This is a genomic window from Robertmurraya mesotrionivorans (assembly GCF_050971805.1).
Taxonomy (GTDB): Bacteria; Bacillota; Bacilli; order Bacillales; family Cytobacillaceae; genus Robertmurraya_A.
The window spans coordinates 57,672-115,342 of sequence record NZ_JBPCCH010000001.1; the positions used below are offsets into that span (position 1 = coordinate 57,672).

The following is a 57,671-nucleotide window of genomic DNA, read 5'->3' on the forward strand; positions in this document are numbered from 1 at the left end:
CACAGTTTTTTTCAAACTTTATGATAAAATATGAATTTGGCGTTTGAAATAATTTTCGGCATTTCTACATAGGAAGGGATCACATGCAATCTAAGTTATTACGAGGAACGTTTATATTAACTTTAGGAACATTTATTTCAAAATTATTAGGTCTTTTTTACGTTATTCCGTTTGCAAGGATTGTAGGAGAAACAGGAACCGTACTGTATCAATATTCCTATGTTCCTTATACCATATTTATCAGTCTTGCAACGGCTGGAGTACCTCTAGCTGTAGCTAAGTTTATTTCCAAATATAATGCCATGGAAGAATATGCGGTTGGCAGGAGGCTCTTTAAGTCAGGATTGCTTGTCATGCTTGGTACAGGTATTGCTGCCTTCTTGATCCTCTATTTATCCGCGCCAATCGTTGCGGACATTATCATTGCTGATAATGAAAAGCAAACGAATCCAAGCGAAATTGTTACTGTCATTCGAGCAGTGAGTTTTGCTCTTATCATTATTCCTTTTATGAGTTTAATTCGCGGATTTTTCCAAGGACATCAATCGATGGGGCCTTCGGCTGTGTCACAGGTGGTTGAACAAGTTGTTCGTATTGCCTTTTTATTAGCTGGAGCGTTTGTCGTTCTTAAGGTAATGAAAGGTGAAATTGTTACTGCTATTAGTATTGCAACGTTCTCAGCCTTCGTTGGAGGCTTGGGTAGCTTATTTGTTCTCTTTTTGTATTGGTATAAGAGAAAGCCTTATCTCGATGAATTACTCCTACAAGATAAGGGAACCGTTCAAGTATCATTAAGAGATATGTACAAGGAAATTCTGATTTATTCGATTCCATTTATTCTTGTTGGAATTGCAAATCCTTTATTCCAATGGATTGATACGATGACCTTTAATCGGGCAATGACTTCTATTGGGCTAGGGAGTATTTCGGAAAGAGAACTAGCTAAATTAAGTTTTAATACCCATAAGTTAGTCATCATTCCTGTATCGTTGGCAACGGCATTTTCGTTAACGCTAGTTCCTAGTATTACTCAAGCCTTTATTTCGAAGGACCAAAAGGCTGTGAACAAGCAACTCAACCAAACCTTCCAGGTGCTCATGTTCATCACATTGCCTGCTGCACTTGGACTATCACTACTCGCTGAGCCTGCATATACGGTTTTTTATGGACCTAATGCATCTGGGACTGACATCCTGCAATTATATGCACCAGTTGCGGTATTGTTTGCTCTTTACTCAGTGACAGCAGCGATATTACAAGGAATTGATCAGCAAAAGTTCACCATTTTAAGTCTGTTAGTAGGGATTTTAGTGAAGCTCTCACTAAATATTCCATTCATAAAGTTGTTTGAGACAGACGGAGCGATTTACGCAACGGCACTTGGTTACGGAGTTGCCATTGCGATTAATTTGGTGGTTATTAAAATATTCTCTGGATATCGCTTCCGCCTCGTTTTACGTAGAGGATTGCTCATCGTTATTTTTAATGTGCTTATGATAATCGTAGCAGCACTTGTCTACTATTTAGCAACACTGGTCTTATCACCAAAATCTGAGATGGAGTCTCTTATTATCATTTTCCTTTCAGCAGCAGCTGGCGCAGGGATTTATGTGTATTTAAGCTTTAAAACTCGTCTCATCTACTTTTTATTTGGTGAACGTGTGGAAAGAATCATGAAGAAGGTAAAACTAAGAGGGTAAGACTCCACTGGGAGGGAAACAATTGCGTATTGATAAAATGCTCGCTAATTTAGGCTATGGAAGTAGGAAAGATGTAAAAAAACTTTTAAAAGACGGCGCTGTAGTCGTGAACGATAAAGTAATAAAAGATTCAAAACAACATATTGATCCAGACAATGACGTGGTTACGTTAAATGGAGAAGTAGTCGAGTACAAGGAATTTGTTTATTTAATGATGAACAAACCTCCTGGAGTCATATCAGCTACTGAAGATAATCACGATGAAACAGTGATTGATTTGCTTGAATACGAAGACCAAGTGTTTGAGCCGTTTCCAGTAGGTCGCCTTGATAAAGATACAGAGGGACTCTTATTGATAACAAACGATGGACAGTTATCTCATCGTTTGTTATCCCCAAAGAAACATGTGCCCAAGACCTATTTTGCAGTTATTGAAGGAATGGTTACTAGTGACGATGGGGAAGCTTTTCAAAAGGGAGTCACACTTGATGATGGATATCTGACCAAGCCAGCACAATTAACGATTTTAAAATCGGGAATGACCTCGGATATTGAGCTGACGATTACGGAAGGGAAATTTCATCAAGTAAAACGAATGTTTGAAGCTGTAGGAAAAAGAGTGATCTACTTAAAAAGATTGTCAATGGGCCCTCTAAAGCTTGATGAGACTTTAGAGTTAGGGGAATATCGAGAGTTAACGGATGAAGAATTGGAAGAGTTAATTAATTATGAAGTGAAATAAAAGAATTCGCCCTTTCGATTAGGAAGGGCGAACCGTCATTTAAGATGATATTTTTACCTTTTTTTCGGTTGTTGTCCATTTTCCACGACTTGGACTTTCGACTAGGTCATTATAAGCTAAAACATTTAGATCTCTCTGGATCGTTCGAGGAGTGATACCAAATTCCTCCACAAGCTCTTGCGTCGTGACAATTCCATGGTTATTAATAAACATGTAGATGGATTTGATACGGTTTAACATCCGGTTAGTCGAAGGTTTCAAAAAACCACTCCCTATCCTTTTTTCAAACCTTTGGCAAATAGCTACAACGGACGACTTCTTGAAGATGACTCTCCAAATGTATGTAAGCTTCTTTTCCCTAGACAACCCCTTTACAAAGTGATGAAAAGCTGACTAAATGATAATGTCTTTTCTTGTAGATTATTGTACTCTTATTTACAGATAATTTCTACTTTTACACAATAATTTAATAAAATGGTAATCTTTTCTTTAAAAAATACCCCCTTTTTCTTGCTGCTGTTATATTCTATTACTTAAGTCATATCAGTTATGATAAGAAATTTGATTTTTGAAAAAATAGGACAATAATAATTTGAAAGGAATGACACAGATTGAATTCTTATTTATCTTCACAGCTTGTCCATCGCAAAGAGAATATCTATTTTGCACTCGTATTAACTTTTAGTATTTTAACCTATCTTTTTTTAGTTTTTTCAATTCTAGGTATTGGTATTATTATCGTAATGGTCCTCTTATCTGTATTTTTTCATGGATTAATGGTCGGAGGCATTAGAAGAAATGGTGTTCGTATAAGTGAAGAACAATTTCCTACCCTTTATCAAAAGTCACAGGAAATGGCCGCACAAATGGGCTTAGAAAAGATGCCACAAATGTATGTTATTGAATCACAAGGAACATTAAATGCATTTGCGACCAGATTTTTCGGGAGAAATATGGTGGTCCTTTATTCGGAGATATTTGAACTTATTGAAAGGGATGCAGAAGATGAGGTGCTATTTGTTCTTGCTCATGAGTTTGCTCATTTAAAAAGGAAGCATGTAACGGTGAATTTTCTTCTATTGCCAGCCATGTGGGTTCCTTTTTTAGGAGATGCATACTTACGAGCATGTGAATATACATGCGACCGTTATGCAACCTATTACTGTGGGTCACTTACAGCATCGAAAAATGCTTTGACCATTCTAGCAATTGGGAAGGAGCTTTATAAAAAGGTCAACAAAGAGTCATATATGAGACAAATTGAATCTGAAGCAGGCTTCTTTGTTTGGTTAAATGAAAAGCTCTCTACACATCCTCATCTGCCAAAAAGATTATATGAAGTTGATAAATTCTTTTCAGAAACAGAAGTGGAGATGTTAAAGGAACCAAAAAGAGGAATCGTAATTGGAGTAATCGTAGCCTTATTGCTATCACTTGTATTTGCTGGCGGCGTGTATATGACCTACAAGGCACTAGAGAAGTTCAATGTATTCTCTGAAGCTTTTGAAATCGAGGGCATGACACCTCTAATGGAAGCGGCAAGTGAGAACGATACGGATGCCATAGCTACTCTTTTAGATGAAGGTGCCGACATAAATGAAGTAGATAGTGAAGGATCATCTGCTCTTCATTGGGCAGTATACTCGGATCAGCTTGATGCAGCCGCACTATTACTAGAAAGCGGTGCGAATGCCAATACAGTTGATGCGTACGATTCGACACCGCTTATAGATGCTACCTACAATGAGAATGTTGGAATGGTAAAGCTCTTATTACAATACGGAGCAGATGCAAACTACGTCGATGGCACTGGCTACACCGCCTATGATTACGCATTAGAATACGAAAATGTTGAATTACAGGAGCTACTAGGCCCCTAATAAAAAATGCTGTCCACATATTAGGACAGCATTTTTTATTTTGAAACTTCTTCTCTCAATGAATCGTACTCAATGATAGGAGGTGGATCATGGAGTTACTTAGTGTAAATATAAATCAAGCACAATACGAAATAGGCTCCTCGATTATTGAGGATATTCACTTTTCGTTGAATAGTGGAGAATTGATCGGTTTAATTGGACCAAACGGTGCAGGGAAAAGCACAACGATTAAATCTATTTTAGGTTTAATGAAAAATATGGAGGGGACGATCGAATTTCTCCGAGACAGTAGGTATTCCTACTTGCCTGAGAGACCCATTTTTTATGATGAATTAACCTTGTGGGAACATATGGACTTTATAGCAGCTGTTGAGGGACTTGATCAAACAAGATATCAACAGCAAGCAGAACTGTTGCTCGAGCAATATAAACTAGCCGAAGTCGCACATACATTACCTGCAACATACTCAAAAGGGATGCAGCAAAAAGCAATGTTAATTTTAGCTTTAATTACTAATCCAGAAATCTATATTATAGATGAACCTTTTATCGGATTAGATCCGATGGCAATGAAACTATTTCTAACATCAATAGAGGAAGAACGTTCTAAGGGAGCAGGAATACTCATGTCGACGCATGTACTTGATACAGCGGAAAAGGTATGTGATCGCTTTTTATTGGTAAACAAGGGACGATTAGCCGCATACGGTACACTCGAGGAAATTAGGGGGATTTGTAAGCTTCCTAATGGATCATTATTTGATTGCTTTCATTACATCGCTGAGGAGCAAGTGTAATGAATGGAATCTCTTTATTTTATACAAGACTGTTGAGGGAATGGAAGTTTCAGTACGGTGTTATTAAAAGTGTAGCGGATTGGACCATTCTTCTTTATATGATCCTCCCATCCATTGCCATTGGTATTGGTATATATCGTTCCTGGTGGATAGAGGTTCCAAACTGGATTTTACCTATTCCGGTTGAACTCGTTTTTTTGATTGGTTATGTTTTCACTTGGTTTGGAAATTACCGTACATTTATAGAAGAGGCTGATAAAGTATTTTTAATAAAGAATAAGCGTCTCTTTTTACGAATGAAGATATGGAGCTATTTTTCAACTGTTATTAGTCAAACACTCTCTTTGGTTCTACTACTCTGTGTTTTACTCCCTTTTTTTATTGTTCATTATGAACTTAAGTTAGCAAATATCTTGGTGTATCTTTTCTACCTTTTGCACATTAAGATTTTACTGATGTATGGAAAACTACAGTTACGTAGGATGAAGCAAAAATACATACGGTTTCTATTCTTATTTTTTGTGTTTGTGATAGGCAGCTGGATCACGCAATTGGTCATTTGGGCTATCGCAAACCATTCATTAGTTCTCATGTGTATCGCTTGGGTTCCTGGTATGGTGGGGGTGTATTTATCGACTCGAAAGCTTCTGAAAATAAGTAGTTTTGATGAAGAACTCATGATCGAAAGAGAGGAAAAGCTAAAATACGTTGGTCTTATTTATCAATTTTCTTATTCTGTTGAAAAGACCACCCCTGTTATTCGGAAAAATCCTTTATTGTTTCGGCATTCCAAACGACTCTTTAAAAAGAGGACTCCTAGTCATGCCTTTATCGAATTGTTTCTGAAGGTGTTTCTGCGAAATTATTCGTATGTGTTTTCGTACTTACAGATTATTGGTGTTACCATATCAGCGATGGTTGTCTCACCAACGATCTGGCTTGTCGGCCTCTTTTTTGTCGCTTTTCTTTTTATCCTTCGTTGGTATCTTGATGCTTGTTGGGTGAAAATTACCGCTTCACATCCACTCATTGGAAAGTATAAGGATCACCCGGGTTATTACGAAGGCAAGCGTAAAGCGGTGAATAGTTTGTTTCTTCTAGGAATTGTCATTGCGGTTGTCTTTTCCCGCACGGGGATATATTATTTAAGTCAAGTAGATTGGATTTTTTAGGAGGATTTTCGTGACAAACATCAATTGGTTTTCAGAAGTCGAAAAAAGAAAGGATTCATTAATTGAAGATACACAAAAGCTTTTACAAATAAAAAGCGTTCTAGATGAAGAAAATGCCACTGATGATGCACCGCTCGGACAGGGAGTAAAGGATGCACTTGTCCACATGCTTGAACTTGGGAAATCTGATGGGTTTTCAATCAAGAATGTAGGAAATCTTGCTGGGCATGTAGAATTCGGAGAAGGAAAGGAAAGCGTCGGAATTCTTTGTCACGTTGATGTTGTCCCAGAAGGAGATGGATGGTCGAGTGACCCGTATGCAGCGGAGATACGTAACGGGAACATTTATGCTCGTGGTGCCATTGATGATAAGGGACCAACGATGGCCGCATATTACGCGATGAAAATTGTAAAAGAACTTCAACTGCCTTTATCGAAAAGAGTGCGAATGATCATCGGGACGGATGAAGAAAGCAACTGGCGCTGTGTGGATCATTATTTTGAACATGAAGAAATGCCAACCATGGGGTTTGCACCAGATGCTGATTTCCCGATTATATTTGCTGAAAAAGGAATCTCAGATTTTGATATTGTGCAAAGGACATACGAAACTGAGGATAACAGTGGAACTACTGTATTATCTTTTCAAGCAGGTAGACGCTATAATATGGTTCCTGACTTCGCCAAGGCAGCCTTACATACCAATCAAGAAGAAACACATATTATTCAAGAATTTCAAAGCTTCCTTGATGAGCAACAGCTGAATGGAAAATACTTTATAGATAAAGGAGAACTTATTTTAGAACTAGAAGGAATATCTGTTCATGGAATGGAACCTGATCTTGGTAAAAATGCCGGCATTCTTTTAGCCGTTTTCCTAAATAAATTACAACTAAGTGGTCTAGCAAAACAGTATTTCTCCTTTATTCAAACCTATTTCTATCATGATAGCCGTGGAAAACAATTAGGAATAGCTTATACGGATGATAACTCTGGGGATCTTACGTTAAACGTTGGAAAACTTTCCTTTACAAAAGAAAATGGCGGGATGTTAGGAATCAATCTTCGTTATCCTGTCACAGCAGAACTTGATCAAATACAGGAAAAGTTAGCTCCTGTTTTACATGAACAAGGTTTTGAGGTTCAAAATGTATCAGACTCCAAACCCCATCATGTGGATGAAAAGGATTTTCTGATTCAAACCCTAAAAAAGGTTTATGAAGAACAAACGGGTGAGAAGGCAGAGTTGCTGGCGATTGGTGGGGGCACCTATGCACGTTCGCTGCAATCAGGAGTTGCCTTTGGGCCATTATTTCCAGGTCGACCGGACGTGGCTCACCAAAAGGATGAGTATATGGTTTTAGAGGATTTGCTAAAAGCAACAGCAATCTATGCTCAGGCCATATATGAATTAGCTAAATAAATAGAGGACAAAGGGAGTGTATGTATGGAATACGTTATTGTTGGTGGAGTAATAGTAGATCGTGGACTTGCAACCGTCGATATTGAGGATCGTGGCTATCAGTTTGGTGATGGCGTTTATGAAGTGATACGGGTGTATAATGGAAAAATGTTTACCGCCAAGGAACATTTGAATCGATTGCAGGAAAGTGCGGAAAAGATAACCATTCAAATACCTTATCAACCGTCTGAACTAGAGGAAATGTTAAAAGGTCTTATTGAGAAAAATGAGCTGACTAATGGCATTGTTTATATGCAATTTTCAAGGGGAGTATCACCGCGTAATCATGCCTTCCCTCACAACGTAGCTCCTACTTTTGTTGCATATACGAGAAAAGTTGATCGTCCGGTTAGCAGTATGCAAGAAGGTATAAAGGCAATATTTATTGATGACATTCGTTGGCTGCGCTGTGATATCAAGAGTCTGAATTTACTAGGGAATCTCCTTGCCAAACAGAAAGCAGTAGAAGCTGGTTGCTTTGAGGCGATACAACATCGAGGTGATATCGTAACAGAAGGCAGTTCCTCAAATGTAGCCATTGTAAAAAATGGAACGGTCATCACTCATCCAGCGAACAACTTGATTTTAAACGGAATAACAAGGCAAAAAGTGAAACAAGTATGTGAGCAAAATCAAATTCCTTTTGAAGAAAAAGAGTTCACAGTTGAAGAGGTTTTACGTGCGGATGAAGTATTTTTATGTGGAACAACTGTAGAGGTAACACCAATTGTAGAAGTTGAGGAGAAAAAAATCTCTGGAGGAACTCCAGGAGAAGTTACGAAAAAGCTTCAGCAGTTGATAAAGGACGAAATAGAGAAGGAATGCGGAACCATAGAGTAACTAAAATAGGCTGCCTACTAGGGCAGCCTTCTCTAGTATCTTAAGAAAATAAATCACTTGAAAGATATCTTTCACCGGTATCACATGCGATGCAGACAACAACGTCATCAGGGCCAAGAGTTTTAGCAACTTCTATGGCAGCGAAGCAGGCGGCACCAGAGGATGGCCCAACTAATATTCCTTCTTCACTAGCCAATCTTCTTGTGATTGTGTAGGCATCTTCATCCGTTATTTTATGAATATGGTCGTATACATTCTGGTTTAGGATATCAGGAATAAATCCTGGGCTCGTTCCTACTAGTTTATGCTTCCCAGGTTTGCCCCCAGAAAGGACCGGTGAGCCTGCAGGTTCCACTACATGGACTTGCAAATTTGAATAATGTTCTTTTAACACTTCACCCGTTCCAGTTATCGTGCCTCCTGTTCCCGCAGTGGCGACAAATGCGGAAAGCGGCTTACCTATTTCTTTCATAGCTTCAACAATTTCAAGAGCGGTAGAGTGTCTGTGTGCATCTGGATTTGCTTCGTTTTCAAATTGCATAGGCAAATAACTATTTGGTATTTCTTTTGCTAGCTCTTGTGCCTTTTTTATCGAACCAGGCATTTTTTCATCACCTGGTGTTAAAACAACCTCAGCACCGTATGCCTTTAATAGATTGATGCGTTCCTTTGTCATGGTATCAGGCATGACTAATATGGAACGGTATCCTCGGGCCGCAGCATTCATGGCTAGTCCAATTCCTGTGTTCCCGCTTGTAGGCTCAATAATAGTTGCACCCTTTTTTAATAATCCCTTCTGTTCAGCTGTAATAATCATGTTGAATGCCGCACGATCCTTTACACTTTTACTAGGATTAAAAAATTCGAGTTTTAAATAGACGGAAGCACCATTTTTGGGTGCCAAACGATTTAATTTAAGTAAAGGGGTTTCCCCAATTAGTTCCGCAATATTTTGAACAACTTTCATCTAATGTTCTCCTAACCTTCAATTATTTTCCTTGGAATTCGAAATTTTTACTACAAAAATGGGAAATGTAACATATAAAAGAGAATAACTTTATTATACCTAAAGAGGTATATTGTATTCAAACATATGTACTTCGTGTAATCGTCATTTTTTCGATTCAGTTTCAATCTCTGTTAAAATATAAGAAAGCTTGAAAGGTTTGAAAAGTTATAATGGATAAAAAAACTCATTTTTTTTATGCAGTAAAAATACCAAGTGATACGAAAAACCTTGTATATAATAAACTACTCCCACTCCAAAAAGACTTTCCTTTTCAAAAATGGGTTCATCCTAAGGATTATCATATTACTCTAGCCTTTTTAGGAAACGCAGAAACAGGCATGTTGGAAAAGTCGATTCAACTTGTATCCGATGCACTTAAGAAAGAAAATGCTTTTCCTCTAGATATTGAAGGACTAGATACTTTTGGAAGAAAGGAGTCTCCAAGAATCTTTTGGGTGCGATTAGTGGAACAAATTTGTTTATACGAAGTAAGGAAAAAGGTATTTCATGCTTGCGAGTTAGCTGGTTTTCCCCTTGAAAAGAGACCGTTTCATCCACATATAACAGTAGCAAGAAAGTGGAAGGGAGATACCACATTTGCGCCTGAATCACTACAACAAAAGAACCCTTTTGTTCGTGACGCTATCTCGTTTGTTGCTAATGAAATTGTGTTGTACCAGACACATGTGGAAAGAGAACCAAAATACGAGGTTGTTCAATCTTTTAAGTTATAGATCATCTGTTTATAGAAAGGAAAACCCGCATGGGCCAATTAATTAAACTGCAAGATTATGTTTCACGTTACGAACAAAATATTTACGAATATCCAACTAGATATGTAAGGTTGAAAAAGCAGCAATGGGAAAAAATCTACTCTCTCTGGGAGTCAGATTCTATCATTGAAAGCATTCAACCGGTCTCAACGAATTGGTTAGAAGAAGATAAACAGCCCTTAGTTGATCGTATGAAGGGATTTTTTAAAAGAGAAAGAAAAGACGAAGAAGCGGTGGAGAAGGAGATACAATCGGAGGTACAAGAATCTTCAGGTCTTTCATTTTCCCCTTCTTTTACCTTTAAACCAGCTACTGAAGTTGAGCTCAAGCATCAATTTCTCGACCAATTATTTCGTTTTCAAATGAAATGGGCGAGCACAACCTTGTTAGAGCAATCAAATATCAGTAAGAAGTATTTGTATGATCACAGACTTAAGTATTTTTTGCAACGCTTTCCCGATACAACCCTCGTGATGTATGAGCCAATCTTTCTATTGAAAAAAGCTCCGGTAGAAGTAGAGACGATTTTGATCACCCCAACAGAGGTGTGGTGTATCAGCTTCTTAGAGGAAGAGGACCATGCTGTATTTCAAGGAACGAAAGAAAGGTTTTGGGTAAAGCGTCATCAAGATCAGGAACAAAAGGTGTTAAATCCACTTATTGGGCTTAATCGTACAGAAAAAATTGTAAAGAAAATATTTGAGTTGTATGAAATAGAGTTGCCGATTCATAAAGTAGTATTAAGTAGAAATGGCTATATTGATTATCCCTTTCCACCCTATGGTTTAAAGCTCATTGAAAAAAGAAATTACGAAGAATGGTTTCAAACGATGAGAAGCAATAAAACTCCACTAAAGCATGCTCAGCTTAAAGCAGCGCAAATGCTTCTTCAGTTTAGTCAAACAACGAGTATGCGCCGACTAGAATGGGATGTTTTAAATAAAGGGGAACAAGAAGAAAAAGAATTTTAGACACGTATGGGATGATAAAAATGGGGAAATTATACTTTATTATTAATCCAAATGCCAAAAATGGCTATAGTTTAAAAGTGTGGGCTAAAGTAGAAAAAGAATTACAAAGACAACAAATTCCCTACGAAGCGTTTCTGACCGCTTATAAAGGAAATGGTGCTGAAATAGCGATGCTTCTTGCTAAGCAAGAAGGAGAGGTATCAATCATTGTTGTTGGAGGAGATGGAACATTAAATGAGGTAGTTAATGGGGTAATCTCTATTCCACATGTCAAAGTTGGATTTATTCCTGCTGGTTCTGGAAATGATTTTGCAAGAGGATTTAAAATACCAAGAAATCCTCTTCATGCATTATCCGTATTGTTAAGAGAGAGAAAGCAAGAACCGAGGTTAACTGACGTTGGTAGAATATCAAGCTCCAGTATGGAGAACCTGTACTTCATAAATAACATGGGAGCAGGTCTCTACGGCTTAATTTCCAAACTCGCCAATCAATCAAAGATGAAAAAGTGGCTAAATAAATTATCCTTGGGTGGCCTAGTATACGTGTACTTGCTTATTAAGGAAATTCTATTTTATCAACCGACAGATGTTCAACTTACTGTGGATGGCATCGCTCATGATTTTACTGCTACCTGGTTTGTGACTGTGGCCAACCAGCCGTTTTATGGAGGAGGAATGCAAATTGCTCCGAGTGCAAAAACCGATGATGGCTTGTTAAATATTATTATCGTGCATCGTTTATCAAGGCTAAAAATGCTTTCTGTGTTTGTAAGCGTTTTTTGGGGTGGTCATGTCGCCTTCAAAGAAGTGAAGATGGTAACTGGACGAGAAATTCAAATATATTCTTCTACCCCTATGATGGCGCATGCTGACGGTGATTATTTTGCTGAAACGCCTTTACAAATTCAGGCTTGTCAGCAGGTGTTGCCAATTATCACAAGGGGAATAAAGAAGGATAGGGGGCAGAAGGAGCTGAAAAATGCATGATTATTATTGAAAGACTTTTTTATGCCTATTTAGATGATGTAAACATAATTACGATCTTGTTACCTATGAGTTATCATAATGGCGAGTCAAAGGAATTTTCACTCAAAGCTGGTGATAAAACTGAGAAGTTAGCTATTATTGAGAAAATACGATTACATGATTCCGTTAAATATATTTGCCATACAGACAAGGAACCGGAAATCGGATGGACTTATTGTGTGATGGATGAATATGGAGGGGAGACAGATCTCCAGATAGGAGCGGTTATCCGATCTCCTCAGTTTGATGAAAAATTTTACTATGACGGGCCTATGGGAATCCAATATTCACCAGAAAGGACCGTCTTTACACTTTGGGCTCCTACCGCAACACAATGTCAGGTAAAACTTGCTCGGACAGCTGACGATCAAACATGTCAATACGAAATGACACGCATGGATAAAGGGATATGGGTCACTACAGTAGAAGGAGATCTCGAAGGACATCACTATACTTATCTCGTTTGTGTGAATCTTCAATGGAGAGAAGCGGTTGATCCTTATGTTGTTGCTGTTACAGCAAATGGGGAAAAAGGAGTGATAATCGATCTAAATCGAACACCTGTGGTAAGTAAACCGCTAACAGGATTTAATTCCCCTACTGACGCTATTATTTATGAAGCACATATTAGAGACTTAACCATCCACCCAAATAGTGGAGTTACAGATAAAGGTTTATATTTAGGTGCGAGTGAACGAGATACGTTTACTAGCCACGGTCAGCTTACTGGACTTAGCTATATAAAGGATTTAGGAGTAACACACATCGAGCTGCTCCCACTACATGATTTTGCTGGTGTTGATGAGCTAGGGGATAAGGAAGATTATAACTGGGGATATAACCCCATACACTTCAATGCTCCTGAAGGAAGTTATTCATCAAATTGTCATGATCCGTATGCCAGAATCAATGAATTAAAGAAGTTAGTTGGCGCTGTTCACGATGAAGGACTTCGAGTTATATTGGATGTTGTATACAACCATGTATACATTAGAGAACAATCTTCTTTTGAAAAAATTGTACCAGGCTATTTTTTTCGACATGATCAAAATGGAATGCCCTCTAATGGAACAGGAGTAGGAAATGATATTGCTTCTGAACGAAAAATGGTGAGGAAATTTATCGTCGAATCGGTCCTCTTTTGGAAAAAAGAATACGGAATAGATGGGTTTCGTTTTGATTTGATGGGGATCTTAGATATAGAAACGATGAATGAAATAAGAAAATCGCTTGATTTATTGGATCCTTCGACCATTATGATTGGGGAAGGATGGGATTTAAATACTCCGATCGCCATTGACACAAAGGCGAGTATTCGTAATCAGAAGAAACTTCCAAGAGTTGGTCAATTCAATGACTTCTTTAGGGATACGGTAAAGGGAAATACATTCAATCTCCATGATAAAGGCTACGCATTAGGAAATGAAAGATACTTCGAGGCTGCAAAGAAAATTTTAGCAGGTAGTGTAGGTTTGAAGGAAAAGGGATTATTTCAAGAACCCATTCAATCGGTAAACTACATCGAATCTCATGACAACCATACCTTTTGGGATAAACTCCTTATATGTGAAAAAGAGGAGCCTGAAGAGATTAGAAAAAAGCAGCAGAGATTGGCAACTGCATTTGTTCTCTTGTCTCAAGGAGTTCCCTTCTTACATTGTGGCCAAGAATTTTTTCGGACCAAAAAAGGAAATGGAAATAGTTATCGATCGCCTAATGACATTAATCAAGTGGATTGGGACCGAGTATATGAAAATAAAGAGCATGTAGACTATATCATGGGATTAATCAAATTAAGAAAATCACATCAAGCCTTTCGTTTTCATTCAACCGAACTGATTAATAAGCATATGTCTTTCTTACCAGTGGAAAAGCCTGTTATTGGATACACACTTCGTGATGTTAGGAAATTTGGAATATGGAGTGAAATCATCGTTCTATTCAATCCTCTAAAAACTGAACGTCATGTTTCGTTACCTACCGCTGATTGGCAGGTCATTGCGGATCAAAACATCGTAGAAATGAATGGGATTTATCAAATACATGAAAAAGAATTTAGTCTCCCTCCACTTAGTGTTTATGTACTAGTCAAGTAAGAAAGTATGATGTCTCTACTTGACGAAGGAAACACTAGGAGATAAAATCTATAAAGATGGCTATTGTCGAATTTCTTTACAATAGCCGTCTTTTTTACTTGTAAGGCACTTGTGCTTTACCATGGTGAATACTTAATAAAGAAAAGTACTTATTATAGAAACTAACGACGCAGTTAAAATGAAGGTGAACAATTTTGGAACACTTATTTGGACAAGAGTGGGAAATCGTTCCTGCAGGAGGAGCGACAGGAGAAGCGTTTATTGCACAGCATGAAGATCAGAGGCTCTTTCTTAAACGAAATTCCTCTCCATTCCTTGCCGTATTATCAGCAGAAGGTATTGTTCCAAAGCTAATTTGGACAAAAAGGCTTGAAAACGGGGATGTAATCACCGCTCAGCAATGGTTAGAGGGAAGAGAGCTAAAGGCACAAGATATGAATACGAAGCGAGTGGCAAAGCTCCTAAAGAAGATTCACCAGTCGGAAGCCTTACTCGGCATGCTAAAAAGGATGGGGAAAACTCCATTAGAGCCTGTTCATCTTTTGTCCATTTTAGTGCAGGAGCTAGATGAGGATGTGAAATCTCACGCGGCCATTCAAGAGGCTCTATTATTCTTGCATCAGGAGCTTGATAGTATACATTATGAGGAAAAAGTTGTTTGTCATTGCGATGTTAATCACAATAACTGGTTGCTCACAGAAAGCAACCAGTTGTATCTCATTGATTGGGATGGTGCGATGATTGCCGACCCTGCCATAGACTTAGGAATGATGCTGTATTGGTATCTCCCGCAAGACAAATGGAGCGAATGGTTAGACATGTATGAAATAGAGCTTACGGACGAACTGATGCTGCGAATGAAATGGTATACGATTGCACAGACCATCTCATCTATTCAATGGCATAAAAATAAGGATAGATACGAAGAGATGAATTACTGGGTGAATTATTTGTCTACTCTGGTTGGTCAAGAAAATTGATCGATTTCTGAAACCCACTGTCCAAGTTGTTCTTGGTGCGACTCAATATGTTGATCTAGCTCATTCGTATTTGCACCGTGCTGAGAATAGCTGTAAATTTGTTCCAGTACATTTTTTACATTATAATCGAGTTCCGTGTTAACCATCAGTGATTTTACCAAACGTTCTAATTGTTCACATTCAGATACCGACCCACAACAATCGGTACTGTGATTCGTTAATATATCTTTTAATAAATTCATTTGATCTTTCTGTTCTAAAGGCATTCGATACACCCTTTCAAGGTTGCTTGAAAATACGCAAAAAGGAACTTCACATTTATGTTGTGAATTCCTTTTTTTATTTATACGTAAATTAATTATATGGACGAAGTATTAGTTTTGGTTGCAACAAAATTGCTCACATGATATGGTTTGAACGATAGATTATTTTAGGGGTGTCAACATGCGTTTAAGAAATAAGCCTTGGGCAAAGGATAGGCTCGAATCCTATCCGCAATATGTTGTAGCAAATCCAGAAAGCTACAAAGGAAATTGGAAAGAAGTATTCGGGAATGACCAGCCTATTCACATCGAAATTGGAACAGGTAAAGGTCGTTTCATTACTGAAATGGCTAAAGCAAATCCACATATTAATTATATTGGTATTGAGGTATATAAAAGTGTAATTGTTATTGCTCTCGACCGCCTAATTGAAGAAGACCTTCCTAATCTGCGTCTGATGAACGTTAATGCTGTCGAACTTCAGAAGTATTTTGCTAAGGGTGATGTTGATCAAGTTTATTTAAATTTCTCTGATCCTTGGCCGAAAACACGCCATGAGAAGAGAAGGTTAACATACAAAACTTTCCTTTCTATTTATGAAAATATTCTGGTAGATAACGGTGAGATTCACTTTAAAACAGATAATCAAGGTTTATTTGAGTTCTCTCTTAGAAGCTTTTCGGAGTACGGAATGCTTTTAAAGTATGTAAGCTTAGATCTTCATAATAGTTCTTATGAAGGAAATATTATGACAGAATACGAAGAGAAGTTCTCTTCCAAAGGCTCTCGTATCTATCGTTGCGAAGTTCAATTTCAGAAAAAATAAGCAGTCCTACTATTGTAGGACTGTTTTTTTTCGTAAGGAGTTGGGTAAGTTAATAATATTTACGGAGATTATGTGAAGGGGGAAGAATGAATGCTCACTCCAGAACAGCGAATTGAATTACATGGATTTAATAACTTAACTAAGTCACTTAGCTTTAATATGTATGATATTTGTTACACCAAAACCAGGCAAGAGCGGGAAGCTTACTTAGAATATATTGATGAACAATATAATGCAGATCGGTTAACAAAAATTTTAAAAAATGTATCCGATATTATTGGTGCACATGTCTTAAATATTGCTCAGCAGGATTATGTACCACAGGGAGCAAGTGTGACCATTCTCGTTTCTGAAGGACCTGTTGTTGAGGTGCCGACTGAATCTACATATGATGAATCTCCAGGGCCACTTCCGGATTCAGTGGTTATGCAATTGGATAAAAGTCATATTACGGTTCATACGTACCCGGAGTTCCATCCATACGAAGGAATTAGTACCTTCCGTGCGGACATCGATGTTTCCACTTGTGGGGAAATTTCTCCTTTAAAAGCGTTACATTACTTAATCCATTCATTTGATACAGATATCATGACCATTGATTATCGGGTACGCGGGTTTACGAGGGATAAACATGGTCACAAATTGTTTATCGATCATGATATCACATCGATACAAAACTTTATACCAGACGAGATCAAGAATCAATATGATATGATTGATGTAAACGTATATCAAGAAAATATCTTTCATACGAAGTGCAAACTGAAAAATTTTGATTTAAATAATTATTTATTTGGATACACAAAGGATTCATTAAGCATATATGAGCAGGAAGAAATTACTGAAAGCTTAACAACCGAAATGGATGAAATTTTTTATGGAAAAAATTTTCTACAGTAATCAAGTGAGTCTATTTTCTTAATAGACTCTTTTTTATATTCCTTAAAAAGGAAGGAGTGGTACAATACAGGTATAAGACCTAGGGGGGATGAAATGGAAACGTTACAGTTAAAACATGTAAAGCTTACTTGGTTGAAAGGCGGAGTTACTCACTTAGATGGTGGTGCCATGTTTGGTGTCGTTCCGAAAGCACTTTGGTCAAAGAAATACCCTCATAACGACAAAAATCAAATTGAGCTTAGAACGGACCCTATTTTAATCCAGCAAGAAGGGAAAAACTTTTTGGTTGAGACTGGAATTGGGAAAGGAAAGCTGTCTGACAAACAAAAAAAGAATTTCGGCGTAACAGAGGAATCAGCACTGCTACAATCCTTAGAAGTACTAGGGTTAACAAAAGAAGATATTGATTATGTCTTAATGACACATATGCACTTTGATCATGCTTGTGGGCTAACAGAAAAAGTGAATAACGAGTATATAGCCGCATTTCCTAACGCAGAAATTATCGTTTCCACAGTAGAGTGGAATGAAATGAGAAAACCAAATATTCGGTCTCAAAATACATACTGGAAAGAAAATTGGCAAAGCATAGAGTCACAGGTGGTTCCTTTTGAGCATGAGTGGGTCAATGGGAAAATAAAAATGGTTCATACGGGTGGACATAGTGATGGACATTCCATTCTTATCGTTGAGGATGACAATGAAGTGATTATTCATATGGCAGATATCATGCCAACACATGCCCATCAAAATCCACTTTGGGTTATGGCATATGATGATTATCCAATGAATTCGATAGATGCAAAACAAAAGTGGCTCCAATTTGGGTTGGAGAATCATGCTTGGTTTACCTTTTATCATGATGCTTTCTATCGGGCAATAAAGTGGAATGATCATAATGAAATTGTTGAGTCAGTGAAGAGAGGTATATAAGAAAAGCTGCCTTATTCGGCAGCTTTTCTTAAAGTGGATAAACTTCTAGAATAGATCCGGTTTTTGCATCTGAAATAAATTCGTATTGTTCTAAAGTGTCATCTACCGTTCGTGATACTCCACCTTTATACACATCATAGGTTATATTGTTTTTTTCAAACGGCTCGGTTGTCATTTGAATCCAAGAGCCGCTAATCGGACCTCTTTCTTTAAATTTTACCTTTGCGTGTGTAAGGGCTTTCTCTGGGGACACGTTGCCCTTTTGGGAGACCCATTCACTAGCTAGAAAGCCTGAAATGATTCCAACAGAAACACCAGTTAAAAATGATTTCCAGTTCATAAAGCCCCTCCTTTTTCATACAAATAAATTCTCCTCCTTCCATCATATCAAATTTTGCGTACATAATTAAGAGTAGCAACCAATAAAGTGGTAACATGTCGGAAAGTTAAGTAAAATAAAGAATGTACATAAAGAGTCATGTGAATATTAGGAGGCCATAATACATGAATTCGAAGACATTACAGCTTTTCAAAACGCTAACGGAACTTCAGGGTGCATCTGGAAATGAGCATATGGTTAGAAAGTTTATGCGTGAACAATTAACTCAGTATTCTGATGAAATCATTCAAGATAATTTAGGAAGTATTTTTGGAGTGAAGCACGGAAATGCCAATGGCCCTCGTGTCATGGTTGCGGGACATATGGACGAGGTTGGATTTATGGTAACGGCGATTACAGATAATGGGATGATTCGTTTTCAGCCATTAGGCGGTTGGTGGAGCCAAGTTCTACTAGCACAGCGTGTACAGGTCATGACAAATGACGGTCCTGTTATTGGGGTGATTGCTTCCATTCCTCCTCATCTTTTGGATGAAAGTAAGAGAAGTAAGCCGATGGAAATTAGTAATATGTTAATTGATATTGGGGCTGATAGCAGGGACCATGCGAAGGAACTAGGAATTAAACCAGGACAGCAAATTGTTCCGATCTGTCCGTTTACCCCAATGGCAAATGAAAAGAAAATAATGGCTAAGGCTTGGGATAACCGATATGGTTGTGGTCTAGCTATTGAATTATTAGAAGAAGTTCAAGGAGAAAGTTTACCAAACACTTTATATTCTGGCGCAACCGTTCAGGAAGAAGTTGGATTAAGAGGTGCACAAACAGCAGCCGCTTTAATTAAGCCAGATATCTTCTTTGCCCTTGATGCAAGTCCTGCAAATGATGCTGCAGGTGATAAAAATGAGTTTGGCCAACTAGGAAAAGGAGCGCTCCTAAGAATTCTAGATCGATCAATGGTGACCCATCGAGGGATGAGAGAGTTTGTTCTAGATACAGCAGAAACACATAATATATCATATCAATACTTTGTCTCCCCTGGTGGTACTGATGCTGGACGAGTGCATATTTCAAATGAAGGAGTTCCAAGTGCTGTTGTTGGTATTTGCTCTCGATACATTCATACTGCCGCTTCGATTGTTCATGTTGACGATTATGCTGCTGCAAAAGAGCTTTTAATAAGACTTGTAAAAGCTTGTGACCAGACTACCGTAGATACAATTAGACAAAATAGTTAATAACGGTAGGGAGGTAACCATTGGGAACCTCCTTTTATATTGAAGTTGAGGTGTAGTTATATGCATGTGGCAGTAGGCTCAAAAAACCAAACGAAAGTAAAAGCTGTTGAAGAGGCTTTTAAGAGCTATGATGCAACGGTTAACGGAATTGATGTCCCATCTGGAGTAAGTGAACAACCCTTTTCAGATGAAGAGACGATTCAAGGAGCCATCAATCGAGCGCAAGTAACACTTGAAATCAGTGATGCAGAAATAGGGATAGGTCTTGAAGGTGGAGTACAGCAAACGAAATTTGGAATGATGTTATGTAATTGGGGTGCATTAGTTCAACATGGAAAAACCCCCATTATCAGCGGCGGAGCTAGAATCTTATTACCAAAAGAAATTGAGCATAGGCTTTTAGTAGGGGAAGAATTGGGTCCGATCATGGATGATATCATGAATAAAACAAATATTCGAAGCAAAGAAGGGGCAATAGGAATCTTTACAAATGGACTCATCCCGAGGCAGGAAATGTTTCTTCACGTTAGCACTTTACTCGTTGGTCAATTAGAATACAGGAACATAAATGGTTTAGAAACACAATTGTAACAATTGGAAGGCTTGTCATTGGATAGGGAGACGGGTATGATAGAAAGGAAGACAATAGTTCCTATGTAGGGAGGAAGAAAGTATGAGAAAGTATATACAGGCATCTCTCCTCTGTATAGCTGCTCTATTTTACCTTAACGGATGTTCTGCATCCTTTGACGAAGAGGAAACAGAAACAGTTGATGTTGTGGAGAACGCATTTAAGGAAGAGGCTAAAAAACCAAATAATAAAACTGAGGAAATTGAATATTATTTACCTTTTGGTTTTGAAGTGGAAGAAGAATCTCCCAATAATATTATTTTAAAGAATGGTTCAAAAACATATATATTGTTTTACAATCCAATAGAAGGTCAAGATAGTGAAGTCGTTTACCAAGCAACAGTAGATCAAGACAAATACGATACCGATAAAGTAATCAAAACGGATGGAAAATTTGGCTTTTTATTAGTAAAAAAGCTCGAAGATAACCTGAATGAGCTAACTATAGGGGTCGGTGGTATGAAGATTACCACAGAAACAAAAACAAGGTCCCTTAGTAGCGAAGCAGACATGATGATTGACATTGTTAACTCCATAAAGTTAAAAGAAAGCGAAGGATGAATTCCTTCGTTTTTTTTTGTTAGAAAATAATGTATATGTTTTAGAACTTGGAACAGTGTCTAGCTCCTCGGTGGAATAATCTAATGCCATTATTCCTTGGTCATAAGCCAAAGCCCTACAGAGGTCAGGACCTCTTTCGGTCTCCGTCTTATGCCTGTCGGAGCTTACCAAGGCGCTTGCGCTTTTCTTGTAAGTCTAATTTCTTTTCAGAGGGGCTACAATGTTTTAGAATATGGTAGTCTGTATAACTATTTACGTAATGTATAAACTGTTATGGGAGGTAATTATATGAAAATGCTTGAGAGTGTAGAACAGTTTGAAACGATGAAAAACAACGGGAAACATATATTTATGTTTTCAGCAAATTGGTGTCCAGACTGCCGAGTGATTGAGCCGGTCTTGCCAGAAATAGAAGAGAAATATAGTGAATACAATTTTGTTCATGTAGATCGTGATCAGTTTATTGACCTGTGTATTAGCTTAGATGTGTTTGGAATCCCTAGCTTTATCGCGTTTGCAGATGGAAATGAGCTAGGCCGTTTTGTCAGCAAAGACCGGAAAACACAAGAGCAAATTGAGCAATTTATCGAAGGTCTATAATAATGAAATAGCTCCCAATCCTCCCAAGATTGGGGCTATTTCATGTAGATAAAAGCAAAATTCTCCAATAAGGAGGCAAGTATTTATGAAGATGGATAGTAAAAAAATGAAGACGGAACTTGAAAAACGCCTTCAAAGTGATAACCGTACGATCACATATGATCGAAAAAACGATCAATTACGTATAGAGAGCAAGGAAAGTGGAAGAGGAATTACGGTTGAGTTGCCTAGAATTATAGCAAAATGGGAAGTAGACAAAGAAAAGGCCATCGATGAAGTCGTATACTATGTTGAAGAAGGCCTTAAGGCAATGGATGAGAAAACGACTCAAGAAGGTGAAAAGACTCGAATTTTCCCTGTCATACGCTCAACGTCTACCCCTGTTGTATCGCGTGAAGAAATTCCTTTAGTATATGATGATCATACGGCCGAAACCAGGGTTTATTATGCGCTAGATTTGGGAAATGCATACCGAATTATTGATGGAGCATTAATGGCAAAGGAAAATTGGACGAGAGACTATATCCGCGAAGTAGCTCTTTTCAATGTAAGAAGCCTTAAAACTACCATGAAACGTGATGAAGTGGCAGGAAATATCTTTTATTTTCTTAATACAAATGACGGGTATGATGCAAGCCGTGTCTTAAACGATTCGTTTTTGAAGGAAATGAGTTCGAAAATTACGGGTGATATGGCGGTAGCGGTACCACATCAGGATGTATTAATTCTGGCAGATATTCAAAATGAGACTGGTTATGATATTCTCGCACAAATGACCATGAGCTTCTTCGCCAGCGGTCGAGTGCCCATAACGGCATTATCCTTTTTATATGAAAATGGTGAATTAGAACCGATCTTTATCTTAGGAAAAAACAGAAGCAAAAAACCAAACTAAAGGGCCAATATTGGTCCTTTTTGCTTCTTTTGCTGTCGTGGAGTGAAAACCAACAAACTCAAATTTAGTTAGGTCAAAAGATTCAAAATTATATTATTACTAGCAATCTTTTATTTCTTGTCGATATTATTGTATTCAATGATAAAATAAGAAGACATGATGAGATAGAAGAAAGAGTGATAAGGTTTGAATTGGTTTAAGAAATTGTTTAGTAAAATAAGTGACGATGAAGTGGAAGAAATATATGAACAAAAGGTAGAACCATTTAAAGAAACAAGAAAAGAACAAAAGGATATGGATGCTCGAATCGTTTACCAGTATCCGAAGGGTAAATTTAAGTTCCCGTTAATACCGGATGAAAGAGAAATGCAGAAAACATCTAGAAAAAGTAGAGAAGAAAGGACTTCTTCCCGTCAGCGAACAGAACCAGTAATCAAAAGTGAAACGGTTCGTTCGAAACCTAGAGTCAACTCTCTTACAAAAAGCAAAGAAAGTCCACCTACGAAAAGTGAAACAAAAAATAGAGATGTATCAAGAAGACCGTTTCGACCAACAGAAATTCCTTCTCCGGTCTATGGGTTTGAGAAAAGGGTAAAACCGCAGGAGGAGAAGCCGGTAGAATACGAGTTAAACTCCTTTTTGAAGAAAGAGTACATAGAGCGTTCTTCTGAAACACCTGATAAGGTAGAAAGAATAGAGAAACAGGCCATTGAAGAAGTTGTTCAAGTAGAAGAAACGGTCATAAATACAGATCCAATTGAATTGATTAGCATGGATGTTACAGAGGAATCGCTTCCTGCAGAAACAGAAGCAGAACCAGAATATGCTCATGAAGAACAAATAGATCCAGTTGAAGAGGAAGTTATAGAGCACAATGTCCCATTAGAGCCTACCGGGGAATTGGAGGTTGCCGTAGCAACAGAGAGTTTCGCCCAGGAAGAGGAAAAACTACAAGCTGAACAGAGTGTACAAATAGAAGAACTGACCCTAGTGGAACCAAGTGTTCAGATAGAAGAACTGATCGTAGTTGAACAGAGTATACAGACAGAAGAACTGAATGTAGTTGAACAGAGTATACAGACAGAAGAACTGAATGTAGTTGAACAGAGTATACAGACAGAAGAACTGAATGTAGCTGAAGAGGAACTTGAACAGGTAGAGGTGCAAACAATCGAAGAAAGCACGCAACAGAATACCGAACAGGAGGAATTAGGTGGTCATGAAGAACCTCCTGTCGAACCTCCTGTCGAACCTGCGCCTAAACGCAAGCAATTGCCTTTTAATGTATTAATGTTGAAAGAAGATCGTCGTAGATTAGAGGAAAAAAGAAATCAAATAAAGAGTGAAGCCACTATTGAACCACCGAAACCATTTATACCTGAAAAGGAAGCCGAAGACAATGAGCAGCCTGCTAGCGTCAATGAGATAGCTGAAGTGATCGATGAGGAAAATCCGTACTACGTATTCCCGGAGCTCGATCTCCTGTCACCTCCCGTTATTTATGATACAAGTGGAGAATGGCTTGAGGAGCGGGAAAGACTTCTAAACGACACGTTAGAAAGTTTTAATGTTCGAGCAAGTGTGGTAAATGTTACACAAGGTCCATCGGTTACAAGGTTTGAGGTGCAACCGGAGCCGGGTGTAAAAGTAAACAAAATTACTAATCTAGCAGATGATATAAAATTAAGTCTTGCCGCAAAAGATATTCGGATTGAAGCACCGATTCCAGGAAAACACACGATCGGGATTGAGGTCCCGAATGAAGTAAGTAGACCGGTTTTACTCTCGGAAATTATTAACAGCACAGAATTTCTACAATCGAAGTCACCATTAACAGCTGTACTCGGACTAGATATATCCGGGAAGCCAATTGTAACTGATTTGCGTAAAATGCCGCACGGATTAATTGCAGGAGCTACTGGATCGGGGAAAAGTGTGTGTATAAATACAATCTTAGTCAGCCTTCTCTATAAAGCAAGGCCTGATGAATTAAAGCTTCTATTAATTGATCCGAAGATGGTTGAGCTAGCGCCTTATAATCAAATACCGCATCTTGTAAGCCCTGTGATTACCGATGTAAAAGCAGCAACAGCTGCCCTTAAGTGGGCTGTTGAGGAAATGGAAAGACGATACGAATTATTTGCACATACAGGAGTACGTGAGATTAATCGTTTTAATGAACAATGTGAGCAGCATAATCAACATGCCGATAAGCTACCGTTCATTGTCATTATTATAGATGAATTAGCGGACTTGATGATGATGGCCCCTGCAGATGTCGAGGAAGCGATATGTCGTATCGCTCAAAAGGCTAGAGCATGTGGGATTCACTTAATTATTGCAACACAACGACCGTCTGTTGATGTTATTACCGGATTAATTAAAGCAAATGTTCCTACAAGAATCGCCTTCTCTGTATCAAGTCAAATCGATTCTCGTACGATTATTGATATTGCTGGAGCAGAACGTCTACTAGGTCGTGGGGATATGCTATTTTTAGAAAATGGATCCTCAAAGCCTGTACGTCTTCAAGGTACATTTGTATCGGATGAAGAAATTGACCAAGTAGTAGCTCATGTTCGAAGAGAACAAAGTCCAAACTACTTGTTTCATCAAGAGGAGCTCTTAAAGAGGGCTGCTGTTACTGAAGAAGAAGATGAACTATTTTTTGAAGCATGTGAATTTGTAGTTGATCAAGGCTCTGCTTCCACCTCGAGCCTTCAAAGAAGATTCAAGATTGGTTATAATCGAGCCGCTAGATTAATTGATATGATGGAGAAAAACGGGTATATTTCTGAAAACCGTGGCAGTAAACCGCGTGATGTATTAATTAATCAGGATGATCTTCAAAGTATACAAGAAATGTAAGTATGGTTATTTTAGGCTTTTTTTCATAAACTATGGAGTAAAATAGACATACAAAGAAAAGGTATTATGGCCAAACGTTGCATAGTTTTTATAATTAAATAATGATATAATGTCACAATATGATAAAATCGTGTTCACTATTTGCAAACAAAGAGGGTTGTAATGCAAAAATGAGCAAATAAAAGAAAATGTCATATACTGTGATACAGTTAGAAGATGGTTGGAGGTTCTTTATATGACAATTTACCATTTTGTGGGTATAAAAGGATCTGGAATGAGTGCACTAGCACAAATTCTTCATGATATGAATTTTGAGGTTCAGGGTTCCGATGTTGAGAAACGTTTCTTTACACAGACGGCCCTTGAGCATTTAGGAATAAAGATCCTACCTTTCCAAAAAGAAAATATTGTACCAGGATTAACAGTTATTGCTGGAAATGCCTATAAAGATGAACATGAAGAAATTCAAGAAGCGATGAAACTAGGTTTACCTGTCATTCGATATCACCGTTTCTTAGGTGATTTTATGCAAAATTTTACTAGTATTGCTGTGACTGGTGCCCACGGGAAGACATCTACAACCGGGCTCCTTTCGCATGTCATGAGAGGTGCAAAACCAACTGCGTTTTTAATAGGAGATGGTACTGGTAAAGGAGAAGAAAATGCCGAGTATTTTGTGTTTGAAGCTTGTGAATATAGAAGGCATTTCCTTTCGTATTTTCCAGATTATGCAATCATGACGAATATTGATTTTGATCACCCTGACTATTTTGCCAATATTGATGATGTATTTTCTGCATTTCAAGAGATGGCATGGCAGGTAAAAAAAGGGATTTTTGCTTGTGGCGATGATGAACAGCTTCAAAAGATTCAAGCAAAAGTACCTGTTGTTTTTTATGGCTTTGGCGAAGAAAATGACTTCCAGGCTAGAAATGTTGTAAAAACTACTGAAGGAACGACCTTTGATGTATTTGTTAGAAACACTTTTTATGATACATTCCAGGTACCAACCTTTGGTGATCACAATGTATTAAATGCTCTTGCCGTTATTGCCATTTGTCACTATGAGGAGCTGTCAGCTGATAAGGTCAAGGAACAGCTCTTAAGCTTTACTGGTGTTAAGAGAAGGTTTACAGAAAAGTACGTCGGCTCTCAGGTATTGATTGATGATTATGCACATCATCCAACGGAGATTAAGGCGACGGTTGATGCAGCAAGACAAAAGTATCCAGATCGTGAAATTGTTGCTGTATTCCAGCCCCATACATTTACAAGAACACAAACATTTTTAGAGGAATTTGCTAATAGTCTTCAATTAGCAGATAAAGTATATTTATGTGATATTTTCGGTTCGGCTAGAGAGAACCATGGTAAGTTATCAATCGAGGACTTACGCAATAAGATCGAATCGGCTGAAATTATTAATGAAGAAAGTACAGAAACTCTAAAGCAACACGAAAACAGCGTCATCCTGTTCATGGGAGCAGGAGATATTCAAAAATTCCAAGAAGCTTACGAACGCCAATTATAACAAAAAGATGCAGCTTTAGTGGCTGCATCTTTTTGTTATTTTAAATTCTCAGGATTTAATACCTCGAGCTCTTTGATTACGAAGCGGCCATCCTTTCTAACTAGCACATCGTCAAAGTACATTTCTCCTCCACCGTAGTCGCTGCGTTGAATATTGACCATATCCCAGTGTATGTTCGAATGATTTCCATTAAAGGCGTCATCATAACATTGACCAGGCGTAAAATGGAAGCTTCCATCAATCTTTTCATCAAATAATATATCTTGCATCGGATGTAAGATATAAGGATTCACACCAATGGCAAATTCTCCGACAAAGCGTGCCCCTTCATCTGTATCGAATATTTTATTAATCCGCTCTGTATCATTTGCAGTTGCCTCAACAATTTTTCCATCCTTGAAGGTTAGTTTTACATTTTCAAATGTAAAGCCTTGATATGGAGATGGTGTATTGTAAGTGATAACTCCATTGACTGAATCACGTACTGGAGCAGTATATACCTCTCCATCAGGAATATTCATTTGTCCCGAGCACTTTATGGCAGGTATATCTTTGATAGAGAAGGATAGGTCAGTTCCTGGTCCAGTGATTCTTACTTTGTCAGTTTTGTTCATTAATTCGACTAAGGCATCCATTGCCTGATCCATTTTCCCATAATCTAAATTACAAACATTAAAATAAAAATCTTCAAAGCCCTCAGTGCTCATTTTTGCCAGTTGCGCCATTGATGAATTTGGATAACGTAGGACGACCCATTTGGTTTTAGGAACACGGATATCACGGTGTACTTTCTTCCCGATCGTTGATCCGTGAATTTTCATTTTGTCATCAGGAACATCCGCATGCTCGTTGATATTGTCGCCGGAACGTAATCCTATGTATGCATCCATTTGATTCATAACGTTCGCTTCAAAATCTGCCATCAAGTTAAATTGGTCTTCTTGCGCACCTAGAAGCAACGCTCGGTCCACTTGCTGATCTTTAAGAAGTACGAAAGGATGTCCTCCCGCAGCATACGCTTCCTTTACTAATGCTGTTACTAGCTCTCGCTGCAAACCAAAATTTTCAATTAGCACCTTTTCACCAGGCTGTAGCTTTACAGAGTAATTAATAAGGTTTTTTGCTAGAAGCTCAATGCGTGAATCTTTCATTTTTTTCCCTTCCTTTTAAAAAACTTTTAACACATTTATTATTGTAACCTAAAGGGCGAAAGTTGGCGCATTTATAACAATTTTGTTTTATTTATGGTAAAATTTTAGTATTGATTTATTACGATTGACGTTTAATGAATTCTTAGTAGGGTAAGTAATGAAATGTAAGCGTCAATGGAGGTGCAGGATATTTTGGAGTGGATACTTTATGTTAGTGCAGGGATTGCGGCAATTGCTTTTCTTATTTTAGTTATTTTTCTATCGAAAGCGTTACAGTCTCTTCAAGTAACCTTAGATAGTATTTCAAAAACATTAAATGGGTTGGAACGTCAGATGGACGGCGTCACAAGGGAAACAACGGACTTGTTGCAAAAAACGAATGCCCTAGCGGAAGATATTCAAAAGAAATCAGAAAGCTTAGGAAGTGTCGTTGATTCTGTTAAAGATGTAGGAGTGACGATTCAAAAGTTTAACTCTTCACTTCAAACGATCACAAATTCTGTGAACCTTGCTGTTGAGCAAAATAAAGACAAGGTTAGTCAAGTCCTCCAATGGGGCAATGTCCTTCTGGAAATGAAGGATCGATGGACTCATAGGAAAAAAGAAAAGACAGTTGTTGAAAAAGGTCCTAGCGAGAAGGGAAGAGAAAGAAGTTATTATTAGAGGAGGAATATCATATGGTGAATCACGAAACTGAAAAGGAAAATCGACAAAACGTAAATGAAACATCAGGGTCGAAGGAATTTTTAATGGGTGCTATCATCGGTGGGTTAGTTGGAGCAGCAACGGCACTATTCCTCGCTCCAAAGTCAGGAAAAGAAATGAGAACGGAATTAAACACACAAGCTGAAAATTTAAAAGGGAAGACGAGTCAGCTTTATGATGTAGCAAAAACAAAGAGTACTGAATTAGCAGAGGTTGCTAAAGTAAAGTCCTCTTCCATTGGACAAGCTGTTTCCAAGCAATCCAATGACATTATGAGTAAAGTGAAGTCAATCAAACCTGTTAATGACACGGAAGCAGACGTCGTGTATGAAGACGATTTTTCTCCTGTGTTAAGTGATGATAAGGAGCTTCAAAGAAAGCTCGAGGAAACAAAAAAAGCTTTTGATGAAACGGAATCTCAGTTAAATCATTAATAAGCAGATAAATGTTCAAAAGCGCAGTGTAATGATATTATATCTACACTGCGTTTTTTATTACAATTTGTGTAAAATAAACATATATGTATCCTTAGGAGGGGTAGAAATGGAACAAATTCAAACGAAGGAGCAATTTGATGCTCTTGTTGACAATGAGAATTTTTATCTTTTAAAGCATTCGAATACTTGTCCAATCAGTCAAGCAGCTTATGAGGAATACGAAGAATTTACAAGTAACTCAAGTGTTAAAAGCTATTACTTAATTGTTCAAACATCAAGAGAGCTTTCAAATTATATCGCAGACCGCTTTCACATTAAACATGAGTCACCTCAAGCCATCCTTTTTGTAAAAGGGGACGTAGCTTGGCATGCCTCTCATTGGAAGATTACAAGCAAAGCGTTAACTACCGTTTCACAAGAAAATCAATTATGATAAAAAAGGAAGCTAGGTATCATTTGATAACCTGGCTTCCTTTTTGAGTTGGAAAAATGATCTGTAAAGAGTCGAACGGTTCAAGATTATCATAGAACGTTGTTTCTTCGTTATTCTTCAAAAGTATGAATGACCCATTCATTTCTTTTGGAAGGTCAATATCCACCTCTTTAAAAATGTCTTGAAAGATAAAGGGCTGTAAACGTTGATGGGTGATGCTTAAGGTGTCACCATCATAGATGGTGCTATCCTCATATAATTTTTGATCTCCTCGGTTCACAACGGTAATACTCTTTTTTAAGAGTATTTCTTTATCATTGAATGTAACAGGTAGTGTTTGATTAAGTATATATTGATTTGCATCGGCGAGGTCTTGTAGAGTAATATTTTCCCTCATTTGTACCGTGATTTTATCATGATTCTCAAAGCTACTTTGAAGTCTTGATTCCATCCCATTACGGTAGAGCTTACCTGATAATAAGGGGTAAAATGTATCCTTACCATTCAGGGTTAGATGAAACGGTCGAAGATCTCCTATAAGATTTGTCAGATTCAGATAATGAAACAGATCTTCAAGTGTCTTCGGAAATTGAAATAGGATGGCATCTCGATCATTAAGCAGATAATTTTTATCTACCGTTTCCCCATTGCATATAAATGTTGGTTCAATTTGGTATGTTTTTCCGTTGATCTCTATTTCATTGGTTGGGATTTCATCAAGTAACTGACCAATGGATAGTGTGGTACGATCTCCATCTTGTCCTTTTTCAACATACAGGACATCCCCGTTTTCAATTGAATCATCTAGGGCACAACTTTCTCCATTTTTCATTAATGTCGGAGGAAGACCATATTGACCAGGAATGGTAATGTTCTTTCCATTTAAAGTAACGATCATGGCTAGTCCAGGTCGACCGTAGAGTTTATTCATTTTAATTCCTGCAGCTAATAAACAATCTCCAACTGTTAATTTTTTTACCTCGAACAGTCTAACGGGTTGTTCATTTACGTAAACCGTCATATATTGCACCGGTGATTGTTTGGCAGCTAGAGCAATACCAATGGGAGTGACAAGCTCTGGTCCTTTTGTGATCTTCTCAGAGATAGTTAAGGACGAAATGGCATCGATCCCTCTAATTGCGACTCGATTTGGAGGAAGCTCAAGCTTCTCAGCAATTTTCTTTGCCAGTTCAGGTGTTAAGCTTCCACCGCCGACCAGCATAACTGCTTTTGGAGATTTGCGATTGTTTAGCTGTAGTATCTCATCGCAAATTGATTGTGCAAGGCGATCAATGGCATAAGAAATTTGTTCGATTGCTTCCCACTTCGAAACCTCTATCTCAAATCCCAAAATATCAGTGACAGTTATGGACTCTTGGGTGTTTAATTGTCTTTTTGCCATTTCGGCTAGAGGGAAATCAAGTAAGTATTGATCACTGATTGCTTCTGTAATTTCATCTCCTGCGATAGGAACCATTCCATAAGCAATAACTGTTCCCATATCGGTTAAGGCAATATCAGACGTTCCAGCACCGATATCCACCAACGCTACATTTAACCGCCTCATGGAAGGGGGAATGAGAACATTGATGGCTGCTATTGGCTCCAGTGTTAAAGCTTCCATCTCTAACCCTGAGCGTGTTAAGGCAGCTAATAAAGATTCAACCACAACTTTCGGTAAAAAAGTTGCAATAATTTCGACAGATGCCTCGTCTCCTTGTTGGTCAATCAGGCTACCGATTTCTTCTCCATCTAATCGATAATAAAGGACAGAATATCCGACACAATAATAATAATGACTTTTCTCTTCCTTATATTTCTCTGCAACTGCAGCTTGAGCGTGTTGAACAGCTAAAAGCTCCAGATGAAGAATGTCCTGTTTTTGCATGATTGGTTTGCCATTAATGGGGAGTGATACCTTTGAGCGTTCCGTTCGTAAAGCCCTTCCCGCAGCTGCGACGCATACCTTTTGAAGAGGACCATGTATGATTTCAAGTTTCTCTTTTATTTGGGTAATTAGCTTTGATACAGCCATAACATCATGAATTTGGCCATCTAGCATAGCGCGCTCCGAGTGTTCTATTGATAACATATCAACCACATGATATTGACCATTCGTTTCTTCTAGAATAATGCCAACACATGAGCGGGTACCTATATCTAAAGCAAACAATTTATTATTCATTGACAAAGAAAATCACCCTTCTAGCTTAGGTTCATATAATAAAGAATCTACTTTAATACTTAAAAGCGTTTAATTATTAAAGAAAATTGCGTGACATTTGAAAAAATTTCATATATAATTACTCTAACTTATATAGAAATGTAACACACTTTATGAAGCGGATAAAGAACAATCCTTCTTAGGCTTTTCATTTCGCATGTAATAAAGCATTGTTTTCAAATCTACTATTCAAAGGGGCGAGAAATGATGAGTAATGTTGAGTTAGATCAGCTTAGGGACCGTGTTGACGAGTTAAATGTTGAGCTTTTAAAGTTAATTAATGAAAGAGCTAGACTTGTTCAAGAAATTGGACGTGTAAAGGAAACACAAGGGGTATTCCGTTACGATCCAGTTCGTGAAAGAAGCATGCTTGATATAATTAAGGAAAACAACGATGGACCTTTCCAAAATTCTACGGTTGAACATATCTTCAAAGAAATCTTTAAGGCTGGATTAGAGCTTCAAAAGGATGATCACAGCAAAGCGTTGCTTGTGTCTCGTAAGAAGAAGGCTGAAGATACAATTGTTGAAGTAAAGGGAGAAAAAGTTGGCCATGGCATCCCACAATTAATTTTCGGACCATGTGCAGTTGAGTCATATGAGCAGGTTGCTGCTGTTGCTGCTTCTATCAAAGAAAAAGGATTAAAATTCATGCGTGGTGGAGCATACAAGCCTAGAACTTCACCTTATGATTTCCAAGGACTTGGTGTAGAAGGATTAAAAATTTTAAAAAGAGTAGCTGACGAGTACGATCTAGCTGTAATTAGTGAAATCGTAAGCCCAGCTGACATAGAGAAAGCTGTTGACTATATTGATGTCATCCAAATTGGTGCGCGTAACATGCAGAACTTTGAGCTTTTAAAAGCAGCAGGTGCTGTAAATAAGCCGGTTCTATTGAAGCGTGGACTTGCTGCAACTATTGAAGAATTCATTAATGCAGCTGAATACATTATGTCCCAAGGTAATGGTCAAATTATCCTTTGTGAGCGTGGTATTCGTACCTATGAAAGAGCAACAAGAAATACATTAGACATTTCAGCTGTTCCAATCTTAAAGCAAGAAACACATCTACCTGTTCTTGTTGACGTAACACACTCAACTGGTCGTAGAGATCTACTTCTTCCGATGGCAAAAGCAGCTCTTGCTGTAGGTGCAGATGGAGTAATGGCAGAAGTTCATCCAGATCCAGCAGTTGCATTGTCGGATTCTGCTCAACAAATGAACATTGATCAATTTAATGCTTTCTACAAAGAAATTCAAGCTTCTAACTTAGTGCGAGTATAAGAAATAACACAAAAACCGACTTATGAGAGCTTATCATAGTTGGTTTTTTTTGCGTTTTCCAACGTAAAATTGTTTTTTTTGTTAAATAGATAGCCTTTACATTGCGACAATTCACTATGTGAAGTATGATAATGATACATAAATAGACAAGTTTCGATTTTTATATAATGGTTAAAAATGACAGACTTGCAGTAAAATAAACGTAAAGTTAGAACGTATATAGAAGGAGTGGGTATTGTGAACGTAACAATTTATGATGTAGCACGTGAAGCAAATGTTTCTATGGCTACAGTGTCACGTGTTGTGAATGGTAATCCAAATGTAAAACCAGCTACAAGAAAGAAAGTTTTAGAAGTGATTGAAAGATTAGGGTATCGTCCAAATGCCGTAGCAAGAGGATTGGCTAGTAAAAAAACAACAACGGTTGGGGTAATTATCCCAGATATCTCGAATCCATTTTTTGCAGAGCTTGCTCGTGGTATTGAAGATATTGCAACCATGTACAAATACAACATCATCTTAAGTAACTCAGATCAAAATAAGGACAAGGAGTTACACTTATTAAACACCATGCTTGGAAAACAAGTAGATGGAATTGTATTTATGGGTGGAAATATATCTGAGGAACATGTGGCAGAATTTAAAAGATCTCCAGCTCCAATTGTTCTTGCGGGCTCCTTGGAAGATTCTGAACAAGTACCTTCTGTAAATATTGACTATGAGCAAGCTACGTTTGATGCTGTAAATACCTTTATTGAAAAAGGACATAAAAGAATTGCTATGGTAATTGGACCTTTCCATGAACCGATTAACAAGGAGAAGAAGTTGGTAGGTTACAAAAAGGCATTAGAGGCAGCTGGAATTACAGTTGATGAAGCTCTTATTGTTGAGGGAGATTATACGTACGATTCAGGTATTGAAGCATTCGATAAGTTAATCGAACTTCCTGAAAAACCAACAGCGATCTATGTTGGTTCTGACGAAATGGCTGTCGGAGTTGTACATGGAGCACAAGATAAAGGGTATAGTGTTCCTGATGACTTCGAAGTGATCAGCTCAGACAATACAAGAATTTCTCTTATGGTAAGACCACAACTAACAACGGTTATCCAGCCTCTGTATGATATCGGTGCAGTTGCGATGCGTTTGTTAACGAAATTTATGAATAAGGAAAAAGTCTCAGAACATACAGTAGTACTTCCGCACCGAATTGAGCTTAGAAGCTCAACAAAGTAAACAGTTTGTCGATATGTAAGGTAGTGGACAAATTCGTTTATGATAGTTGGGAGAGAAACTATGAAAAAGCTTGATGTTCTAACACCTATCGGATTATCGATAGGTGTAATTATGCTGTTATTTGGAATTGTATACAACGGGGGAATAAGCGGACTATTATCATTTGTTGACCCTGCATCATTGCTTATTGTTATAGGGGGACTACTTTCAGGCTTACTTGTCAGCTTTTCTTTAAAAGATATAAAGCAGATGATCAAAGTTATGAGACAGTCTTTTTCTTCTGACGAAAGGAAGCTTCAAGATTTGATTGATATCTTTGTCCATTTATCGGGCAAAGCGAGAAGAGAGGGTCTCCTTTCACTTGAAATGGAGATTGATCAAGTAGAAGATCGATTTTTACGAAAAGGGATGTTATTAGCTATTGATGGAACGGATCCTGATGTTATTCAAGATATTCTATTAGCTGAAATTTCAGCGATGGAAGAACGGCATAGAAAGGGAAGGGCGATTCTCGAAAAGGCTGGTGATTATGCTCCAGCTTGGGGGATGATTGGGACATTAATAGGGCTTGTTCTCATGCTCAAAAATTTAAATGACCCATCAACACTAGGACCTAATATGGCAATCGCTTTATTAACAACGTTATATGGATCTTTGCTTGCGAACCTTGTCTTTATTCCTATAGCAGCAAAACTAGAGTTGAAGACAGAAAAAGAAGCTTTTATTAAACAGGTTATTGTTGAAGGGGTTATTGGTGTCCAATCAGGGCAAAATCCGAATCTTCTTCAAGAGAAGCTAAGTGCCTTTCTGTCTGAAGAAGAACGTGAAGCCAAGGAAAAAGAGTTAAATAGCGAGGCTTTAGATGATGAAAATTACTAAAAAACATCGGCAGCCGCCTAAAGGGGCACCACGTTGGATGGTAACTTTTTCTGATTTAATAACGCTTGTACTTGTCTTTTTTATTCTTTTATTTTCTATGTCGCAAATCGATCTTATTAAGTTCCAAGCACTGGCTGACTCGATGAGAGATAAGCAATTCCTAGATTTTTATCCTTCTATTGTACCACTCGAAGGAGAGGGTGAGTCGGAACAAGAAGAGAATAATGAATCTGCTCAAAGTTTAGATCATCTTTTGGAAGAGGTCCAATCCTATTTGGATGATAATGGGTTAAACAACGTTATCGTTGCCAATCGAACAGAGCGAGGTGTGGTGTTAGTTCTTCAAGAACAAGCATTGTTCCAGTCAGGAGAAGCAGAGATTTTAAATGAATCAAATGCCTTTTTGGACAAAGTGGGAGCGATGCTTGGGGAGATGCCGAATCTTGTAAAGGTTGAAGGCCATACAGATAATCGACCAATTACGACTGACCGGTATCCATCCAATTGGGAGCTTTCTGCAGCTAGAGCTGGTTCAGTCATCAGATATTTAATTGAAAACTTTCAGCTTGACTCAACGAGGTTTATTGCTGTTGGATACGGTGAGACAAGGCCGATTGTTCCAAACAATAGTGAGGAAAATTGGCAAAAAAATAGAAGGGTCGAGATTGTCATCTCTGATCCAAAATACAATGCTAATGAAATAGCGGATAAATGAGAAAAAGGCTGAATAGTTTCAGCCTTTTTCAATACTCTTTTTATTGTTACGAATCGGATATAATGCTTTTTCGACTGTTTGTGCATTTTTTTCAGTAATTTCAGCTTTCCGAGGAATGGGTGGATATAAATCGCTTGGGTCATCCCAGTGTTTTGGTAGTGGGACAGAGGCTTTTGACTGCCATGCTTGAATCCACTCTGTAGGCAATGGATGATTCAAGAACTCTAAGTTATTGGTCATTTCAAGCCAGAGTAATGACCAAGCTCTAGGAATAACTCTCCAAATATCATACCCCCCACCACCAACAGCAATCCATCTACCTTCACAATACTGATGGGCAATACGATGGGCAAGTTTAGGGATTTCACGATAGATGTTCATGGTAGCTGATAAATGGGTTAAAGGGTCTAAATAGTGAGAATCAGCTCCATTCTGGGTTACGATCACATCTGGTTTAAAAAAAGCAGCAACTTCTGTTAAGGAGGTGGTATACGCCTCAAGCCACGATTCATCTTCCGTAAAGGCATCAACAGGTATGTTGAAGGAAAAACCATAGCCTTTACCCTGCCCTCTTTCATTCACATTCCCTGTACCAGGAAATAAATATCTCCCTGTTTCATGAATGGACAATGTACAAACATCCGGATCATCATAAAAGGACCATTGTACCCCATCACCATGGTGAGCATCTGTGTCCACATAAAGAACTCTTGCATGGTATTTTTCTTGAAGATACTTTATAGCTACGGAACTATCATTATAGACACAAAAGCCAGAAGCCTTTCCTTTAAAACCGTGATGTAATCCACCACCAAGATTCAGTGCATGTTTGGCTTTCCCTGTCATGACATAGTCAGCAGCGGTCAATGTTCCCCCAACCAGCCAGGAGCTTGCATCATGCATATGTGGAAAGATTGGAGTATCATCTGTTCCAAGGCCATAATTTTCTGCCTTTTCGGCAGAGAGTTGGCCGAGACCGGCAAGCTTTACTGCATTAATATAACTAGGATCATGAATAAGCTGTAATTCTTCATCGCTAGCTTTTCTAGGTTGAATCATTTGATGATCAGATAGGGCATTCAGTTGTTTTAATAAATCTAGAGTAATTTTTAGGCGAAGCTGATTAAAAGGATGATTGGAGTTAAATTTGTACTTTAGTTGTTCTTCAGAAAAGATAAAAACAGAATCATGGATCATGTCGTAATCCCTGGCAGATTTGGCCATAGGACCGTATATCCTGCTTTTTTTAATTCGTCAATGAGAGTAACCGGATTCATCGTTTGTACTCTCAATACTAGAATTTTATAGTTTTCATCCTTTTTGTCTGGATAGACAAGCACGCTAAGTAAATTGGCTTTCCGCTTACTAATTACTGCAGTAACTTCACAAAGCATTCCAGCTCGATTAGGTACTTTTACTTCTATTTGAGAACCAGGTTGATGGGCTCCAGTTAATTGAACCAACGTATGTAACAGATCAGTTTCAGTTACGATTCCAACAAGTTTTTGGTCTTTTACGATTGGGACACAGCTTATATGGTGTTCATAAAAAACAGCTGAAATTTCTTCTACAAAGTCTAAAGGGTGTCCAGTAATTATATTGGTTCTCATAATTTCTTTTACTGGTTTTTGAAGCACATCACTCTGTTCTGATGCATAAAAAATGGACGGCGTTGCATCCTTAATATCACGATCTGTCACTAATCCGATGATCTGATGGTCAGTATCTATTACTGGAAGATGTCTAATCCGCTTTGTTTTCATCATTTGAATGGCGTCTGCTATCGTGCTGACAGAGGTTAAAGTTGAGACGTCAGATTTCATAATCTCTTCGACTATCATACTATTTTCTCCCCTTCTATGAATACATCACTCTATTAGAATAGCAAAGAGTTAGTACATGAAACGATTCATGAATCTTAATCGATCAAACTTTTCAATCGATTCATTGGGAACACGTTTTCCGATCTTAGCCATAAGACAGTTAGCCGGATGAGAGCTAATTTCAGGGTCATCAGTTGCAAAATATTCTAAACCGCCGGCATTCATCATTTTTTCCATAATTTTGCGATACTCCCACACATTCAAGCCAGTACCTTTCAAATCCCAGTGCCAGTAGTATTCCGTTGTAATAGTAATGAAATCTTCCATTGCATCATCCATCATGGAGACGATAAGTAAGTTTTTCCCTACGCTGCAGCCTCGGTATTTTGGAATAACCTCAATGGCACCTAATTCAATTAGGTCTTCCATTTTCCCTTCAGACCAGCGCTCGAGAGGATCTGGATATAAATAGGTAACATAACCAACAATTGTATGACGGTCCCTCGCTACAATAATCCTTCCTTCTGGCAGGGCTGCGATTTCAATTAGTGCTTGATGCTGTTGCGCTGGGGGTCGAAAAGCAATTAAGTCATGATGAAATTCATAACCTGATAAGGCTTCAGGAGAAATAGGACCTTCAATAATTAAATCACCATGGGGAGTTTTTAATTTTTTTGCATTATATATTTTAATATGTTCCATCTATACACCACCCAATGAAAATCGTACCTTTTGTAATCAATATTATACATGAAAATCACTTAATTTAAGCGCTTTCACTAAATTTTCTGTTAAATTTAAAAAGATTTTGTGACATAAATATTTTCCTAAACAAATATTTTAAAAATTGAGAAAAAGGTTTTTCTGTTATATAATAACAGTAAGCATGAACAAAGGGGGATACGGTTTGATGAAAGTGGAAGCGCTATCAGTAGTCAATGGTGTATTTAATCTAGGAAACTATGATCATATGTACAAGCAATTCGACTGGCGAGAAGTGGAAAAGGAATTTTCATGGTCTGAAACAGGTCGAGTAAACCTTGCGTATGAAGCGATTGACCGACATGCAGAATCCTACCGTAAAAACAAGGTTGCTCTTTACTACCGAGATGCAGATCGTAATGAAAAGTATACGTTTAAAGAAATGAAGCAATTCTCAAACAAAGCTGGTAATGCATTAAAATCATTTGGAGATGTGGAAAAAGGGGACCGTGTCTTCATTTTTATGCCGAGATCACCAGAATTGTATTTTGCTGTTTTAGGAGCAATCAAACTAGGAGCCATTGTTGGACCATTATTTGAAGCATTTATGGAAGGTGCTGTTCGAGATCGTTTGGAAGACAGTGAGGCAAAGGTTCTTGTGACAACACCGGAACTCCTCGAGAGAGTCCCAGTAGATGAACTTCCTGATTTAAAAACGATTTTCTTGGTGGGAGAAAATATTAAAGAAGAAGGTAAGTTTATTGATTTTAAAAAGAGATTTGAAGAGTCAAGCAGCAAGCTAGACATTGAATGGGTAGACCGAAGAGACGGACTCATTCTACACTATACATCAGGGTCAACGGGAAAACCAAAAGGTGTACTACATGTACATAATGCAATGATTCAACACTATCAAACGGCAAAATGGGTATTAGACCTTAAGGATGACGATGTGTACTGGTGTACTGCTGATCCAGGCTGGGTAACCGGAACTTCCTATGGGATTTTTGGTCCATGGCTAACAGGGACATCTAATGTCGTTGTAGGTGGCCGCTTCAATCCAGAAACATGGTACAAAATGATAGAAGAATACGGCGTTAGTGTTTGGTATAGTGCTCCAACCGCTTTTAGAATGCTGATGGGTGCGGGAGATGAAGTGGTAAAGCGCTTTGACCTAAGTAGCTTAAGGCATATATTAAGTGTGGGTGAGCCATTAAATCCAGAGGTCGTTCGTTGGGGTATGAAGGTATTCCAGCTTAGAATTCATGATACATGGTGGATGACAGAGACGGGCGCTCAATTAATTTGTAATTATCCTTGTATGGAAATCAAGCCAGGCTCTATGGGTAAACCTATTCCAGGAGTAAAAGCAGCAATCGTTGATGACCAAGGAAATGAACTGCCTCCATATAGAATGGGTAACTTAGCCATTCAAAAAGGCTGGCCATCCATGATGCATACCATTTGGAAAAATGAGCAGAAATACGAGTCGTATTTTATGCCGGGTGGTTGGTATGTGTCTGGTGACTCTGCATATATGGATGAAGATGGTTATTTCTGGTTCCAAGGAAGAATTGACGATGTGATTATGACATCTGGTGAACGTGTTGGACCTTTCGAAGTGGAAAGCAAACTGGTTGAACATCCAGCAGTCGCTGAAGCAGGTGTCATTGGGAAGCCAGACCCAGTAAGAGGGGAAATTATTAAGGCATTTGTTGCATTAAGAGATGGATACGAAGTAACGGAAGAGTTAAAGGAAGATATCCGTCAATTTGTGAAAAAAGGGTTAGCGGCTCATGCAGCTCCTCGTGAAATTGAATTCCGAGATAAACTTCCGAAAACAAGAAGTGGTAAAATTATGCGCCGCGTCTTAAAAGCGTGGGAGTTAGATTTACCAACAGGTGATCTTTCTACAATGGAAGATTAAGAAAAAAGCAATCCTCTTTTGATCTGACCCAATAAAGTTAGACAAATTTTTCAGGCAACTTCTTCTAAGATCTGAGTTCGGTATTCTACTGGACTCAGATCTTTTAATTTTGCTTTCATTCTCTTTTGGTTGTAGTAATCAATATACTCTTCTAATTCTTTTTCAAAATGCTCAATACTCTTAAACTCTTGCAGGTAAAGCAACTCAGACTTTAATAAGCCAAAGAAATTCTCAATGACCGCATTATCTAAACAGTTGCCTTTACGTGACATACTCTGAGTAATTTTGTGCTGTTCTAAGGTTTTTTGATACTGTTTCATTTGATAATGCCAGCCCTGATCAGAATGAAGAATTACTTGATCTCCAGGTTTAAGATACTCAATTGCTTTGTCTAACATTTCACCAACGAGTTTATAAACAGGACGTTTCATCACCTTATAAGCAATGATTTCACCATTGCATAAATCGAGTACCGGTGAAAGATAACGCTTCTCTCCAAATAAGTGGAATTCTGTGACGTCTGTAACCCATTTCTGATTCATTTTTTCTGCCTTAAAATCGCGTTGTAATACGTTTGGTGCAATTTTTCCTACGTTACCTTTATAGGAACGATATTTCTTCATACGCACTAGACATTTTAAGCCCATGGCATTCATTAAACTATTAATAGTTTTTGGATCATGATGAATGCCTTTTTTCTTTAGTTCTAGAAAGAAACAAAGAAAAGTGAATCAAAGAAAGCAGCACCAACACCAGTTGAAGGTACAGTAGAAGCATTACAAGCGAAAATTAAAAAACTAGAAATGGAAAATGCATACTTAAAAAAGTTGAATGCTTTAGTTCAAATGCAGGAAAAATTACAAACAAAATCAAAGCGCAAGTAATTTTTGAACTAAAGGATCAGTATGATGTTGTGGATTTAGTTGAAGTCGCAGACATTCCACGAAGTACTTATTATTATTGGGAAAAACGATTAAATCAAGCCGATAAGTATGCGAATGTAAAAGAGGAAATAAAAGAAATCTATCATGAACATAAAGGACGTTATGGCTATCGTCGTATCGCGACATGGATGGGCGCCCCTTTTTCTTTAATTGTAGGGCATCTATTCCACCTTGTTTCCACTTTGTTCGCCAATTCCGAATCATTCCAGGAGAGGAAATATTGAAAATTGCTGCTGCATCAACAGAGGATGAGGATGTACCCATCTCGTTCATATAATTTAGTACATTCATTTTAAACTCAGTTGAATAGCTTGTATAGTTTTTTAGGAAAGCTTCACTACCATGTTGTTCATTAAGACGAATCCATCCACTCAAAACACTCTTATTTATCTGTACCTGTCGTGAAATTTCCTTAATGGATTCGTTACCATTTAAATACCTTAAAACCATTTGTATTCTATTTTCCGCTGTAAAATTAGACATAAAAATACCCCATAAATGTAAGATTGATGTCTAACATTTATGGGGCAGTTCATTTTCATAGAGGATTGCTTTTTTTGTTATCCGTTTGAACCATTTCCACCGTTATTACCAGGATTTGTTCCGTCACTATTTCCGTTATCATTTTCTGAGCCGTTTTCTCCTCCTGTACCAGGGTCTGTGCCTGTTTCAGTTCCAGGATCTGTTGCTGGTGGTTCAGCAGGCTTTTCCTCTTCTTTTGGCCCGACTAATGCCTCATTCGAAGGTGCTGATTCTTGTCCAGCAATGTCAACCGCGGTTACATAATATTTACCGTTTCCACCACTAAACGAAAGTGCAGAGCCGGTCTTAATACTAGCAACTTTATTTCCATTCAAATACACACGATATCCAACAATATCATTTTCAGGGTGAGAACCCCAAGTAATTTGATTGCCATTAACACCTATTGATAAAGGAGATGGTGCCTTTCCATTATCTGAAAGTTTATCATCCGGAAGAAGAATGTTTGCCCAATTGCTATTATTCTTTTTCGGAATCAGGTTTTGAACTCCTGTCTTAATTCCAAAGAGTTTTTCAATATAATCAGGGTTTAATATCATTCCTGTTTCAGCAAACTCAGCTGGAGTTGAATCTAGTGCTAAATACTTTTTATCTCCGATTGTTACATATTTTCCTTGGACTAAGCTGTCATCAACAGTCGTCGGTACGTATTTCGCATTAAATAAGTCGGTTTGAACTAGTCCAGCCTTTGAACATGCATCTGAAGGAAGCAATCCAGAAATACCACAGAATGAACGTCTCACAATTCCACCAGGCATGTTAAAGCTTTCAGCAGGGTCAATTAAAGCAGGATTTACATCGTAAGCTGCATTCATCAAGTCAGCCCATAAATAGTTATTCCGTAAGCTATAATTGAGGCCAGATGATTTTAAAGATTTTGGTGTATCATATCCGTTCCAAATACCAAAAGAGACATTTGGATTTACCGCCACGAACCAAGCATCATGGAAATCTGTTCCTGTTCCAGTTTTCCCAGCCCAATCGGATGAAAACTTTAGTCTATTTTTAACGGAAGTAGCTGTTCCCATATTGATTACATCACGCATCATATCAATCGTGAGGTAAGCGGTTTGTGGGCTGAATACTTCTACCGGTTTTACTTCATGCTGGTAAAGAATATTTCCATCTTTATCAACGATTTTATCAATCATATATGCGTCGATAAACTGTCCACCGTTAGCAAAAGTACCAAATGCATTTGTGTTTTCTTCAACGGTTACTCCGTTGTCTAATGATCCAATAGCCGTTGACAATTGTTCATAGTCACCAGGAGTTAAAGCGGAGAATCCCATCTTCTTTAAGTATTCCGCTGGTCTCTGACCAATAATATCTTTGTATAGTTTAACTGCAGGAACGTTAAATGATTTAGCTAAAGCGTATCTCGCTGTAACCAGTCCACTATAGCTCTTATCATAGTTCGTTGGCCAAGGGCGATTAATCCCAGGAGCTAATCGTAACGGTACATCAGGTAGAATACTACCTGGTGAAGCCTTTCCAAGCTCAAAAGCAGGAGCGTAAACAAGCAGCGGCTTCATCGTTGACCCGTTTTGACGAATGGCATTCGTAGCATGATTCAGCTGCGAGTCTTCGGAATACTCTCTACCGCCTACAAAACTCAAAATTTTACCGGTTTTATTTTCAATAAGAATCGCACCTACTTGGACAGGTTCCATAATGGTCACTTCTTCCCCTGTTTCGGGGTCGATCACCGTTTCTGCCTTGTCAGGCCCATAGTTTTGATACTCATTTTTCACCTTGTCCATCGCGTCATAAAGGTTCTTATCAATCGTTGAGTGAATTTCATACCCGTTACGACGAATATCTCTGTCTGCTAAAGTTTGATATTCTTCAAACAAAGCATTGTCATTTTGTAAGTCTTCTTCTGTATAACCATCTTTTTCAGCAAGAATTTTAGCAAGTATGTCTATGGCTCTTTTTTCGATTTCAAAGGTAACCCATGGATATTGCTCTATAGAACTTGTCCCAGCTGGGATAAGATCCTTTGTCACGTCATAGGTTAATGCAGTGTCATATTGATCTTTTGTAATCGAATTATTTTCGTACATTCTTTGTAATACAGTCTTCATTCTTGTTAACCCTGGCTCAAGGTTCTTTTTTAGCACTCCTTTATTGGTAAAAGGAGTGTAGCCGAAAGGACTTTGTGGCAAACCAGCAATGAAGGCTGCCTGCGGAAGTGATAATTCCTTTGCACTAATCCCGAATAGTCCCTTTGCAGCAGATTGGACCCCTGCAATATTTCTTCCAGAGGAATTTCTACCAAAGGTCGATACATTTAAATACGCTTCCAAAATTTCTTTTTTGTCAAAAAACTTTTCCAATCGGAGAGCAAGAAGAATTTCTTTCGCTTTACGTTCAAAAGAAATTTCATTTGTTAGGATTTGATTCTTAATTAGCTGCTGTGTTAACGTACTTCCACCAGACTGGACAGAGGAGTTTGTTACCTCTTGGAAAAGTGCACGTAGAATCGCCTTAGGAACTACTCCGTCATGTTCATAAAAGTATTCGTCCTCAGTAGCAACGACCGCTTTTATTAAATAGTCGGACACTTCCTCTAATTTTACTTCTTCTCTTTCTAAATCCGTTCGAAGCTTTCCGAGGTATACATCATTTGCAAAATAAAGATTTGATGTTTCTTCATAGTTGTATATATCTTTCTTCATACTTTCGTAAGATCGGATAGGTTCGTTTTTTGTCAATGATGCGAAGTAGCCTGCTCCAACACCACCTGCAAACGCCCCACCAAGTAGAATAATAATAAGTAATATTAAGGTCAGGTTCCAAACTACTTGATAGGTAATGCTCGCACCTTTTACTGTTTTTTTATTTGTAAAAAGTTGAAGCAATGTCCTCAGTTTTTCTTTCCAATTACGTTCTTCATTCATTGGCAACATTCCCCCTAAAATCAAGTTATATTATACCACAAAAAGGCTATCAAAAAGGGGAATCCTGTCGTTTTATGATAAATTACCTAAAATTGGATTGACAATAAAGGTTCCTTTATGTTAAAAATGCTAATAACACCTAAATATTTTGCCTTGACGGGAATTAGTAGCTGTTCTATCTCTGTTAAAGAAAGCTGACGGTTGATGCGAGTCAGTACATGTAGAATATCGAATTACCTCCCTGAGCATTTACTGTGAACCTGTAATTAAAGTCAGTTATAGCAGTAAACGGTTATTCCGTTATCTTTTTAAGTGGAGGAGTTTATTTTTCCTCAAGTTGGGTGGTACCGCGATATAATTAATCGTCCCTTCGAATCTTTGATTCGGAGGGGCTTTTTTATTTTTCTCACAATTAAGGAGGATCTTTGTATGGATTTATTACAGGACTTACAGTGGCGAGGAATCGTCTACCAACAAACAGATGAAGAGGGTATTAAGGATGTTTTAGATAAAGAAAAGATTTCGTTATACTGTGGTGTGGATCCAACAGCTGATAGCATGCATATTGGTCATTTGCTTCCGTTTTTAACATTAAGACGTTTTCAACAAGCAGGACATCGACCAATCGTTTTAGTTGGAGGAGCAACAGGTCTAATTGGTGATCCGAGTGGAAAAAGTGAAGAGAGAAAGCTACAAACACTTGAACAAGTTCAGGTGAATGTAGCGGGAATCAAGGGACAGTTGAATCGACTGTTTAATTTTGAGGGTGAAAACGGCGCAGTTATGGTAAATAACTACGATTGGGCTGGCTCCATGGATATCGTTACGTTTTTACGTGATTTTGGAAAGCATGTGGGAGTCAATTACATGCTGGCGAAGGATACCATTTCCTCACGTTTAGAAACGGGAATTTCTTTCACTGAATTTACGTACACGATTTTACAAGCAATGGATTTCTACTACCTGCATAAAAACCATGAGTGTCGAATGCAAATTGGTGGAAGCGACCAATGGGGAAATATCACAACAGGTCTTGAGTTAATCAGAAAGATGTCACCAGAAGGATCAAAAGCTTTTGGTTTAACGATTCCTCTAGTGACAAAAGCTGACGGAACGAAATTCGGGAAAACGGAAGGTGGAGCTGTTTGGTTAGATCCAGAAAAAACGTCTCCATACGAGTTTTACCAGTTCTGGATTAACACGAGTGATGCTGACGTTGTGAAATACTTGAAGTTCTTTACATTCTTATCTAAAGAAGAAATTGAAGAGCTTGAAAAAGCCGTTCAAGAAGAGCCCCATCTTCGTAAGGCGCAAAAAGCTTTAGGTGAAGAAATGACTCGTTTGATTCATGGTGAAGATGCATTACAACAAGCCATTCGAATTTCCGCCGCTTTATTTAGTGGTGATATTCAAAGCTTAACAGGTAGCGAAATTAAACAAGGCTTCAAGGATGTACCTTCATTTACTTACGAACAAGGCAGCAGCCTGAATATTGTTGAATTACTTGTAAATGCTGGGATTGTACAGTCGAAGCGTCAAGCACGTGAAGATGTGGCAAATGGTGCGATTTCTGTAAATGGAGTACGTGTGAATGAGCTCGAATATACATTAGATGAAAAAGACCGCATTGACGGAGAGTTTACTGTTATTCGACGTGGGAAAAAGAAGTACTTCTTGATTAAATACTAATGAAGTGGGGACCGCTATTTAAGCGGTCCTTTTTTGGTTGTAATAAAATAGTCAATCATATGGGGAGGAAGGCAAAGGAAACAATTATATAATTAGAGGAACGAAAGGATGTGGACAATGATATACAAATCCCGAAGTGAATAATCTGAGTTACAAATACTCGAAGCCTTAAACTCGCGAATGGGTTTAATGGAAAAAGACAAACAACATTACTTAGTGTTAAGAAAAGGATACGACGGGGAGGTACTCTTTGATTCGATGACTGAAAAGCTAGAGTGTGAGTGTTTGATTTTGAATGATTTGTTACTAAGAATCAATCACACCGTTTTTCAGATTGATGCACTGATTATCACCTCTGACACTGTGTACTTTTTTGAGGTCAAGAATCATGAAGGTGATTATTATTATGAAAATGAGAAATTGTATGTAATGAACAAAACGGAAGTCATCAATCCTCTAACCCAATTAAGTAGAAGTGAAACTTTATTACGACAGTTACTTCAACATTTGGGCTATCACTCTCAGATAAGCGCTAAGGTCATTTTTATTAACCCCGAATTCAGCCTGTTTCAAGCTCCTCTCGGTAAGCCTCTTGTTCTTCCTACTCAAGTTAAAAGACTCCTTAAAAGACTTAACACAACCCCATCAAAATTAAACGGAAAGCACAGGATATTAGCCGAAAAATTAGCCTCCCTTCATCTCACCGAGTCTCCCTATCAGCAATTGCCGAGTTACAGTTATGATGGGGTTCGGAAGGGGATTATCTGTTTAGAATGCAACTCTTTTTTTATTTCAGTAAAGGGGAGAAGTTGCTTATGTCATGAATGTGGTTATGAAGAAAAACTACCATTAGCATTACTACGAAGTGTGAAAGAATACAAGCTACTATTTCCGAAGAGGAAAGTCACTACGACCGAAATTTATTTATGGTGTAACGAAGTAATTCCTAAGCAGAGGGTAAGGAGATTCCTTGAAAAAAACTTCGAAATTGTTGGAATCCACCAATGGGCTTATTACGAGTAGAGTGTCATTTGGATTATTAAATTTGAATGAAGAAATGAAGATTATTTTTGGTATGAATATCAATCGGTTACTCAAATACCATTGAAATGAAGATCATCACCATTATGAAGATCATTAGGACGGAGGAATGTTATTGAAATGAAGTTCATTGTCCTTATGAAGATCATTAGGACGGAGAATTGCTATTGAAATGAAGTTCATCATCGTAATGAAGTTCATTCCATTCTTGTTCACTCTTAAAGCACTAAAACTAGCTCCCAAACTTCCATAAGGAAATTTTTTGAAACCTTTTTCTATACCTTTCGTATTAACTACTAATTACATACGAAAGGAGATTTAAGTTTTAGAAAAGAGGTGATTAAATGGAGCTCTTTGGTTTTCCAATCCAGACGGTTTATCTGACAACACTTATTGTTTCTGGTGCGTTAACGGTGCTGTACATTTTTTTTGGTGATATTGCAGAAGCCGCTCTTGATTTTTTGAATCCAACACTTATTCTTGCGTTTCTCACGTTTTTGTCAGCATCAGGTTATTTATTAGAGTTAATCACGTCGCTAAATAGTTTGGTGATTCTTTTCATTTCAATTGTCATTGCTATTATATTAGATACTCTATTAAATATCTTTGTGCTTGTTCCATTGTCTTCTGCAGAGGAATCCCTCGTTTATACTTCAGATTCATTAAAAGGGAGAGTAGGAACGGTGCTTATTCCCATTCCACAAGATGGGTTTGGTGAGGTTGTGCTAAAAAGCAGCAGTGGGACGATTTCGAAACCAGCGGTGAGCTTTGACAATGAAGTGATTGCTGAAGGACAAAAGGTGTTAGTGATTGATGTGAAGGATGGAGTTCTGCATGTTGCGCATTACGAGAAAACAGAAAAGCTATTTTTTACTTAAGGAGAGATGTCTATGTTACCCATTTTTATTGTAGGGGGCATTGTTGCCTTTTTACTTATTGCACTTATTGCTGTATTCATTACAAAATATCGTACAGCTGGACCTGATGAAGCGTTAATCGTTACAGGGAGTTATTTAGGAAGTAAAAATGTTCATGTTGATGAGTCAGGAAATCGTATAAAAATTATAAGAGGTGGCGGGGCATTTATTTTTCCAGTGTTCCAACAAGCAGAACCATTGAGCTTGCTTTCTAGCAAACTTGAAGTGACGACACCTGAAGTGTATACGGAGCAAGGGGTTCCTGTTATGGCTGATGGAGTTGCAATTATTAAGATTGGAGGATCTATTGAAGAAATCGCGACAGCAGCAGAACAGTTTTTAGGAAAAGCGAAGGAAGACCGAGAAAACGAAGCGAAGGAAGTGCTTGAAGGTCATCTACGTTCGATATTAGGGTCAATGACCGTGGAGGAAATCTACAAGAATCGTGATAAGTTTTCTCAAGAAGTGCAGAGAGTGGCTTCGCAGGACTTAGCGAAAATGGGACTTGTTATTGTATCGTTTACGATTAAGGATGTAAGAGATAAAAATGGATACTTGGATTCATTAGGTAAGCCAAGAATTGCCCAGGTAAAAAGAGATGCAGACATTGCGACTGCAGAGGCAGAAAAAGAAACTCGGATTAAGCGGGCGGAAGCAGCGAAAGAAGCTCAAAAAGCAGAACTTGAAAGAGCAACAGAAATTGCTGAAGCTGAAAAAATCAATCAAATGAAGATTGCTGAATACCGTCGTGAGCAAGATATTGCAAAAGCACGTGCTGACCAAGCGTATGATCTTGAAACAGCGAGATCGAAGCAGGAAGTGACGGAACAAGAAATGCAAATTCGAATTATCGAACGTCAAAAGCAGATCGAATTGGAAGAAAAAGAGATTCAACGTCGTGAACGACAATACGATTCTGAAGTAAAGAAGAAAGCAGATGCGGATCGTTATGCCGTTGAACAAGCAGCTGCAGCAGACAAGGCAAGACAGTTAGCTGAAGCCGATGCGAATAAATATCGAATTGAAGCGATGGCAAAAGCGGATGCTGAAAAGGTACGACTGGATGGTCTAGCTAAAGCTGAGTCTGAGAGAGCTCAAGGGGAAGCAGAAGCAGAAATCATTCGCCTGAAAGGGTTAGCTGAGGCAGAAGCGAAGCGTAAGATTGCAGAAGCGTTCGAAATGTACGGCCAAGCAGCTGTTATGGACATGATTGTGAGAATGCTTCCGGAATACGCGAAGGAGATTGCAAGTCCACTATCCAATATTGATAAAATCACCGTTGTTGATACAGGTGGTGGTGAAGGTGGCGGAGCGAATAAAGTTACGGGTTATGCAACCAGCTTGATGTCTTCGTTACAAGAATCGTTGAAGGCTTCATCAGGAATTGATGTAAAAAACCTACTTGAAACATTTGCTGGTAAAGGAAATGTCCGTCAAAGTATTGATCAGTTAGCAGAGGATTTAAAAGAAACCAAAGCAGAATAAGAAAAAAGATCCAGCGAGTTTCGCTGGATCTCTTTTTTATTAACGAGAGTAGAATTCAACGATAAGAGCTTCGTTGATTTCAGCTGGTAATTCAGAACGCTCAGGTAAGCGAGTGAATGTACCTTCTAATTTGTCAGCATCGAAAGTTAAGAAATCAGGTACGAAGTTGTTAACTTCAACTGCTTCTTTAACGATGTCAAGGTTACGTGACTTTTCACGTAAAGAAATTGTTTGACCAGGTAATACGCGGAATGATGGGATATCAACGCGCTTGCCATTTACTAAAATGTGACCGTGGTTAACAAGCTGACGAGCTTGACGACGAGTACGAGCAAGACCTAAACGGTATACTACGTTATCTAAACGTGACTCTAAAAGAGCCATGAAGTTTTCACCGTGCTTACCAGAGATCTTACCAGCTTTGTCAAATAAGTTACGGAATTGACGCTCAGTCACTCCATACATATGACGAAGCTTTTGCTTCTCTTGTAATTGTAAACCGTATTCAGATAACTTCTTGCGTTGGTTTGGACCATGTTGTCCAGGAGCGTAAGGACGCTTTTCTAATTCTTTACCAGTACCGCTTAGAGAGATTCCAAGACGACGTGATAATTTCCAGCTTGGGCCAGTATAACGAGCCATGAATGACTCCTCCTCGTGTTTTTATTTTGTTGTAAAATAAAAACAGTAGTGTTCACAAGCAGTATGACCATTTTGTTTTCATGTACCTTCGCCCTAGCAGCTTAAGGGTTACCGATACCCCATCCTAGAAGGTTAACTTCTATTGAGGAACAAAATGTATTCATAAAGGCGTTCACATATGCTGCGATATTTTACACAAAGAATATTATATGTTTTTAAGTAATAGAAAGTCAAGGGAATTTTATTTTTTAGGAATATGTTATTATCTATAGGATAGTAGTTCTTATGGTATAATCTAATTATGAAAAAGAGTGGTTAAAGTGCGTGAAACTAGGAAAGAAAGAAGAGTACGAATTCTTTTGCTTTTTATTTGTATTAGTTTTACAATAGGAGCATTGTACTATAAATATAGTAAACAAAGAGAAATAATTAGTCCTCCACTTGTTACAGTCCTCCATCAAAGCCTAGATAAAGAAGATAATCCTATCATCGTTTTAGCAAAAAAACAAGAAAACAACTATATATTAGCCGAATATGAGATTCAATTAGATGATAACTATCTATTTAAGACAAGGAAGGCAGTCACCTTAAATGGAAAGCCAACGTTGATTTCTTTAGATCAAGAGCGTATAGGTGTATGGGTGAAAATCGACGGACTGTGGAAATATTTTACAAGTGATTTAAAACAAGCTACACGATCACCTGAGTATAGAGAACGAAAATCTGTAGAACAATCAAACTTGATCGGAAAAAAAGAAGATGGACGCACCATGGTTCAATGGGGAGACAAGCAGTTCGATGTGGGCGAGAGGAAGATTAAGCAGCTATTTTCCTTATCAACGGACGGTTCCCTGTGGCTTGTTATTACTGATCAAGAGATAATAATTTCGACAATGAACAATTAATATATATTTCATGCGGGATGGGATCAAATGGTTTCAAACCAGCTAAGGTATTAGGTGATGACGTAATGAGATTTCTTACTGATAAATCAATTGAAACACTTAAAAGTCAGTTCTTTGATCTAATCGACGCGGAGTCGGGAGCTTTTCACTATCAAAATGTATTAAAGACCATGCTTAACACGATTCAAAAAATGCTCGAGGTTGATGAAGTTACTTTGTTCATTTGTCATGCTTGGAAGAACCAATTTTCATTTGAAGTTTCTACAAACGAAAACATAATGGTGGTTATACCATCCAATGATACAAGTGACTGGTTAAGTTCATTGAAAACGATAGATTTTTCCCCAACAGACATAAACTTTAAGGACTACCAAGTACTTATTCCACTTGTAAAATCGGGCAGGAATTTAGGTGTTCTATGCTTAAAAGGGAATCAATCATCTATTACTCCTTCTAATCAAGATTGGTTTGAACAATTTGCGATTGTGTGCTCGTCATTTGTACAGAAGGCTCAAGAATTATACAAAATTGTCATGGAAGAGAAACGTTATAAACAGCTATTTCGTGTGAATGAAAAATTTCATTCTACAATGGATATGGATGCTGTGTTAGGTGAGATTATCTATACGCTTCAGGAAGTATATCCGAGTTTTACGTATTATTTAATGCTGTCTCATGACAATGATAATCATAGTGAACTGCCAATTAAGGATTTAGAATATGATAGTGAAAATTTAGCAGCTATGGAAGCCTATGTTACTGGTACGATCCAAATGGAGGATTCTTTGAACGAACGACGTTCTGTTCTCTATGCACCTTTAAAAGGAAAACAAGGTGTATACGGGGTACTCCAAGTCATTGCTCCAGACACATTGACGTTTCCAAGTAACGAAGTGGAGTTTATAAAACTATTAGCGAATACCGCTGGTTCTGCACTTGAAAATGCACAGCTCTATCAGCAATCAAAACGATTAATTGCTGACCTTCAACTGATCAATGAGACTTCGCATCGTTTAAATTCTAATTTGCGATTGACCGAAACGATGTCGTACATGACGGAACAAATTGTTCAGTCGTTTGATGCGGAAGAGGTTTGCTTTGTATTGCTATCATCGGATTTGAGACCAATTAGCGTATTAGCAGGTTCGACACCATTTTTTGATACGGAAGCTTCCATGGCATACGTTCAATACGTAGTCGACAGATTGAAGAAAGAACATGAGTCCATTTTTATTGGAGATGTAGAAATAAACCTCGATCATGATGTGAAACAATATCGTTCCATTATGGCGGTTCCAATGGTACAATCCGGAGTAATTAAAGGGATAGCTCTCGTTATGCATACCGAGCCGTATCATTTTTCTTTCGAGACCTTTAAGTTGATGCAGTCATTAATTCATCATTCTACCTTAGCTTTTACGAATTCCATGCTTAGAGAAGAATTAGAGAAAATGGTTGTTACAGATCATTTAACAAAGCTGTACTCTAGGAACTATTTAGATGCAAAGGTTCATGAATCACTGGATGAAGATCAGCAAGGAACCTTCCTTTTAATTGATATTGATAATTTTAAAGGTGTTAACGATAAATATGGACACCAAGTTGGGGATGAGATCCTTATTCAAGTTGCTGATATTATAAAAAGTAATATAAGAGAAAGTGATATTGGTGCCCGTTGGGGTGGAGAGGAACTTGCTGTTTATCTACCACGTATTCCACTTGAGGTGGGAATAAGTATTGCCAACCGATTAGTAGATAAAGTAAGGGAATTATCTAAACCATCAATAACCATTTCCTGTGGGGTTTCGTATTGGAATATGGACAATCCAGATAACTTTACAAACTTGTTCAAGCGAGCGGACACAGCCCTTTATGTGGCAAAGGATACGGGCAAGGATCGAGTTGTGGTTCAAGAAAAGATAACCTCTCATTAAGAAAAGGAGTTCAAATTTCGAGCTCCTTTTTACTTTCCAATTGGATCGGTATCACATATGCTAGTAAGGAGAGATCCTTGATAAAAGTGTAAGCGTTTACAAACGGAGGAGAAGCACATGGGAGAGAAAAAATCTTTTAAGATTGATACCGAAGTCATTCATCATGGCTATGATGCTAGTTCATTTGAAGGCAGCTTAGTTCCGCCTATTTTTCAGACATCTACGTATTGCTTTGCAACCGCAGAGCAAGGGGAAAAGAGGTTTGCTGGAGAAGATTCAGGATATATTTACTCACGCTTGGGTAATCCAACCGTTTCTATACTAGAAGAGAGAATGGCAGCAATTGAGAAAGGGGAAGCCGCTCTAGCATTTGGTTCAGGTATGGCTGCCGTGTCGGCTGTATTAGTTTCTCTTACGAAAGCAGGTGACCATGTACTCTGTTCTCAAGGTGTATACGGATGTACTTTTGGTTTGCTTAAGATGCTAAATCATAAATATCAAATCACATATACCTTTTCAGAGATGGAAACAAAGGAACAACTTTTACAAGCCATCAAGCCCGAAACTACGTGCATTTATGTGGAAACCCCAATCAATCCAACCATGAAGCTTGTTGACCTAGAAATGATTGCTGCAGTTGGAAAAGAAAAAGGGATTCCTGTTGTTGTTGATAATACGTTTTGTTCTCCTTATTTGCAGACACCTCTTGAGCTTGGTTGTGATGTTGTCGTTCATAGTGCAACTAAATATATCTGTGGGCATGGGGATGTGATTGCTGGTATCGTTGTTGGAAAGCGTGATTTTCTTCAGGAAGTGGCAATGACCACACAAAAAGATATTGGAGGAATTATTTCCCCGTTTGATGCATGGTTGCTATTAAGAGGGTTGAAAACCTTGCCGGTAAGAATGGATCGACATTGTGAGAATGCTAGGGAGATTCACTCGTTTTTAAGTGAGCATGTGGCCGTGAATCAAGTATTCTACCCAGGGGATAGTAAGCATCCTGACTATATAATTATGCAAAAGCAAATGCGTCAGGCAGGCGGATTACTATCTTTTACATTGCATGGAGGGGTGGAAGAAGCACAGAAGTTCATGAACCGGTTACAGTTAATAAAGATTGCTGTTAGTTTAGGTGATGCTGAAACCTTAATACAGCACCCAGCAACGATGACCCACTCAGTTGTTCCGAAAGAAGAGAGAGAAAAGATGGGGATACAAGATAATTTGATACGGTTATCGGTCGGGTTAGAAGCATGGGAAGATATTCAGGAAGATTTGGATCAAGCTTTGAACGCTTTAATATAAATAAGAGGCAGACCATCTGCCTCTTTTATAAGTGATTGATTAATTCATCAACAAATTGCTCAAGCATTTTTTGATCTAAAGTGTCAAAACGGTTCTTGCTAGGTGAATCTATATCTAGAACTCCCAGGAGTTGTCCTTCTTTTATCATGGGAACAACAATTTCTGATTGAGAAGCTGCATCACATGCAATATGACCAGGGAATTGATGAACATCCTCAACTAAAATCGTCTTTCTTTCTTTCGCACTAGTTCCACAAACACCCCTGCCAAGTGGAATTCTTACACATGCAGGCAGGCCTTGGAATGGTCCGAGCACTAATTCTTTGTCCTCGTCCATTAAGTAAAAACCAACCCAGTTGACGTCAGACAAAAATTGATTTAAAAGAGATGACGTATTGCTTAAATTGGCAATCGAATTCGTTTCGCCTTCTAGAAGCGCCTTCAGTTGTTTTATTAATAGACGATAATTTTCCTCTCTCGTCCCTTCGTAATTCTTTGCTTCAAACATTTCCTTCCCTCCAAACACATAGGTAATTATCATATTTTAGCGAAAATAAGGAGACTTTGTCGAGTTTTTTATACAGGAGAAGAAATGTCGAATAAAGAATGTTATACATAAGGCTATTTTCTGTGATTAAGAGATGGAGGTGGTTTCAAATGAAGAAAAATTCAAAGGATTCCATTGTCGAGGCAGCAATTTATCTTTTTAACACGAAGGGGTTTTCAGGAACAACGATTCGAGATATTGCCCAAAAGGCAAACAGCAACGTCTCTAACATCTCCTACTATTTCCAGAATAAACATGGTCTACTTGAGTATTGCTTTTTAAAGTATTTTGAAGCGTATATTGCAGAGCTTGAATCAGCATTTTTATGTATTGACCAAGGAGCAAAGGCAACACTTCAGAAAATGGCTGAAAGCATTATTAATTACCACACGGAGAACATGCAGCTGACAAGATTAATTTTAAGAGAAATGTCCATCGATTCGCAAACCGTTCGAGAAATAATGAGTACGTACTTTGCAAAGGAAAAGTATTATTTTAAAGCGGTCATTGAGGAAGGAATCATAACAGGAGAGTTCAGACAAGTGTCTGTCACTTTTACTATTGTCCAACTCAAATCGCTTTTATCCATGCCTTTTCTAAATACCCATTATCTCTCAGAGGTTCTTCATGTTTTTCCTCATGAACCGTATTTTACACAGAAATATATTGGTGAAATCAATAACTGGATTGAAGGAGTATTAACTCCCCACCATCCAAAGGAATTAGTGTTTTAATCGTTTTAATTCCTAAGTAATTGCTCATACCCTTGAAGGAGTTCCTTCGCCTGATGAGCATCCGATCCATATATCATCGGAATGTTTAATTGAAGGGCTTGGTTAGCTATCGCTGTTGGTGGATAAGGTTCACGACATAACGGTTTGGCTGTTCCAGCTCCGTTATAATCGAGCTCGTAGTTTTTTTGTTTCACTTCTATCAAAATATTTTGTATTTCCTTGTTAAAGCTAAATGGACAAGGATATTTTTTTTGGAATTTATTCACTAATGTTATATGTCCGATACGCTTAGGTTTATAAATTCCTAAATTGGATTTTATGGATAATAAAAGTGTCCGGTAGTAGGCTTCATAAACTTTTTCTATCCCACCATAGCGCTTAATCATATCACCAAATACATCAGGACTATAATCTAAACAATCATATTCTCCTTCATGCTTTAAAAAATGGACTGACAAAATACTATCAGTCAGAAATGGACCGTATTTGTATAGGAATTCTGTTGTTTCTCTTTCAAAGCCCTCGATGAAATCTACTTCTAATCCTGTATGAATGGTAATCTTTCCTTTATATTTTTCTCTTAGAACAGCTAGCTCTTCTATATATGCCGGTAAATCCTCCATTTTCATTGCACTGTCTTGAAGGGGGGTTGGATCGGTAAAGCCAGCAGGAAGAGGAGCATGTTCCGTAAATGAGATGGTGGAAATTCCAAGTTCGATTGCGTGCTCAATATAGGTTTGAAAAGCATCTTTCGAACCATGGGGACAAAACTTTGAATGGACATGACCATCACGCATGATGAGAAAGCCTCCTTGTTTGTGATTTTTGCAGTATTTGTCGAAAAAAGAGATGTAATGTAGCTAAAGTGATTGTAAATAAATTTTAGTACAAAAAATTTGAAATTAATAGTCAAAAAATGTCGTTTACATGGTATCATAAGAGCATTGAAAATACATTTATATGAACCTTTATATAGATAACATAAATGTAGCTCGGATGAGAACAGGGGGCTTAACATGGAGTACATAATCGGGGGCTTAGTTCTTTTACTAGCTCTGTACGTGATTGGATATACGATGAAAAAAAAGCTTTATAAAGAAATTGACCGTCTCGAGAACTGGAAAATAGATATTATGAATCGCCCAGTCCTTGATGAAATGTCAAAGGTAAAACAGCTTAATATGACTGGTGAAACAGAAGAACTATTTGAGAACTGGAGAAATGATTGGGATGACATCGTAACCAGTCAGCTTCCAGAGGTAGAAGAGTATCTATTTGATGCGGAGGAGTACATTGATCGCTACCGCTTTAATAAAGCCAAACAGGTACAGCGAGCCATTGATTCTCATTTAAAAGAAACGGAAGATAAAATTCAACAGTTACTTGATGAAATCAATGAATTGGTTGGAAGTGAAGAGAAAAATAGAATAGAAATTGAAGAGTTAAAAGAGGTGTATCGTGAGCGCCGCAAAACTCTACTTGCACACCGTCATAATTTTGGCCGTGCAGAAGCTAAGTTAGAAGTCC

At 38.0% G+C, this 57,671-nt stretch carries 52 protein-coding genes, 3 pseudogenes and 1 other annotated feature (1 of these 56 only partly in view); of the genes and pseudogenes, 40 read left to right on the forward strand and 15 right to left on the reverse strand.

Annotated elements, in window-relative coordinates; all coding sequences use genetic code 11:
• Window positions 1-83 precede the first annotated feature (83 nt).
• Both ACRX5O_RS00310 and ACRX5O_RS00315 read left to right on the forward strand, forming a co-directional pair.
• Window positions 84-1,700: a putative polysaccharide biosynthesis protein gene (locus ACRX5O_RS00310; RefSeq protein WP_433904132.1), complete on the forward strand. Its 1,617-nt coding sequence runs from the start codon at window positions 84-86 to the stop codon at window positions 1,698-1,700.
• Between the two features lie 22 nt (window positions 1,701-1,722).
• On the forward strand, window positions 1,723-2,442 hold the full coding sequence (locus tag ACRX5O_RS00315) for a pseudouridine synthase (RefSeq protein WP_433904133.1): 720 nt from the start codon (window positions 1,723-1,725) through the stop codon (window positions 2,440-2,442).
• 39 nt (window positions 2,443-2,481) lie between these two features.
• Here ACRX5O_RS00315 and ACRX5O_RS00320 read toward each other — a convergent pair whose 3' ends face one another.
• Entirely contained in the window at window positions 2,482-2,703 is a 222-nt protein-coding gene (locus ACRX5O_RS00320; RefSeq protein ID WP_066057490.1) for a DeoR family transcriptional regulator, read from the reverse strand.
• 350 nt (window positions 2,704-3,053) lie between these two features.
• Between ACRX5O_RS00320 and ACRX5O_RS00325 the strand changes: the two genes are divergently transcribed.
• The 5 genes from ACRX5O_RS00325 (at window position 3,054) to dat (ending at window position 8,593) form a co-directional block, all read left to right on the forward strand.
• Window positions 3,054-4,322 carry a M48 family metallopeptidase gene (locus ACRX5O_RS00325; RefSeq protein ID WP_433904134.1) on the forward strand — a complete coding sequence of 423 codons (1,269 nt, stop codon included), beginning with the start codon at window positions 3,054-3,056 and terminating at the stop codon, window positions 4,320-4,322.
• Between the two features lie 89 nt (window positions 4,323-4,411).
• Window positions 4,412-5,119 carry an ABC transporter ATP-binding protein gene (locus tag ACRX5O_RS00330; protein ID WP_433904135.1) on the forward strand — a complete coding sequence of 236 codons (708 nt, stop codon included), beginning with the start codon at window positions 4,412-4,414 and terminating at the stop codon, window positions 5,117-5,119.
• Window positions 5,119-6,291, forward strand: a complete 1,173-nt coding sequence (locus ACRX5O_RS00335) for an ABC transporter permease (RefSeq protein ID WP_433904136.1) — start codon at window positions 5,119-5,121, stop codon at window positions 6,289-6,291. The genes ACRX5O_RS00330 and ACRX5O_RS00335 overlap by 1 nt, the downstream gene beginning before the upstream one ends.
• A gap of 10 nt (window positions 6,292-6,301) precedes the next feature.
• Complete coding sequence (gene pepV, locus ACRX5O_RS00340; RefSeq protein ID WP_433904137.1) at window positions 6,302-7,714, forward strand: dipeptidase PepV; 1,413 nt, start codon at window positions 6,302-6,304, stop codon at window positions 7,712-7,714.
• Between the two features lie 24 nt (window positions 7,715-7,738).
• Entirely contained in the window at window positions 7,739-8,593 is an 855-nt protein-coding gene (gene dat / locus ACRX5O_RS00345) for a D-amino-acid transaminase (RefSeq protein WP_433904138.1), read from the forward strand.
• Window positions 8,594-8,633: 40 nt separating this feature from the next.
• Here dat and cysK read toward each other — a convergent pair whose 3' ends face one another.
• Window positions 8,634-9,560, reverse strand: coding sequence for a cysteine synthase A (gene cysK / locus ACRX5O_RS00350; protein WP_433904139.1), 927 nt, complete (start codon window positions 9,558-9,560; stop codon window positions 8,634-8,636).
• 212 nt (window positions 9,561-9,772) lie between these two features.
• Here cysK and thpR point away from each other — a divergent pair, with 212 nt between their 5' ends.
• The 5 genes from thpR (at window position 9,773) to ACRX5O_RS00375 (ending at window position 15,450) form a co-directional block, all read left to right on the forward strand.
• On the forward strand, window positions 9,773-10,336 hold the full coding sequence (gene thpR, locus ACRX5O_RS00355; protein WP_433904140.1) for an RNA 2',3'-cyclic phosphodiesterase: 564 nt from the start codon (window positions 9,773-9,775) through the stop codon (window positions 10,334-10,336).
• A 29-nt stretch (window positions 10,337-10,365) separates the two neighbouring features.
• Window positions 10,366-11,346, forward strand: coding sequence for an NERD domain-containing protein (locus ACRX5O_RS00360; RefSeq protein ID WP_433904141.1), 981 nt, complete (start codon window positions 10,366-10,368; stop codon window positions 11,344-11,346).
• A gap of 20 nt (window positions 11,347-11,366) precedes the next feature.
• Window positions 11,367-12,335: a diacylglycerol/lipid kinase family protein gene (locus ACRX5O_RS00365; RefSeq protein WP_433904142.1), complete on the forward strand. Its 969-nt coding sequence runs from the start codon at window positions 11,367-11,369 to the stop codon at window positions 12,333-12,335.
• Window positions 12,332-14,470, forward strand: coding sequence for a type I pullulanase (gene pulA, locus ACRX5O_RS00370; protein WP_433904143.1), 2,139 nt, complete (start codon window positions 12,332-12,334; stop codon window positions 14,468-14,470). Before ACRX5O_RS00365 ends, pulA begins: the two co-directional genes overlap by 4 nt.
• Before the next feature lie 194 nt (window positions 14,471-14,664).
• Window positions 14,665-15,450 carry a phosphotransferase gene (locus ACRX5O_RS00375; protein ID WP_433904144.1) on the forward strand — a complete coding sequence of 262 codons (786 nt, stop codon included), beginning with the start codon at window positions 14,665-14,667 and terminating at the stop codon, window positions 15,448-15,450.
• On the opposite strand, the gene ACRX5O_RS00380 is transcribed toward ACRX5O_RS00375, so the two are convergent.
• Entirely contained in the window at window positions 15,438-15,716 is a 279-nt protein-coding gene (locus ACRX5O_RS00380) for a YtzH-like family protein (protein ID WP_433904145.1), read from the reverse strand. The genes ACRX5O_RS00375 and ACRX5O_RS00380 overlap by 13 nt on opposite strands.
• 178 nt (window positions 15,717-15,894) lie before the next feature.
• On the opposite strand from ACRX5O_RS00380, the gene trmB reads away from it, so the two are divergent.
• From trmB to ACRX5O_RS00395, 3 genes are all read left to right on the forward strand, one after another.
• Window positions 15,895-16,539, forward strand: a complete 645-nt coding sequence (gene trmB, locus ACRX5O_RS00385; RefSeq protein ID WP_433904146.1) for a tRNA (guanosine(46)-N7)-methyltransferase TrmB — start codon at window positions 15,895-15,897, stop codon at window positions 16,537-16,539.
• Between the two features lie 90 nt (window positions 16,540-16,629).
• On the forward strand, window positions 16,630-17,439 hold the full coding sequence (gene speD / locus ACRX5O_RS00390) for an adenosylmethionine decarboxylase (RefSeq protein WP_433904147.1): 810 nt from the start codon (window positions 16,630-16,632) through the stop codon (window positions 17,437-17,439).
• A gap of 93 nt (window positions 17,440-17,532) precedes the next feature.
• A complete protein-coding gene (locus tag ACRX5O_RS00395) occupies window positions 17,533-18,372 on the forward strand; it encodes a YtnP family quorum-quenching lactonase (RefSeq protein ID WP_433904148.1) in 840 nt (279 codons plus the stop codon).
• Window positions 18,373-18,400: 28 nt separating this feature from the next.
• Here ACRX5O_RS00395 and ACRX5O_RS00400 read toward each other — a convergent pair whose 3' ends face one another.
• A complete protein-coding gene (locus ACRX5O_RS00400) occupies window positions 18,401-18,712 on the reverse strand; it encodes a hypothetical protein (protein WP_433904149.1) in 312 nt (103 codons plus the stop codon).
• Window positions 18,713-18,876: 164 nt separating this feature from the next.
• Here ACRX5O_RS00400 and ACRX5O_RS00405 point away from each other — a divergent pair, with 164 nt between their 5' ends.
• The 7 genes from ACRX5O_RS00405 (at window position 18,877) to murC (ending at window position 27,036) form a co-directional block, all read left to right on the forward strand.
• The gene (locus tag ACRX5O_RS00405) at window positions 18,877-19,950 is read left to right on the forward strand and encodes a M42 family metallopeptidase (RefSeq protein WP_433904150.1); all 1,074 of its coding nucleotides are present in this window, start codon (window positions 18,877-18,879) and stop codon (window positions 19,948-19,950) included.
• A gap of 60 nt (window positions 19,951-20,010) precedes the next feature.
• On the forward strand, window positions 20,011-20,541 hold the full coding sequence (locus ACRX5O_RS00410; RefSeq protein WP_433904151.1) for a DUF84 family protein: 531 nt from the start codon (window positions 20,011-20,013) through the stop codon (window positions 20,539-20,541).
• A gap of 82 nt (window positions 20,542-20,623) precedes the next feature.
• Complete coding sequence (locus ACRX5O_RS00415; RefSeq protein WP_433904152.1) at window positions 20,624-21,142, forward strand: hypothetical protein; 519 nt, start codon at window positions 20,624-20,626, stop codon at window positions 21,140-21,142.
• Between the two features lie 288 nt (window positions 21,143-21,430).
• Window positions 21,431-21,742, forward strand: coding sequence for a thioredoxin family protein (locus tag ACRX5O_RS00420; protein ID WP_433904153.1), 312 nt, complete (start codon window positions 21,431-21,433; stop codon window positions 21,740-21,742).
• A gap of 91 nt (window positions 21,743-21,833) precedes the next feature.
• The gene (locus ACRX5O_RS00425) at window positions 21,834-22,637 is read left to right on the forward strand and encodes a DUF1444 domain-containing protein (protein ID WP_433904733.1); all 804 of its coding nucleotides are present in this window, start codon (window positions 21,834-21,836) and stop codon (window positions 22,635-22,637) included.
• A gap of 186 nt (window positions 22,638-22,823) precedes the next feature.
• A complete protein-coding gene (locus tag ACRX5O_RS00430) occupies window positions 22,824-25,505 on the forward strand; it encodes a DNA translocase FtsK (protein WP_433904154.1) in 2,682 nt (893 codons plus the stop codon).
• 235 nt (window positions 25,506-25,740) lie between these two features.
• Complete coding sequence (murC, locus tag ACRX5O_RS00435) at window positions 25,741-27,036, forward strand: UDP-N-acetylmuramate--L-alanine ligase (protein WP_433904155.1); 1,296 nt, start codon at window positions 25,741-25,743, stop codon at window positions 27,034-27,036.
• A 35-nt stretch (window positions 27,037-27,071) separates the two neighbouring features.
• Here murC and ACRX5O_RS00440 read toward each other — a convergent pair whose 3' ends face one another.
• Window positions 27,072-28,187, reverse strand: a complete 1,116-nt coding sequence (locus tag ACRX5O_RS00440) for an aminopeptidase (RefSeq protein WP_433904156.1) — start codon at window positions 28,185-28,187, stop codon at window positions 27,072-27,074.
• Window positions 28,188-28,379: 192 nt separating this feature from the next.
• Between ACRX5O_RS00440 and ACRX5O_RS00445 the strand changes: the two genes are divergently transcribed.
• From ACRX5O_RS00445 to ytxJ, 3 genes are all read left to right on the forward strand, one after another.
• On the forward strand, window positions 28,380-28,850 hold the full coding sequence (locus tag ACRX5O_RS00445; protein ID WP_433904157.1) for a DUF948 domain-containing protein: 471 nt from the start codon (window positions 28,380-28,382) through the stop codon (window positions 28,848-28,850).
• Window positions 28,851-28,864: 14 nt separating this feature from the next.
• Entirely contained in the window at window positions 28,865-29,326 is a 462-nt protein-coding gene (locus ACRX5O_RS00450; RefSeq protein WP_433904158.1) for a YtxH domain-containing protein, read from the forward strand.
• A 109-nt stretch (window positions 29,327-29,435) separates the two neighbouring features.
• A complete protein-coding gene (ytxJ, locus tag ACRX5O_RS00455) occupies window positions 29,436-29,762 on the forward strand; it encodes a bacillithiol system redox-active protein YtxJ (RefSeq protein WP_433904159.1) in 327 nt (108 codons plus the stop codon).
• 19 nt (window positions 29,763-29,781) lie between these two features.
• On the opposite strand, the gene pilM is transcribed toward ytxJ, so the two are convergent.
• Window positions 29,782-31,947, reverse strand: coding sequence for a pilus assembly protein PilM (gene pilM, locus ACRX5O_RS00460; protein ID WP_433904160.1), 2,166 nt, complete (start codon window positions 31,945-31,947; stop codon window positions 29,782-29,784).
• 246 nt (window positions 31,948-32,193) lie between these two features.
• On the opposite strand from pilM, the gene ACRX5O_RS00465 reads away from it, so the two are divergent.
• The 4 genes from ACRX5O_RS00465 (at window position 32,194) to motS (ending at window position 36,100) form a co-directional block, all read left to right on the forward strand.
• A complete protein-coding gene (locus tag ACRX5O_RS00465; RefSeq protein WP_119709503.1) occupies window positions 32,194-33,270 on the forward strand; it encodes a bifunctional 3-deoxy-7-phosphoheptulonate synthase/chorismate mutase in 1,077 nt (358 codons plus the stop codon).
• Window positions 33,271-33,507: 237 nt separating this feature from the next.
• Window positions 33,508-34,506 carry a catabolite control protein A gene (gene ccpA, locus ACRX5O_RS00470; RefSeq protein WP_433904161.1) on the forward strand — a complete coding sequence of 333 codons (999 nt, stop codon included), beginning with the start codon at window positions 33,508-33,510 and terminating at the stop codon, window positions 34,504-34,506.
• Between the two features lie 60 nt (window positions 34,507-34,566).
• Entirely contained in the window at window positions 34,567-35,385 is an 819-nt protein-coding gene (gene motP, locus ACRX5O_RS00475; protein ID WP_433904162.1) for a flagellar motor protein MotP, read from the forward strand.
• A complete protein-coding gene (motS, locus tag ACRX5O_RS00480; protein ID WP_433904734.1) occupies window positions 35,372-36,100 on the forward strand; it encodes a flagellar motor protein MotS in 729 nt (242 codons plus the stop codon). The genes motP and motS overlap by 14 nt, the downstream gene beginning before the upstream one ends.
• Window positions 36,101-36,118: 18 nt before the next feature.
• Here motS and ACRX5O_RS00485 read toward each other — a convergent pair whose 3' ends face one another.
• From ACRX5O_RS00485 to ACRX5O_RS00495, 3 genes are read right to left on the reverse strand one after another with little or no spacing between them, the layout of a single operon-like run.
• On the reverse strand, window positions 36,119-37,297 hold the full coding sequence (locus tag ACRX5O_RS00485) for an acetoin utilization protein AcuC (RefSeq protein ID WP_433904735.1): 1,179 nt from the start codon (window positions 37,295-37,297) through the stop codon (window positions 36,119-36,121).
• Window positions 37,294-37,941, reverse strand: a complete 648-nt coding sequence (locus ACRX5O_RS00490; RefSeq protein WP_433904163.1) for an acetoin utilization AcuB family protein — start codon at window positions 37,939-37,941, stop codon at window positions 37,294-37,296. The genes ACRX5O_RS00485 and ACRX5O_RS00490 overlap by 4 nt, the downstream gene beginning before the upstream one ends.
• Before the next feature lie 51 nt (window positions 37,942-37,992).
• Entirely contained in the window at window positions 37,993-38,625 is a 633-nt protein-coding gene (locus ACRX5O_RS00495; RefSeq protein WP_433904164.1) for a GNAT family N-acetyltransferase, read from the reverse strand.
• 208 nt (window positions 38,626-38,833) lie between these two features.
• Here ACRX5O_RS00495 and acsA point away from each other — a divergent pair, with 208 nt between their 5' ends.
• Window positions 38,834-40,552, forward strand: coding sequence for an acetate--CoA ligase (acsA, locus tag ACRX5O_RS00500; protein ID WP_433904736.1), 1,719 nt, complete (start codon window positions 38,834-38,836; stop codon window positions 40,550-40,552).
• Window positions 40,553-40,602: 50 nt separating this feature from the next.
• Here the strand turns inward: acsA and ACRX5O_RS00505 are convergent.
• A pseudogene (locus tag ACRX5O_RS00505) lies at window positions 40,603-41,259 on the reverse strand (IS3 family transposase); the annotation flags it as partial.
• 15 nt (window positions 41,260-41,274) lie between these two features.
• Between ACRX5O_RS00505 and ACRX5O_RS00510 the strand changes: the two are divergent.
• Window positions 41,275-41,615, forward strand: a pseudogene (locus ACRX5O_RS00510) (IS3 family transposase); the annotation flags it as partial.
• A 22-nt stretch (window positions 41,616-41,637) separates the two neighbouring features.
• On the opposite strand, the pseudogene ACRX5O_RS00515 reads toward ACRX5O_RS00510, so the two are convergent.
• Together ACRX5O_RS00515 and ACRX5O_RS00520 are read right to left on the reverse strand one after the other, a co-directional pair.
• A pseudogene (locus tag ACRX5O_RS00515) lies at window positions 41,638-41,979 on the reverse strand (transposase); the annotation flags it as partial.
• A 77-nt stretch (window positions 41,980-42,056) separates the two neighbouring features.
• Window positions 42,057-44,942 carry a transglycosylase domain-containing protein gene (locus ACRX5O_RS00520; protein ID WP_433904165.1) on the reverse strand — a complete coding sequence of 962 codons (2,886 nt, stop codon included), beginning with the start codon at window positions 44,940-44,942 and terminating at the stop codon, window positions 42,057-42,059.
• A gap of 144 nt (window positions 44,943-45,086) precedes the next feature.
• Window positions 45,087-45,315: a binding site (T-box leader), on the forward strand.
• A 56-nt stretch (window positions 45,316-45,371) separates the two neighbouring features.
• Here ACRX5O_RS00520 and tyrS point away from each other — a divergent pair.
• The 4 genes from tyrS (at window position 45,372) to floT (ending at window position 50,074) form a co-directional block, all read left to right on the forward strand.
• Complete coding sequence (gene tyrS, locus ACRX5O_RS00525; protein WP_433904166.1) at window positions 45,372-46,631, forward strand: tyrosine--tRNA ligase; 1,260 nt, start codon at window positions 45,372-45,374, stop codon at window positions 46,629-46,631.
• A 156-nt stretch (window positions 46,632-46,787) separates the two neighbouring features.
• Complete coding sequence (locus ACRX5O_RS00530; RefSeq protein WP_433904737.1) at window positions 46,788-47,654, forward strand: nuclease-related domain-containing protein; 867 nt, start codon at window positions 46,788-46,790, stop codon at window positions 47,652-47,654.
• Between the two features lie 362 nt (window positions 47,655-48,016).
• Window positions 48,017-48,550 carry an NfeD family protein gene (locus ACRX5O_RS00535; RefSeq protein ID WP_433904167.1) on the forward strand — a complete coding sequence of 178 codons (534 nt, stop codon included), beginning with the start codon at window positions 48,017-48,019 and terminating at the stop codon, window positions 48,548-48,550.
• Window positions 48,551-48,562: 12 nt separating this feature from the next.
• Window positions 48,563-50,074 carry a flotillin lipid rafts scaffold protein FloT gene (gene floT, locus ACRX5O_RS00540; RefSeq protein ID WP_433904168.1) on the forward strand — a complete coding sequence of 504 codons (1,512 nt, stop codon included), beginning with the start codon at window positions 48,563-48,565 and terminating at the stop codon, window positions 50,072-50,074.
• 39 nt (window positions 50,075-50,113) lie between these two features.
• Here the strand turns inward: floT and rpsD are convergent, their stop codons facing one another.
• Window positions 50,114-50,716: a 30S ribosomal protein S4 gene (gene rpsD, locus ACRX5O_RS00545; protein ID WP_119709411.1), complete on the reverse strand. Its 603-nt coding sequence runs from the start codon at window positions 50,714-50,716 to the stop codon at window positions 50,114-50,116.
• Between the two features lie 320 nt (window positions 50,717-51,036).
• Between rpsD and ACRX5O_RS00550 the strand changes: the two genes are divergently transcribed.
• The 3 genes from ACRX5O_RS00550 (at window position 51,037) to megL (ending at window position 54,863) form a co-directional block, all read left to right on the forward strand.
• Entirely contained in the window at window positions 51,037-51,621 is a 585-nt protein-coding gene (locus ACRX5O_RS00550; protein WP_433904169.1) for a hypothetical protein, read from the forward strand.
• A 65-nt stretch (window positions 51,622-51,686) separates the two neighbouring features.
• The gene (locus ACRX5O_RS00555) at window positions 51,687-53,555 is read left to right on the forward strand and encodes a sensor domain-containing diguanylate cyclase (RefSeq protein ID WP_433904170.1); all 1,869 of its coding nucleotides are present in this window, start codon (window positions 51,687-51,689) and stop codon (window positions 53,553-53,555) included.
• 117 nt (window positions 53,556-53,672) lie between these two features.
• Window positions 53,673-54,863, forward strand: coding sequence for a methionine gamma-lyase (gene megL / locus ACRX5O_RS00560; protein WP_433904171.1), 1,191 nt, complete (start codon window positions 53,673-53,675; stop codon window positions 54,861-54,863).
• A 25-nt stretch (window positions 54,864-54,888) separates the two neighbouring features.
• Here megL and ACRX5O_RS00565 read toward each other — a convergent pair whose 3' ends face one another.
• Window positions 54,889-55,371 (reverse strand): GAF domain-containing protein, encoded by a 483-nt coding sequence (locus tag ACRX5O_RS00565; protein WP_433904172.1) that lies wholly within the window; start codon window positions 55,369-55,371, stop codon window positions 54,889-54,891.
• Window positions 55,372-55,520: 149 nt separating this feature from the next.
• On the opposite strand from ACRX5O_RS00565, the gene refZ reads away from it, so the two are divergent.
• Complete coding sequence (gene refZ / locus ACRX5O_RS00570; RefSeq protein WP_430776058.1) at window positions 55,521-56,144, forward strand: forespore capture DNA-binding protein RefZ; 624 nt, start codon at window positions 55,521-55,523, stop codon at window positions 56,142-56,144.
• A 5-nt stretch (window positions 56,145-56,149) separates the two neighbouring features.
• Here refZ and hisJ read toward each other — a convergent pair whose 3' ends face one another.
• Window positions 56,150-56,941, reverse strand: a complete 792-nt coding sequence (gene hisJ, locus ACRX5O_RS00575; protein WP_433904173.1) for a histidinol-phosphatase HisJ — start codon at window positions 56,939-56,941, stop codon at window positions 56,150-56,152.
• A gap of 219 nt (window positions 56,942-57,160) precedes the next feature.
• On the opposite strand from hisJ, the gene ezrA reads away from it, so the two are divergent.
• Window positions 57,161-57,671 carry the start of a septation ring formation regulator EzrA gene (gene ezrA, locus ACRX5O_RS00580; protein WP_433904174.1) on the forward strand. 1,187 nt of this gene lie beyond the right edge of the window, so the window shows 511 of its 1,698 coding nt (coding positions 1-511); its start codon is at window positions 57,161-57,163; the stop codon falls past the right edge of the window.

Excerpts from the sequence above, each read along its gene's own strand:
- tyrS (WP_433904166.1), top strand. The coding sequence starts at position 45,372 with ATGGATTTATTACAGGACTTACAGTGGCGAGGAATCGTCTACCAACAA.
- ACRX5O_RS00565 (WP_433904172.1), bottom strand. The coding sequence starts at position 55,371 with ATGTTTGAAGCAAAGAATTACGAAGGGACGAGAGAGGAAAATTATCGT.
- ACRX5O_RS00485 (WP_433904735.1), bottom strand. The coding sequence starts at position 37,297 with ATGATCCATGATTCTGTTTTTATCTTTTCTGAAGAACAACTAAAGTAC.
- ACRX5O_RS00405 (WP_433904150.1), top strand. The coding sequence starts at position 18,877 with ATGAATTCGAAGACATTACAGCTTTTCAAAACGCTAACGGAACTTCAG.
- pilM (WP_433904160.1), bottom strand. The coding sequence starts at position 31,947 with ATGAATAATAAATTGTTTGCTTTAGATATAGGTACCCGCTCATGTGTT.
- ACRX5O_RS00410 (WP_433904151.1), top strand. The coding sequence starts at position 20,011 with ATGCATGTGGCAGTAGGCTCAAAAAACCAAACGAAAGTAAAAGCTGTT.
- trmB (WP_433904146.1), top strand. The coding sequence starts at position 15,895 with ATGCGTTTAAGAAATAAGCCTTGGGCAAAGGATAGGCTCGAATCCTAT.
- motS (WP_433904734.1), top strand. The coding sequence starts at position 35,372 with ATGAAAATTACTAAAAAACATCGGCAGCCGCCTAAAGGGGCACCACGT.
- ACRX5O_RS00490 (WP_433904163.1), bottom strand. The coding sequence starts at position 37,941 with ATGATAGTCGAAGAGATTATGAAATCTGACGTCTCAACTTTAACCTCT.
- ACRX5O_RS00465 (WP_119709503.1), top strand. The coding sequence starts at position 32,194 with ATGAGTAATGTTGAGTTAGATCAGCTTAGGGACCGTGTTGACGAGTTA.
- ACRX5O_RS00450 (WP_433904158.1), top strand. The coding sequence starts at position 28,865 with ATGGTGAATCACGAAACTGAAAAGGAAAATCGACAAAACGTAAATGAA.
- ACRX5O_RS00555 (WP_433904170.1), top strand. The coding sequence starts at position 51,687 with ATGAGATTTCTTACTGATAAATCAATTGAAACACTTAAAAGTCAGTTC.
- floT (WP_433904168.1), top strand. The coding sequence starts at position 48,563 with ATGTTACCCATTTTTATTGTAGGGGGCATTGTTGCCTTTTTACTTATT.
- ACRX5O_RS00440 (WP_433904156.1), bottom strand. The coding sequence starts at position 28,187 with ATGAAAGATTCACGCATTGAGCTTCTAGCAAAAAACCTTATTAATTAC.
- ACRX5O_RS00365 (WP_433904142.1), top strand. The coding sequence starts at position 11,367 with ATGGGGAAATTATACTTTATTATTAATCCAAATGCCAAAAATGGCTAT.
- ACRX5O_RS00420 (WP_433904153.1), top strand. The coding sequence starts at position 21,431 with ATGAAAATGCTTGAGAGTGTAGAACAGTTTGAAACGATGAAAAACAAC.
- speD (WP_433904147.1), top strand. The coding sequence starts at position 16,630 with ATGCTCACTCCAGAACAGCGAATTGAATTACATGGATTTAATAACTTA.
- ACRX5O_RS00415 (WP_433904152.1), top strand. The coding sequence starts at position 20,624 with ATGAGAAAGTATATACAGGCATCTCTCCTCTGTATAGCTGCTCTATTT.
- ACRX5O_RS00535 (WP_433904167.1), top strand. The coding sequence starts at position 48,017 with ATGGAGCTCTTTGGTTTTCCAATCCAGACGGTTTATCTGACAACACTT.
- motP (WP_433904162.1), top strand. The coding sequence starts at position 34,567 with ATGAAAAAGCTTGATGTTCTAACACCTATCGGATTATCGATAGGTGTA.
- ACRX5O_RS00330 (WP_433904135.1), top strand. The coding sequence starts at position 4,412 with ATGGAGTTACTTAGTGTAAATATAAATCAAGCACAATACGAAATAGGC.
- ACRX5O_RS00425 (WP_433904733.1), top strand. The coding sequence starts at position 21,834 with ATGGATAGTAAAAAAATGAAGACGGAACTTGAAAAACGCCTTCAAAGT.
- murC (WP_433904155.1), top strand. The coding sequence starts at position 25,741 with ATGACAATTTACCATTTTGTGGGTATAAAAGGATCTGGAATGAGTGCA.
- ACRX5O_RS00360 (WP_433904141.1), top strand. The coding sequence starts at position 10,366 with ATGGGCCAATTAATTAAACTGCAAGATTATGTTTCACGTTACGAACAA.
- ACRX5O_RS00520 (WP_433904165.1), bottom strand. The coding sequence starts at position 44,942 with ATGAATGAAGAACGTAATTGGAAAGAAAAACTGAGGACATTGCTTCAA.
- ytxJ (WP_433904159.1), top strand. The coding sequence starts at position 29,436 with ATGGAACAAATTCAAACGAAGGAGCAATTTGATGCTCTTGTTGACAAT.
- cysK (WP_433904139.1), bottom strand. The coding sequence starts at position 9,560 with ATGAAAGTTGTTCAAAATATTGCGGAACTAATTGGGGAAACCCCTTTA.
- dat (WP_433904138.1), top strand. The coding sequence starts at position 7,739 with ATGGAATACGTTATTGTTGGTGGAGTAATAGTAGATCGTGGACTTGCA.
- ACRX5O_RS00395 (WP_433904148.1), top strand. The coding sequence starts at position 17,533 with ATGGAAACGTTACAGTTAAAACATGTAAAGCTTACTTGGTTGAAAGGC.
- megL (WP_433904171.1), top strand. The coding sequence starts at position 53,673 with ATGGGAGAGAAAAAATCTTTTAAGATTGATACCGAAGTCATTCATCAT.
- rpsD (WP_119709411.1), bottom strand. The coding sequence starts at position 50,716 with ATGGCTCGTTATACTGGCCCAAGCTGGAAATTATCACGTCGTCTTGGA.
- ACRX5O_RS00400 (WP_433904149.1), bottom strand. The coding sequence starts at position 18,712 with ATGAACTGGAAATCATTTTTAACTGGTGTTTCTGTTGGAATCATTTCA.
- acsA (WP_433904736.1), top strand. The coding sequence starts at position 38,834 with ATGAAAGTGGAAGCGCTATCAGTAGTCAATGGTGTATTTAATCTAGGA.
- thpR (WP_433904140.1), top strand. The coding sequence starts at position 9,773 with ATGGATAAAAAAACTCATTTTTTTTATGCAGTAAAAATACCAAGTGAT.
- ACRX5O_RS00310 (WP_433904132.1), top strand. The coding sequence starts at position 84 with ATGCAATCTAAGTTATTACGAGGAACGTTTATATTAACTTTAGGAACA.
- ACRX5O_RS00495 (WP_433904164.1), bottom strand. The coding sequence starts at position 38,625 with ATGGAACATATTAAAATATATAATGCAAAAAAATTAAAAACTCCCCAT.
- ACRX5O_RS00380 (WP_433904145.1), bottom strand. The coding sequence starts at position 15,716 with ATGCCTTTAGAACAGAAAGATCAAATGAATTTATTAAAAGATATATTA.
- refZ (WP_430776058.1), top strand. The coding sequence starts at position 55,521 with ATGAAGAAAAATTCAAAGGATTCCATTGTCGAGGCAGCAATTTATCTT.
- hisJ (WP_433904173.1), bottom strand. The coding sequence starts at position 56,941 with ATGCGTGATGGTCATGTCCATTCAAAGTTTTGTCCCCATGGTTCGAAA.
- pulA (WP_433904143.1), top strand. The coding sequence starts at position 12,332 with ATGATTATTATTGAAAGACTTTTTTATGCCTATTTAGATGATGTAAAC.
- ACRX5O_RS00335 (WP_433904136.1), top strand. The coding sequence starts at position 5,119 with ATGAATGGAATCTCTTTATTTTATACAAGACTGTTGAGGGAATGGAAG.